This is a genomic window from Duganella paludis, assembly GCF_054461335.1.
The window spans coordinates 3,513,178-3,568,329 of sequence record NZ_CM136922.1 but is presented as its reverse complement, the minus strand read 5'-3'; the positions used below and the strand labels follow the sequence as shown (position 1 = coordinate 3,568,329).

Below are 55,152 nucleotides of genomic sequence, written 5' to 3'. Positions count from 1 at the left end.
CTTGAACTCTTCGCCGTCCGGCAGGATCACGGTGGTTACTTGCTTGCCGGCATCACGCAGGCCGGCCTCGATGCGTTCGAGATACAGCGGTGCCACGGTGGTGTTGCTGATGATGGCGACCTTGGCGCCATGCACATGGCGCGCCAGCAGTGCGCCGTCGTCGAGCAACGACGGGCCGATGGAAATCGGGTAGCTGCGCTCGCCCAAGTCTACGTTCAGGAGGATGTTGGATTGGTCGTTCATCGATGGTTCGGCGTGAGTGACGCAGTTGGGCGAGGCTTCGCAAGCGAGGGCGTCCAGCTGGGTCAAAATGGTCTGAACCATCGATTGTACGTTAGGACGGCCGGTATCGATGATCAAATCGGCAATTTCCATGTACAGCGGATCACGCACGGCCATCAGCTCGTCGAGCTTTTTGCGCGGATCGGCGGTTTGCAGCAGGGGCCGGTTCTTGTCGTGCGCGGTGCGCTGCAGGATGCTGTTGACGGTGGCGCGCAGGTAGATCACGGTGCCGCGCGCCTTGAGATAGGCGCGGTTGTCGGGATTGAGGATGGCGCCGCCGCCGGTGGCCAGCACCAGCCCGGACTGGCCGGTCAGCTCGCGGATGACGTCGGCCTCGCGCCGGCGGAAGCTGGCCTCGCCCTCGATTTCAAAGATCCACGGGATCGAGGCGCCGGTGCGCGCCTCGATCTCATGGTCGGAATCAACAAACTTCAGCCCCAGCTTGCGCGCCAGGATGCGGCCGATGGTGGTTTTTCCTGCCCCCATCAGGCCGACTAAATACACGTTTTGCTGCATTCAACATCCACATTAGAAGGTGTTACTGCACTCCGGCACGACCCCGTATGGACTCAGCACGCCCGGCGGGCTGATGGTCTGGGTAGCGTAATCGGTGCTTAATCCCGTCAAGTGTACCAGAGCGGTGTAGCTGGACTCCGTGCCGCTGGCCTGACCGCGTATCGTCAGGTTCACATCGAGCCAGTAAACCCGGTCTTTCGGGTAGACCAGCGAGACCATGGCGCGGCCGCTGACATCGGTGGTCACATTCGGCGTGACGGTGACCGGGATGCCGGGATCGAGCGCTTTGTTGAGGTTGTAATCCTCGCCCAGATCGAGGATGCCGTTGTTGTTGACGTCCTCGTTATTGCAGCCCACGCGCACGGCCGGCGCCCATGGGCCGGCCGGCAGCTTGTACTCCAGGTTGCCCTTGAAATACTGCACCGGTAGCACCGAGGCGGTCAGCTTGATGCCGGGCACGGCGTTGCCGGCGGCATCGGTGACGATCACCGCGTAGTCCATCTGGTAGGTCGCGCTGCTCGGCACGCCAACGGTGTTGCCGGTGCCGGCGCTGATGAACAGCGACTTCGCCCCCACCGTCAGCCTGGCGATGGCCGACGGACCGGAGCCGCCGATCAGCTTGGCCTGGATCTGCACGCCATCGGTGGCGGTGGCGGCGGTGCCGGCGATGAAGCTGGTGGTCGCCACGCCGTCGGAACCGGTGGCGACCACCGCCGGCTGGGTCAGGGAGCCGCCGCTCGGATCGCTGATGATGGAAAAGGCCACGGTGGCGTTCTTGACCAGGTTGTTCTGCGCCGTGCCGTCGCGCACGATGGCGCGCAACGTGGTTTGCTGGCTGTTGCTGCCCGGCGTGTTGACGCCCACCACGGCCGGATCGGCCTGCACCGAAATGGTGGTCAGGGCCGTCACCGGCACTACGAATTCCAGATCGGTCTGGGTGGTCTGGCCGCCGGCGTTCGCGGTCAGGGTGGCCACGCCGGGGCTGGTGGCGTCGATATAGGCCGAGGCGGCGCCGCCCGACAGCGGCAGCGCCGCGCCCAGCACCGTGGTGCAGTTGGCGTTGCCGTAGATGGTGCCGCGCGAGCTGCTGATGATGACGCTGGTACCCGGCGCGTTCACCACCGACACCTGCTGGCAACCGCCGATGGGCGCCGTGGCCTCCGGGTTGCCGATGCTGTCGAGCACGCGCATGGCGAAGGTCGAGGAATTGATGGAGATCCCGACCGAGGCGATCTCGCCCATCGAACGAACGGTGATCACGTCGGCCGAGCCGCCGCTGGCGGCGTAGGTCAGCGTCAGCTGGCCGCCGGCGTTGGTCACCGCCGCGCCGCCGCCCTTGACAGTCAGCGAGTTGGCGTTGGAACTGAAGGTGACCGGCTTGCCGACCAGCGCGTTGCCGGCCGAGTCCACCAGCTTGAGGGTGACGTCGGCGCTGGCGCCGGCGTTGATGGTCGGCGCCGCGTTGATGGTGAGGCGGTTGCCGCTGACGTTGATGACGGTGGTCACCGACGCCGCGCCCGGCACGGTGGCCGTGATCTTGATGGTGCGCGAAGTCGGGTCGCCGCCGGTGCCCAGTTTCTCCGACACGATGCCCTGCGCGTTGGTGGTGCGGTTGGTCAGCGTGAGGCTGCCGGAATCGGACTTCAGGTCCACCACCACGCCCGGCATGACGGTGTTGTTGGCGTCGCGCACCAGCGCGGTGACGGTGACTTCACTGCCGGCGCTGCCGGCCGAGCCCAAGGTGCCGGAGTCGGTGGTCAGCGACAGCACCGGTACGGCGGTCACCACGTCGATCTTGATCGCCGCCGAGGTGGCCGCGCCGACGTTGGCGGTCACGGTGATGGTGCGCGGCGTGCTGTCGCCCTTGACGCTGAGCTTTTCCACCACCCGGCCGGCGGTGTCGCTGATGCGGTTGGCGCTGCTGATGGCGCCCGAGCTGGTGGTGAAATTGACAGTCTCATTGGGCAGCGCATTGCCGCCGGCGTCCTTGACGATGGCCGTCAGCGTCACCTCGGTGCCGTCCAGGCCGGACGAGGCGATGGTGGTCGCGCTGGAAGTCAGCGTCACGCTGGCCACCTTGGACGGCGTGATGCCGGAACCGTTGCTGCCGGGCGAGCCGCCGCCGCCGCCGCACGCGGAGAACAAGCCGGCACAGGCCAGCACCGTCAGCCATGCAGAGAATTTTTTCATGAAACGTCCATCCCAGTCTAGGTGTATCAAAGTCTGCCGAATCAAAATCTGTCGAATCAAAATCCGTTGCATCAGCGCGCCGTCGACAAACGCTCGGCCACGATCTTCGGCGTGATGAAGACCAGCAGCTCGGTCTTGTCGTTGGTGCGGGTGTTGCTGCGGAACAGGTAGCCGAGGATGGGCACGTCGCCCAGCAGCGGCACCTTGTCGGTGGTGCTGCGCTCGGTCTGCTGGTAGATGCCGCCCAGGACCACCGTGCCGCCGTTGTCGACCATCACCTGCGTCTTGACGTGCTTGGTGTCGATGGCAAAACCGGAGCGGGTCTCCTGCCCCACGCTGTCCTTGTTGACGTCGACGTCGATGACGACGTTGCCGTCCGGCGTAATCTGCGGCGTCACTTCCAGCCGCAGGTTGGCCTTGCGGAACATGATCGAAGTGGCGCCGCTGCTGGTGGCCACCTGGTACGGCAGTTCGATGCCCTGCTCGATCAGCGCCATCGACTTGTCGGCGGTGATCACGCGCGGGCTGGAGATGATCTTGCCGGTGCCGTCTTCCTCCAGCGCCGACAGTTCCAGGTTGAGGAAGCGGTTGGCGGCAGACGAGAACAGGCTGATCGCCAGGTTGCCGGCCTGGGCGCCGTTGATGCTGGAGGCCGGCAGGTTGACGAACTGGGTGTTGTTGTAGGTGGAGTCGGTCAGCTTGACCTGGCCGGTCACCTCGCCGATGCCGGTCATGTTGCCGGCGATGCCGAGCCGGGTGTTGCCGTTGCCGAGCTGGTAGCCGGCGTCGCCGCCGCGGATGGTGCGCAGGTCGGTGAAGCCGAGCTTGGCGCCGAGGTTGCGGGTGAAGGTGTCGCTGGCCTCGACGATGCGGGCCTCGATCAGCACCTGCTTGGTGGCGACGTCGGTCTTGGAGATCAAGCGGCGCACATCCTCCAGCTTGGAGGCGACGTCGGTGACGAACAGCTGGTTGGTGCGCGGCTCGATGATGGCGCTGCCGCGCTTGGACAGGATGCGGTTCTTGGTGTCGCTCCCCTCCAGCCCGAACACGGTCTTGAAGGCTTCCGCCTTCTGGTAGTTGAGCTGGAAGATTTCCGACTTCAGCGGTTCCAGGTCGGCGATCTGCGCGCGCTGCTCCAGTTCCAGCTTTTCCTTGGTCAGCAATTCCTCTTTCGGCGCGATCCAGATCACCGAGCCGTTCTTGCGCATGTCCAGGCCCTTGGCTTGCAGGATCACGTCCAGCGCCTGGTCCCACGGCACTTCCTTCAGGCGCAGGGTCAGGTTGCCGCTGACGCTGTCGCTGGTGATGATGTTCAGGCCCGAGATATCGGCGATGGCTTGCAGCGCCGCGCGCACTTCCACGTTCTGGAAATTGAAGGACAGCTTCTCGCCGCGATAGCCTTGCGAGCCCTGGGTCAGCTTGTTCGGATCTTCCTTGATCGGCTTGACGTCGATCACCAGCTGGGTATCGCTCTGGTACACGGTCTGTTCCCACAGGCCGCGCGCCTCGATCACCAGGCGCGTGTTCTCGCCCTGGGGCACGGTGGTGACCAGCGCCACCGGCGTGCCGAAGTCGCCGACGTCGAGCCGGCGGCGCAGGTTTTCCGGCACCCCGGTCTTGAGGAAATCGACCATCACGCCGGTCGGCGTCTGCCGCACGTCGACCGCCACCTGGTTGTTGGGCAAGTCCACCACCACCCGGCCTTCGCCGTTGGCGCCGCGCCGGAAATCGAGGTCGCGCAACATCTGGCGCGCGGCCGACGCCGCTGGCGCGGGCGTCTTGGCGACCGGCAGGCCGCTGGCGTCGACCGCCGTGGCTAGGCCGCCGGAACCGTCGATGGTCAGAATCACGGACTTGCCGTCGATGGCGGTGGCATAGTTGAGCGTGCGCTTGAGGTTGAACACCAGGCGCGAACGTTCGCCGGCCTGCACCACGTTCACGCCGCGCAGTTCGCCCTGGTTCAGCTCCAGCACGGTCTTGCCGGTGGCGTTGACGGTGGCGCCGAAATCGAGGGCGATGCGTGGCGGGTTGGTGATGGCGAAATTGATCGGCAGCTTGTCGGGCGCGTTCTTCAGGCCGATCTTGACGATCAGGTTGGCGCCCTGCTGGTTGGCGCTGATCGATTCGATGGCGTTGACCGCCGACGCCGAAGCGGCGGCCGGCGTTTCGCCAGCCTGGGCCTGGGCCGGGGTCACGCAGGCGAATTGCAAGGCCAGCGCCCAAGTGGCGGCGGCCAGGGCGTGCCGGGCCGTGTGTTGAGCGTTCATTTGGTGGTCTCCTTGCTTTCCTGCAGTTCCAACTTGGACAGGCGCTCGACCCAGTCGCCGGTGGCGTCCTGGACGATTTCCTTGAGGCTGACGGTGGTGTCGTCGATGCGGGTGATGCGGCCGAAGTTCTGGCCCAGGTGCTGGCCCACCACCACCTGATGCACGGCGCGGTCGACTTGCAGCACGGCGTAGATCACGCCTTTTTTCTCGATGGTGCCGACCATCTGGATGGTATCGAGCGGATAGGTCTCCAGCAATTCCTTGCGGCGCTCGGTGTCGGGACGCAGGCCGCTGACGCCGCCGGCGGCGGCCAGCTTGGCCAGTTCGGCCAGCAGCTTGTTGGGATTGAACGGGTCCTGCTCATCCTTGTGCGCGTAGGCGAAGGGAATGAAGGTCTTGGGCGCAGCCAGCGGCGGCACCTGCACCTTGGTCTGGGCGTCGACCTCCTTCATCCAGGTGCGCACTTCCTGCACGTCGCTGTCGCCGCAACCGGCCAGCAACAGCAGCAACAACAAAGCGGTCAGCGTCTTCATGATTTTTTCGCCGCCTTCTTCTTGTCGGCGGCGGCCTTGCGCTGCGCCGCCACTTCGTCCGGATCGAGGTAGCGGAAGGTCTTGGCCACCGCCTCCAGGGTCAGCCCGCCGTCCTTGCTGGTGCTCAGCTGCAGGTTGTTGAGCGTGACGATGCGCGGCAGGTTGGCGATGTCGCCGGTGAAGGCGCCGATGTCGTGGTAGCTGCCGCTGATCTTGATGTCGATCGGCAGCTCGGCGTAATAATCCTTGACCACCACCTGCTGCGGCTTGAACAGTTCGAACTGCAGGCCGCGCCCGGCGCCGGCCTGGTTGATGTCGGTCAGCAGCGCGGCCATCTCGGCCTTGCTCGGCAGTTGCTTCTGCAAGCGGTCCACATACTGGTCGACCTGCGCCTTTTGCGCGCGCAGCGCATCCAGGTTGATCGCCTGCGCGGTCTTGAACTTGTATTCGTCGCGCAGCTTGAGCTCGACCTGGGCGCCGGCGTCCTGTTCCTCGAACTGCGAGCTCCAGTAAGCGAAATAGCCGGCCGCGCACACCGCCGCCGTCACGCCCAGCGCGCACAGCATGCGCGGCGCCAGCGGCCATTGGCCAGGATGGCGGCCACCGAGGTCGCGGAACTGGTCGGCGAACTGCGCGAACAGCAGCTTGAGATTGAGATTGGAATTAGCCTTGGCCATCGCATGGGCTCCTAGGCGCGGGCCGGCGGCAGGCCGGCGGCGGGGGTTGAGCCGGGCGCGGCGGGCGGCTTGCCCTTGGCGCCCTCTTCCGGCTTGTCCTTGTCGCGCGGACGCTTGATGAAGACGTTGAGGTTGAACTCCACCACCTTGCGCGCGGTCTTGCCCTGTCCCAGCCCGGTCGACTTGACCTCCACCAGGTCGGGCCGCTCCAGCCACGGCGACACGCCGGCCAGGTTGCGCAGGAATTCGGACACGCGCTCCTGCGACTGCGCATAGCCGTTGACGGCCACCTTCTGGCCGTCCTGCTTGAAGGCTTTCAGGTACACGCCCGGCGGCGTTTGCAGCACCAGTTCGTCGAGCAGGTAGACCGGCTGGTTGCGGTCGCCCTGCAAATCCTCCACCGCCTGCTGGCGCGCTTTCAGCGCTTCGATTTCCTGCTTCAGCGTGGCGATCTCGGCGATTTTTTTATCAAGGCCGACGATGGCCGTCTTCAGCACCTGGTTGCGTTCTTCCTGGATCGAGATGGCGCGCGCGTTGTAGCCGCCCACCAGCAGCACGACGCCGATGCCCACCACGCCGCCCAGCGCCAGCATGGCGAAGAAGGCTTGCTTCTTTTGCTTGCGCCTGGCCTCGCGGTGCGGCAGCAGGTTAATCCGTATCATCAGTCGAACCTCCGCAGGGCCAGGCCGCAGGCCACAAGGTAGGCCGGCGCGTCCAGCCGCAGCTGCGATTCGCGCACGGCGGCGCCGATCTGCATGCCTTTGAACGGCGAGATCACGGCGCTGGAAATGCGCGTGCGGCTGGCCACCAGTTCCAGCAGGCCGGGGATCAGCGCGCAGCCGCCGGCCAGGAACAGCTGGTCGACCCGCGTGTAGGGCGTGGAGGTGTAGAAGAACTGGATCGCGCGCGTAACTTCCAGCGCCGCGCTTTCCAGGAACGGCATCAGCAGTTCGGCCTGGTAGTTCTCCGGCAGGTCGCCGGTCTTCTTGCGCGCCTCGGCTTCGTCGAAGGACAGGCCGTAGCTGCGCACGATGTCCTGGGTCAGCGTATTGCCGCCGAATGGCTGCTCGCGCTCGTAGACGGTGACGCCGTCCAGCATAACGGAAATATGGGTCACTTGGGCGCCGATCTGGAACAGCGCGATCACCTGGCCGGCACCGGCTTCCGGCAACTGCGCGGTGACGCGGTCCAGCGCGGCGCGGGCGGCGTAGGATTCAATGTCCATCACGGTCGCTTTCAGGCCGGAGGCTTCGGCGATGGCCACGCGGTCCTCGACCTTTTCGCGGCGCGAGGCGGCCAGCATGACTTCGATATCCTCGGCCGAATTGGCGGCCGGACCGATGACGTCGAAGTCCAGGCTCACTTCATCGAGTGCGAACGGGATGTACTGGCTGGCCTCGGATTCGACCTGCACTTCGAGCTGGTCTTCCGGCAGGCCGGCGGGCAGGATGATTTTCTTGGTGATGACGGAAGCCGGCGGCATGCCCAGCGCGGCGTGCCTGGCGCGGGTGCCGCTTTTCTTCCAGACCCGGCGCACCGCTTCCACCACCTGGTCCATGTTTTCGATATTGCCGTCGGTGACGGCGTTGCGCGGCAGCGGTTCGGCGGCGTAGCGCTCCAGCCGGATCTCGCCCTTGGCGCCCTGCGCCAGCTCCACCAGGCGCACGCTGGAAGTGCTGATGTCGATGCCCACCAACGGTGGGTTGCCTTGGCCCAGCAGGGCCTTCAGATCGATCATACGAGTCCTCCGGCGCCATGGCTGGCGCCTGTCTTGCAGTGGATCCGAACACACTGTCGAACTGTTTGCATAAAAGGAAACTCGTTATAAAACCAGCGTTTAGATTACTTATATCAGCCTGTACATTAAAACGGGTCTATTTAAGTGTAAAGATATTTCTACTGTGCACAATTGACGCGGTGTGAGGGTTTCGCCACACTTATTTTCCCTCGCATGACCAACAAAACAACTGAGTTGTTTTGTTGGTCATGCGGAAATATTCCTGCCATAGGGAACGCCGGGCCACTGGCTTATAATGGTCCGCACATTCAATAGAAAGATCGCACTGCATGGCCTCTTCCAATTCGACACCCCCTCCATCGAATCCGTCGGAAAAAACGGACAAAAAACCACGCAAGGGACGCCGCCTGCTGCTGATGGCCGGCCTGTCGGTGGCCGGACTGGGGCTGACCGGCGTGCTGCTGGTGGTGTTCGGCCTGGCGATGGCCTACCCCAACCTGCCCGAACTCGACACACTGACCGACTACCGTCCCAAGATGCCGCTGCGGATCTTCTCCGCCGATAACGTGCTGATCGGCGAGTTCGGCGAAGAGCGCCGCAACCTGGCGCGCATCAAGGACATCCCCGACGTCATGAAGAAAGCCGTGCTGGCCATCGAGGACGACCGCTTCTACGAGCACGGCGGCGTCGACTACATGGGCATCCTGCGCGCGGCCGTGCACAACGCCGTCGGCGGCGGCGGCCGCCAGGGCGCTTCGACCATCACCCAGCAGGTGGCGCGCAACTTCTTCCTGTCGAGCGAGCAGACCATCAAGCGCAAGGTCTACGAAATGCTGCTGGCCTGGAAGATCGAGAAGAACCTGAGCAAGGACCAGATTCTCGAGGTCTATATGAACCAGATCTACCTGGGCCAGCGCGCCTACGGTTTTTCGTCGGCCGCCCAAATCTATTTCGGCAAAAATCTGCGCGACATTAGCGTGGCCGAGGCGGCCATGCTGGCCGGCCTGCCGAAAGCGCCGTCGGCCTACAACCCGGTGGTCAATCCGAAGCGCGCACGCACGCGCCAGCAGTACATCCTGCAGCGCATGCACCAGCTCGGCTACATCAGCGACAAACAGTTCGAAACCGCCAAGGCCGAGGAGCTCAAGGTCAAGACCGACAGCAGCGAGTTCGGCGTGCACGCCGAGTACGTGGCCGAGCTGGCCCGCCAGCTGGTGTACGAGCAGTTCAAGGAAGACACCTACACGCGCGGCCTGAACGTGTTCACCACCATCACCAAGGCCGACCAGGACGCCGCCTACCTGGCGCTGCGCAAGGGCGTGATGGACTACGAGCGCCGCCACGCCTATCGCGGCCCGGAAGCGTATATCGACATCCCGGCCAGGAAAGAGGACGCCGACGAAGCCATCGAGACCGTGCTGGCCGAGCATCCGGACAACGACGACATCATCGCCGCCGTGGTGCTGGCCGCCACGCCGCAGCTGATCACCGCCGTCACCGCCTCGGGCGAAGAAATCAAGATCAGCGGCGCCGGCCTGGAGATGGGCCGCTCGTGGCTGGGCGACAAGAACCCGCCGAACAAACGCATCCGTCGTGGCGCCGTGATCCGCGTCATGCAGGAAGGCAAGGACTGGCTGGTGGCGCAGATGCCGGAAATCGAATCGGCCTTCGTTGCGGCCAGCACCACCGACGGCGCCATCAAGGCCATGGTCGGCGGCTTCGACTACAACCGCAACAAGTTCAACCACGTGACCCAGGCCTGGCGTCAGCCGGGCTCGTCGTTCAAGCCCTTCATCTATTCGGCTTCGCTGGAGCGCGGCCTGTCGCCGGCCACCGTCATCAACGACGCGCCGATCTCGTTCGACGCCGGCCAGACCGGCGGCCAGGCGTGGGAACCGAAGAACTACGACGGCAAGTATGAAGGCCCGATGACCATGCGCAAGGGCTTGACCAAGTCCAAGAACATGATCTCGATCCGCATCCTGCACCGCATCGGCGCCAAGTACGGCCAGGAATACGCCACCCGCTTCGGCTTCGACGCCGACAAGAACCCGCCCTACCTGACCCTGGCGCTGGGCGCGGGCAACGTGACGCCGCTGCAGATGGCCGGCGCCTACGCGGTGTTCGCCAACGGCGGCTACAAGGTCACGCCCTACCTGATCTCCAAGGTGACCGACGCCGACGGCAAGATCCTGTCGCAGGCGCACCCGGACGTGGCGGGCGACGAGAAGAACCGCGTGATCGACGAGCGCAACGCCTTCCTGATGGACAGCATGATGAAGGACGTGGTGCGCTTCGGCACGGCGGCCAAGGCCAATGTGCTGGGCCGGCGCGACATCGCCGGCAAGACCGGCACCACCAACGATTCGATCGACGCCTGGTTCGCCGGCTACCAGGCCAAGCTGGTGGGCATCGCCTGGATCGGCTACGACCAGCCGAAGAACCTGGGCAACCGAGAAACCGGCGGCGGCCTGGCGCTGCCGATCTGGATCGGTTACATGCAGAAGGCGCTGAAGAACATCCCGATCGAGGAACGGGCGGTGCCGGACGGCGTGATGCTGGTGGGGGATGAGTACTACTATGCGGAAAATCCGCCGGGCGCCGGGGTCAACAACCTCGACGCGCCGGGGCACGGCACCCCGGCCGAGGAAAAGGCCAAGGACGCCGTCAAGAACGAGCTGTTCTAAGCCCGTCGTTCCCGCGCAGGCGGGAACCTATGGAACGCCGGTGGCACACGCTCAGCATGGATTCCCGCTTGCGCGGGAATGACGTCAGCCGAGCTTGACCTTGGCGCCGCCCTGGGCCGAGACCATCTCGGACAGGGAGGCGTACAGCTCGGTGTTGTCACGGCCGTTGATCCAGCGGCCGTCGATCTGCTTGTAGTGGTAGCCGCCCGAACGCGAGGCCACCCACAGCTCCTTCATGGCCGACTGGCTGTTGATGATGATCTTGCTGCCGTTGTCGAGGAACTCGACTTCCAGCACATTGCCGCTGCGGCTGCACTCGACGTCGACCACGTCTTCGTCGTTCAACCGGTCCAGTTCGGCCTCGATGGCGTTGAGGGTGGCTTCCGCCTGCGCCAGGAATTCTGATTCGCCCATGCTACACTCCAGTATCTAATCTCAAATAAACCGTGATTTTATCGTGAAGTCCTCTCTCCGTTTGATTATCCTGAGCGTATTGCTGAGCGGCTGCGGCCAACCCGGCCCGCTGTACCTGCCCAAGCCTCCAGCGGCCAAGCCTGCCAAGAGCGGGAATGCCCCTGCCCCCACCTCCGAAACCGCTGCTCCTCAACAATAATTCATCCTTATGTCGCAATTTTCGTATAAAGACGGCGTGCTGCACGCCGAAGGCGTCGCGCTGAGCGCCATCGCCGAACAATTCGGCACGCCGACCTATGTCTACTCCAAGTCCGCGCTGCTGAGCAACTTCGCCTCCTACGCCGACGCCTGCCAGGGCCGCGACGCGCTGGTGTGCTACGCCATGAAGGCCAACTCCAACCTGGCCATCCTGGACCTGCTGGCACGCCAGGGCGCCGGCTTCGACATCGTCTCCGGCGGCGAACTGCTGCGCGTGCTGGCGGCCGGCGGCGACCCGCGCAAGGTGATCTTCTCGGGCGTGGGCAAGAGCGTGGAAGAAATGCGCCTGGCGCTGTCGCACGACATCCTGTGCTTCAACGTCGAATCGATCCCGGAACTGCACCGCCTGAACGAAGTGGCAGGCGCCATGGGCAAGAAAGCCAGCATCTCGCTGCGCGTGAACCCGAACGTCGATCCGAAGACCCACCCGTACATCGCCACCGGCCTCAAGGCCAGCAAGTTCGGCGTGGCCTTCGACGATGCGCTGGCCACCTACCGCACCGCCGCCAGCCTGCCGCACCTGGACGTGGCCGGCATCGACTGCCACATCGGCTCGCAGCTGCTGGACGACGCGCCGCTGCTGGAAGCGCTGGACCGCCTGATCGAGCTGATCGACGCGCTCGGCGCGGAAGGCATCGAGCTGCACCACCTGGACATGGGCGGCGGCATCGGCATCGACTACCGCGAGGCTGGTGAATCCGAGCCGGTGCCGGTCGGCACCTACCTGGCCCGCGTGTTCGCGCGCATCGACGCCTGGCGTGCGGAACGCCATGACGGCAAGCCGATCAAGGTCATCTTCGAACCGGGCCGCTCGATCGTCGGCGACACCGGCGTGCTGCTGACCAAGGTGGAGTTCCTCAAGCACGGCGAAGAGAAGAACTTCTGCATCGTCGACGCGGCGATGAACGACATGGCGCGTCCGGCCCTGTACCAGGCCTGGATGGACATGCAGCCGGTGGTGCAAGGCAAGGCCGGCGCGGAATACGACGTGGTCGGCCCGATCTGCGAATCGGGCGACTGGCTGGCACGCGACCGCACGCTGGCGGTGGAAGCCGGCGACCTGCTGGTGATGCACACGGCCGGCGCCTACGGCATGACCATGGCCTCCAACTACAACACCCGTGGCCGCGCGGCCGAGGTGATCGTCGACGGCACCGTGCCACACCTGGTGCGACAGCGCGAAAACCCAGCCGATCTCTACGCGCTGGAATCCATCATCAAGTAATCCCCCTGCCCCGCTGCGCTACGGCTTGCGCAGCAGCAGGGGCGGTTCCGCCGCGTAGGCTTTCGGCAGGGTGGGATTGGCCAGCACCAGGCAACGCATGGTGCTGGATTTAAGCTGTTTGATTTCTTTCTGAAAGTGGCGCGCGGTCAGTTCGTCGAGCGAACCGTCGCGCTTGGCCATGGCCATGCCTTTAGCTAGCCGCGCGGCCAGCCGGGGTTCGCTGGCGCTGACGTAGAAGAAGCTCGGCAGCGGATAGTACATCACCAGATCCGGCACCAGCGCCAACTCCGGCGTCAACATGGAACCGGCCTCGGTCGCGCTGAGTGGCAGGTAGTCGAAGCGTTTGTTGACCAGCATGTCCACCAGCGTCGCCACGTTGCCGCTGTCCTCCACCTTGTAACCGTTGTGGCGCAAGATCGTGGCGTCGACCCAGCCCCGTCCCATACCCGCCACCAGCCGCTTGAGCTGGGCCGCCTCCGTGATCGCTTTGAAGGCCGGCAACTCGCCGTTGCGCACCAGCAGAAAACGATAGCCGAGCAAGCCGGACAGGATGGGGGTGTCGATCAGGATGCCGCGCGCTTGCGGCTCATCGGCCTTCACATCGCGCCAGGGACCGGCATGCACATTCAGGCGCTGGCCCTCGTGGATTTCGCGATGCACGCGCGTGGTGCTCATGGTGTCCGTCACGCGGATGAGGGAAAATGGCCCATGGCTGGATATGGTCTTTTCCAGCGCCAGCGTCAGCGCCGCGGCCTGGTAATCGTCGCGTCGGGGCGTGCGCCCCCAGTCCCAGTAACGGTAGGCCATGACCGGGGCCGCCGCGTGCGCAGGCCGTGCGCCCAGCGCCAGCGATGCCAGCGCCAGCAGCATGCTGCGGCGCGGCAGAGGATTCGACTTGTAAGAAGACTGCATGAATGCAGTCTATGCCATGTTGCGCCGCGTTGTCACCCACCAGTAGAGACGTGCCAACAACAACACACCGAGCACCGTGCCGAAGATGATAGGCTGGGTGAAGTTGTGCTTGCCCGCTTTCATCCACCAGAAGTGCAGGATGGCCAATGGGGCGATCACGTAGATCAGGCGGTGCAGCCATTGCCAGCGCTTGCCGCCCAGGCGCTTGATCATGCCGTTGGTGCTGGTCAGCGCCAGCGGGATCAGCAGCACGAAGGCGATGAAGCCGACCGTGATGAAGGGCCGCTTCAAGACATCCTTCCACATCGCCTGCACATCGAAGAAATGGTCGAACCACAGGAAAGTCGTGAAGTGCAGCAGGCCGTAGAAGAAGGTGTACAGGCCCAGCATGCGGCGCAGCTTGATCAGCCAGTTCCAGCCGCTCAGCTTGCGCAGCGGCGTCACCGCCAGCGTGATGCACAGGAAGTACAAGGTCCAGTCGCCCGTGCCGCGCGTGATGAATTCCAGCGGATCGACCAGTTGGTCGGTCACCGTCAGGTACACCATGCGCAGCAAGGGAACCAGCGCCAGCGCGAAGACGGCGCCCTTCAGCCAGCTGACCTGTTTGGCGCTCAGCATCAGTAGAACTTCTTCAGGTCCATGCCGGCGTACAGCGGCGCGACGTCGTTGTAGCCGTTGAACATCAGGGTCTTGCGTTTGCGCGCCAGGAAGCCGTCCTCGCCGATGCGGCGTTCGGAAGCCTGCGACCAGCGCGGGTGGTCCACGTCCGGATTCACGTTCGAATAGAAGCCGTACTCGCTTGGCGCCGACAGGTTCCACGAGGTGCGCGGCTGGTCTTTCACGAAGCGGATCTTGACGATGGACTTGGCCGACTTGAAGCCGTATTTCCACGGCAGCACCATGCGTACCGGTGCGCCGTTCTGGTTCGGCAGCACGTCGCCGTACATGCCGAAGGTCAGCAGCGCCAGCGAATGGTTGGCTTCGTCGATGCGCAGGCCTTCGGTGTACGGCCATTGCAGCACGCGGCTGCCCACGCCCGGCATCTGCTTCTTGTCGGCCAGGGTGATGAATTCCACGTACTTGGCGTTGCCGGTCGGCTCGACCTTCTTGATGATCTCGGAGAACGAGTAGCCGATCCACGGAATCACCATCGACCAGCCCTCCACGCAGCGCAGGCGGTAGACGCGCTCTTCCAGCGGCGCCAGCTTGAGCAGCGCATCGATGTCGAGCGTCATCGGCTTCTTGACCTCGCCCTCGATGGTGACCGTCCACGGCCGCGTCTTCAGCGTGCCCGCGTTCATGGCAGGCTCGCTCTTGTCGGTGCCGAATTCGTAGAAGTTGTTGTAGTTGGTGGCGTCCTTGAACGGCGTCTGCTTGTCCAGCGCCGAATAGGCCGGGTTGAGCTTGGCCGGCAGCTTGGCGCCGGTTTGCGCGAAGGCTTCGCGGTTGGCCATCTCCAGCAGCGCCGCGCTGCCGATCGCGCCCATGGCGATCTGTTTCATGAAGCTGCGGCGCGACTCGTACACTTCGCGCGGCGTGATTTCCGAGGAATATGGCAGGTCGATGCCATTGGCACTGCGCTTGATCAGCATGTCGGCTCCAGAAGATTGGTCTAAGGCTGAACCTTACACCAATCTCCGGGAACGAATATTAAACTTCCGTTTACAACTTACCGTAGGAGTGCAGGCCGGACAGGAACATGTTCACACCCAGGAAGGCAAACGTCGTCACCAGCAGGCCCACCAGCGCCCACCACGCCGCCGGACGGCCGCGCAGGCCATTCATCAGGCGCATGTGCAGCCAGGCTGCGTAATTGAGCCAGACGATCAGGGCCCAGGTTTCCTTCGGATCCCACGACCAGTAGCCACCCCACGCTTCCGCCGCCCACAGCGCACCCAGGATGGTGGCGATGGTGAAGAAGGCGAAGCCGGCCGAGATGGCCTTGTACATCACGTCGTCCAGCACTTCTTCCGACGGCAGGCGGTCCTTCAGGTAGCCCGAGGTTTTCAGCAGGTAGGCCGAAGCCACCATGGCCGCCAACGCGAAGTTGCCGTAACCGATGAAGTTGGCTGGTACGTGGATTTTCATCCACCAGCTTTGCAGCGCCGGCAGCAGCGGCTGGATGTCGGCCGCGTTGCGCGAAGTGGTGTACCACATCAGGAAACCGATGGCCGCCGAGATGATCAACAACACGAACGGACCCATCTGGCGGGTGGCGTAGCGCTGCTCGAAGTACAGGTAGAACATGGCGGTGATCAGCGAGAACAGGATGAACACTTCGTACAGGTTCGAGACCGGGATATGGCCGACGTCGGCGCCGATCAGGTAGGACTCGAACCAGCGCACCATCATCGCGGTCCAGCCCAGCACCACGCCGGCCCAGGCCAACTTGGAGCCGATGCTCGACGCCGCAGCCGAGCGGCCGGCAAAGCCGATCCAGTAGAACACGGTGGAGATCACGAACATCACGCTCATCCATAGCACCGCCGACTGGCTCGACAGCATCATGCGCAGCCAGAATTTCTTGCTGCCGTTGTCGAGCTGGCCGGCGTACATGAAGATGGCCCACAGCGACAGCAAGGCGATCAGCGGCATCAGCCAGCGCACCGGCTTCCAGTGCCAGCCCAGCGTGGCGAAGGTCGGCGCGGCCAGCAGCAGGATGGCCTGCTCGTAGACGTCCATGAAGTGGCCGTAGCGGTTCAGGCCGTAGACCGAGCCGGCCAGGAGGGCCAGCGCGAACAGCCAGTCGGTCACGGTCAGGCGCTTGAAGTAGCCGGGCGCCTGCTGATAGGTTTGCTGGGATTGGGTCAGTTCCATAGTTTCTCCTGCTTAAGCCGATTGTGGCAGCTTTTCTTTCAGTGTGGCGAATTCACGCTCGAAGTCCAACGTTTTGCGCTGGGTGCTCATGGCCATCAGCGCCTCGCTGGCGCCGCCGGCCTCGTCCTTGATCCAGATCCACAGGCGGCGCTCGCGGATGTAGAACATGGCAAACACGCCCAGCACCAGGAACAGGCAGCCGAGGTAAACCACGTTCTTGCCCGGCGAGCGGGTCACCTGGAACACCGAGGCCTGCACGTGGATGAAATCTTCAAGTTGCAAATAGACCGGCGCGCCGTAGAAGAACGCGTCCGACAGGGCGTTGGTGGCCAGTTGCAGGAAGCGGGCATGGCCTTCGTCCTCGGTCACCGGGTCCAGGCCATCCTTGGCGCGGGCCGCCTGCCACAGGTCCCACAGGCTGCCGTTGAGGATCTTCATGACCACGTCGGCAGCCTTTTCCTGCTCGGCCGCCGGGATCTTCTCAAGGAACTGCGAAATGGCCACGAAGCCGGCCGATTTCTCGCTGCCGGCGAAGATCGACAGGCTCTTCTCGGCCGAGGCCTGCAGTTGCGTGCGCAGGGCGTCGCCCTTGGCCGACTGCGGCGTGGCGCGCTCGGCGTAACGTTGGGCGGCGGCGGTGCGCAGGGCCGGGTCTTGCAACGCCGCGCGCAGGCGCATCCATTCGGTCACGCCGTGGGCGTCGTCGGCAGGAATGCGCAGGTAGCTGAAATTGTCCGAAGGGTTGGCGCGCATGCCGGCCAGGAACACGGTGGCGCCGTCCACCGTTACCGGCTGCATGTAGTTCTGGTATTCGCGCGCCTGGCCGGTTTTGTCGCGCAGCTTGTAGCTGACGCTCGGGCCGACGTTCTTCAGGTCTTTGTTGTTGGCGTTCTTGCCGGCCGAACCCATGTGCTGGCCCAGTTCTTCCTGCAGGCTCTTGCCCTTCTTCACCGCGCGCGGATCTTCGGTCGGGCCGACGTTTTCCACGTTGAACGGACGGAAGCCCGACCACTCGACGGTGTAGGCCTCGTTCAGCGGCGTAGTGCTGCCGACTTCGCCGGCCAGTTCGAAGCGCTTGCTGTCGGTGCCGGCCATGGGGAAGCCGGTCATCCTGAGCTTGCTGCCGCCGTCTTCAAAGCTGGACTGGTAGATGGCCACGCCCTTGAAGATCAGCGGCTTATTGACCTCGATGGTGGCCTTGACCGTTTCGCCGGTTTCGCTGTCGCGCACCTCGACATCGCTGGCGAACAGCTTGGGCATGCCGGTGCTGTAGAAGTCGATGGTGAATTTTTTCAGGTTGATGGTGAACGGCAGTTCCTGGATCAGCACGCCGTCGGGACGGCTCAGGATGGCGGTGTTGCTGTTCTGCCCTTCCGGAATCATGGTGTTGCCACGGAAGGTGGGATTGCTGGTGCCGAGGCGGTGCTGCGCCGGGATTTGCGCGATCAGGCCGCTGCCGTTGAACGGCGTCTTGCCGAGGAACCATTCCTGCAGGCGGATCGGGATGTCCGAATCAAGCAGGCCGCCCAGGCAGATGATCACGATCGCCGAGTGGGCGAAGATGTAGCCGAACTTGTTGGCCGCGCCCTGCTTGGCGGCCACCAGCGTGCCGTGGTCCTTCTCCACCAGCTTGACCTGGTAGCCGGCGTCCTTCAGGCGCGCGGCGCTCTGCTGCGCCAGCGCGGCGCGCGCCAGCGGCGACCGCCATTGCATCTTGTGGTGGAAGTTCAGCAGCGACTGCTCGCGCACGTTCTCGCGCCAGCTGCGCATGTCCTTCATCATCTTGGGCGCGTTGCGCACGATGCACAGCGTGGTCGAGGTCACCAGCGCGCCCATCAGCAGCAGGAACCACCAGGCCGAGTACACGCCGTACAGGCCGATCTTGCGGAACACCTCGTACCAGAACGGGCCGAACTGGTTGATGTAGTTGGTGCTGGCCTCGCCCTGCTTCATCACCGTGCCGATCACGGCGGCGATGGCGATCATCGCCAGCAGGGCGATGGCGAAGCGCATGGAGGAAATCAGTTCAACGACTTCACCGACGAGGGGACGACGCGTGTTCAGCTGGATGCCGGTGGTGCTGGGGCTACTCATGCGGACTCGGATTCTCAAAAATATAGTGGCAGCGGCAGCATACCAACAAAAAGGGCAGCCCGCACCTGCAGCCGCCCTCTTCTTTCAATCGCTCACTGGCACTGAGTTTATTTCAGGCCCGCCACGTAATCGGCCACGGCCTTCATTTCCTCGTCGGACATGCGCTTGGCGATGGTGGCCATCTCCGCGCTCTTGCGGCTGCCGGCCTTGAACAGGCCGAGCTGGGCGACCGTGTAGTCCTGGTGCTGGCCCGACAGGCGTGGATATTGCGCCGGAATGCCGCCGCCGGTGGCGCCGTGACAGCTGGCGCAGGCCGGTACGCTCTTCTCGGCGATGCCGCCACGATAGATCTTCTTACCCAGCTCGATCGTATCCTTGTTCTTGGCTGCGCCCGGCTTAGGCGCCTGCGTCACCAGCCACGCCGCCACGTTGTGCTTTTCCTCGTCGGTCAGCATCTTGGCGTAGGTGGTCATTACCGGCTGGTTGCGGTCGGCGGTGGTGAAGTTCACCAGCTGCTTGTACAGATAGCCTTCGTGCTGGCCCGCCAGCCTTGGATTGACGGCGATGGTGGAGTTGCCACCTGCGCCGTGACAGGACACGCAGGCCGGCAGACCACGGGCGTTGTCGCCATCGGTGTACAGCGAGGCGCCTTTGGCGGGATCGATTTTCGCAGCGGCTGGCTGGGCCGGCTTCTTGTCTTCAGCGGAAGCGGTGGCCGACACGGCCAACAATGCGACAAACAGGGATTTTACTAACGGTGAAAACACACTATTCATTAAAGCACCCTAGAAGGAGTCTAAAAAGTTATGCACCAAAGTGTCCCGCGGCAAGCACCAAACCGTGCATAGAAGCACTCGGTAACCACTCATTGTACAATAGCTTAAAAAAATTCCTGCTTTAAACTGTTGCTTTTTCCCCAATCCCCATGTCCAAACTCTGGCAAGCCCGTTTTTTCACGACCGTAAACCAACTACGCGAACTCCCCGACACCCAGGTGCCGGAGATCGCGTTTGCAGGTCGCTCCAATGCCGGTAAATCGACCGCCATCAATATTTTATGTAATCAGAAAGGCTTGGCGTTCGCCTCCAAGACACCTGGCCGTACCCAGCACATCAACTTCTTCTCCATCGGTGGCGCGCACGTGGCGCAGCACCGCAAGGACCCGACCATCGTCGACGAAATCCAGTGCCTGCTGGTGGACTTGCCCGGCTACGGCTACGCCGAAGTGTCGGGCTCGGCAAAGCTGCACTGGCAGCGCCTGCTGGGCGACTACGTCCAACGCCGCGACCAGTTGGCCGCGCTGATCCTGATCATGGACTCGCGCCGCCCGTTCACCGACCTCGACGTGCAGATGCTGGAATGGTTCGCCCCGACCGGCAAACCGATTCATTGCATCCTGACCAAGGTTGACAAGTTGAACCGCAACGAATCGATCAACGTGCTGCGCCAGGCGAAAGCCAAGCTGGAAAGCTACGTCGACGAAGACGGCGAAGGCTTCCCGTTCACGGTGCAATTGTTCTCCGCCATGAAGCGCGTGGGCATCGACGAAGCCAACGACAAAATCCTGGAACTGGCCGGCCTGATCGACGACGAGGCCGACGACACCCCGGCCCCTGACGTAGGAAGCGAAACGAATGAGTAAGCACGCCGCACAATTTCCCGCCATCCGCATGCGCCGCATGCGCCGTGATCCGTTTTCGCGCGCGCTGATGCGCGAAAACATCGTCACCCCGGCCGACCTGATCTACCCGGTCTTCATCCTGGAGGGCACGCACCAGCGCGAAGCGGTGGCGTCGATGCCGGGCGTGGAGCGGGTGTCGGTGGACCTGCTGCTGAAGGTGGCGGAGGAATGCGTGGCGCTCGGCATTCCGGTGCTGGCGCTGTTCCCGGTGATCGACGTGGCGAAGAAAACGCCGGACGGCATCGAGGCGACCAATCCGGAAGGCCTGGTGCCGCGCGCGGTGCGCACTTTGAAACAAGCCTTCCCCGAGCTGGGCGTGCTGACCGACATCGCGCTCGATCCGTACACCAGCCACGGCCAGGACGGCCTGATCGACGACAACGGTTACGTCATCAACGACATCACCACCGACATGCTGATCCGCCAGGCACTGTGCCATGCGGAAGCGGGCGTGGACGTGGTGGCGCCGTCGGACATGATGGACGGCCGCATCGGCGCCATCCGCGCCGCGCTGGAAGCGGCGGGCCACATCCACACGCGCATCATGGCTTACTCGGCCAAGTACGCGTCGGCCTTCTACGGCCCGTTCCGCGACGCGGTCGGCTCGGCCGCCAACTTGGGCAAGGGCGACAAGAACCAGTACCAGATGGACCCGGCCAACGGCGACGAAGCACTGCGCGAAGTGGGCCTGGACCTGGCCGAAGGCGCGGACATGGTGATGGTCAAGCCGGGCATGCCCTACCTCGACATCGTGCGCCGCGTGAAGGACGAATTCAAGGTGCCGACCTTCGCCTACCAGGTCAGCGGCGAATACGCGATGATCAAGGCGGCCGCGCAAAACGGCTGGCTCGATCATGACAAGGTGATGATGGAATCGCTGCTGGCCTTCAAGCGCGCCGGCGCCGACGGCGTGCTGACCTACTTCGCGCTCGACGTCGCCCGCAAGCTCAAGGGGGCGTGAGCGCCGGCACGATTCAACTAGTTTAATGTCGGGCGCCAGCGGGAATCATAGAATAACCTCAGGAAATATTTATGAGACCATGGCAATGCCCGACGATGTGCCCAACAACCTGCCTGAGCATCAGCTTGCGGCACAACTGATGACGCTGGTCGGCGTCTCGCAACAAGGCTTCGGCCTGTTCGATGTCACCGACACGTTGTGCTACGCCAACGCCGCCTTCCGCACCACGCTGGGCCTGGAAGCGGACGCCTATCCAAGCTGGGTCGAGCTGATGCGCCAGGGCTATGCGCGCTCGCACGGGACCATGATCGACACCTGCGACTTCGAGACCTGGCTGACCTCGGCGCGCTCGCGGCGCGGCAAGCTTCCCTACCGCATGATCGAGACCGAGATGTTCGACGGCCGCAAAGTGGTGACCACGGAAACCACGCTGCCGGGCGGCTCGATGCTGTGCGTAATCACCGACGTCAGCGAGCTGTCGACCGACTGGCGGCAGCTGCGCCAGCAGCGCGACACCGCGCTGAAGGACGCCATGTCCGATCCCCTGACCGGCCTGAGCAACCGGCGCTACCTGACGCAAAAAACCGAAGCCTTGCTGGACGGCGGCGCCGCCGCCGCGCTGGCGATACTGGATCTCGATTTCTTCAAGCGCATCAACGACAGCCGCGGCCACGACGTCGGCGACCTGATCCTCAAGCATTTCGCCGGCCAGTTGCAGACCCATGCCCGGCGCGATGACCTGGCCGGCCGCCTGGGCGGGGAGGAATTCCTGTTGGTGATGCCGGGCGCCACGCCGGAGGTGGCGGGCCAGCTGCTGGACCGGCTGCTGGCGGCGGTACGCGCCAGCGCACCGCTGGAGGCCGATCCCGCCATGCGCTACACCTGCTCGGCCGGGGTGGCCTACAGCCGGCCGAATGAAACCATGACCTGCCTGCTGCAGCGCGCCGATGCGGCGCTGTACCGCGCCAAGGCCGAAGGCCGCGACCGCTACCTGGAGGCCGGCTAGGCGCCGGTCAGCGCGAGCCGCCCCGGGTGTATTCGGGGAACATTTCCTTGAGCAGGAAGGCCATCAATTCTTTTTCGTCTTCCGGACGCGCGCTCAGCGTCACGACCTTGCCCAGGCGGCGCGATTCCCACTGGAAGTCGCCCTGCTTTTCCTTGCGGATGATCTTGATCATTTCCTTGGCCACCGCCGTCTCGATATCCTGCTCGGCGCCCTGCTCCACGTGAATCTGCTGCAGCCAGTTGCGCTTGAAGTTGGTGTTCCAGCCACGGAATTTCACCTCGGCGCTACGGAAGCTCTTGTTGACCTGGAATACCCCGCCGGTATCGTCCTTGTCGGCGCCGCTGCTCTGGCCGGCGCCGTTGGAGCGCGCGATGTTGGCCTTGGCGATGCGGTTGGCGCGCTCGGCGTCGCTCTCCACCGGGGCCGGCGGCGCCGGTTGCGGGTTCTGCGATTCACGTGCGGCGCGGCGCTTGGCGATCATTTCCGACATATCCTGCTCGGGCGGCGGCGTCATGGTGGCCTGCACCGGCGGCACATAGGTTTCCAGCTTGGGCCGCACGGCCTGCGGCGTGTCCTTCGACACCACCTGCTTGCGCGGCGGCGGTTTGGCGGCCGTGGCCGGTTGAGGCTTGGTGACCGGCTTGTTGGGGACTTTCTTCTCAGGCAAGGGCGCGATGTAGACCATCTGGCCGCCCTTGGGCGGGGCCGACTTGGTCGGCGCCGGCGACGGCACCAGCAGGTAGTACAGCACGCCCAGCAAGTGCAGGCCGATCGAGATACCGATGCCGATGCGGTTGTTTTTCGACTTGCGTTCCCAAACGGCGTAACCGTCCTGCGCCGACGGCAGGCGCTGGCCGCAGGTTTCGCAGTATTCGGAATTTGCCGTAAGAATGTGGGAGTCGTGATGCAAGATGCAGACCTTGGGAAGCGCTGAATTCGTCAAAATGGGGCAATAGTGCCAGAGTCCCGCTATTTTGGGAACCGATGCCACAGCATGATACCAGCACCAGGGTATTCACTTTACAAGTTCCCCGTCTTGATGGGTGTTACCGTATGTATCCGGCCCCTTGCGGCGACGCCCGGCGCGACGCGGATTTTGCGCCATCTGCGCCACCATCATGGCCACGCAACGGTCCGCATCGAGCACCTGCCGCGACCGCATCAGCGGCCGGGGCAGCGCATAGGTGTAGTAATGCGCGCCCTCGACCGGGTAGCCCAGCGCCCACAGATTCGACAGCACCTCCCCCTGGCGGTCGAGCGGCTGGCCGTCGCGGTTGATGTCGATGCCGCCCGGATGGAACACGCCGTTGTAATAAGGCCGGAACAGCCCGCGTTTTAACATATTACGGATAAGTAATGATGTATCGGTTTCGGGGAAAAATCCGTCCAATCTTGCAATAACGACCACGTCGACCGGCTGGTTTTCCACGCCGCCCGCAAATTTGGTGCTCAACACATAGGTCGAGTCGTTTTCATCGATTTCGATGCGGCTGCCGGGGCCGGAACGGATCGCCACCACGCCGGCGTCCAGCAGCGCCAGCAACTCCTGGTTGCGCCGCAGCGGCGGCCCGAACGCGGCGCGGTTGATGGCCGGGTGGTAGACGTTGAGGAATTTGCGGTGCGAGCCCGGCGTTAGCCCGCCATGCTCGATGGCCGCCTGCAAGGTGGCGCGCACGTCGCGCAGCACGTCGGTGGCGGCCTTGGCCGGACTGGCAAGATTGCCTTGCCGCGCCTGCGCCAGATCGTCGCGAAGCCAGTCGCGGAAGTAGGCGCTGAATTCGGCCAGCGAGGCGAATTGCCGGTCCTGCAAGGGAAACAACAGCGTGGCGAACAGCGTGTCCTCATCGATGGCGACGGCGCCCGGCGTGGCGTGATAGACCTCGGCCATCTCGCGCTTGAGCAGGGGCAGCAGCTCGCGATCGAAATCGAGCTGTGGGCTGCCACGCGTCATCAGCGCCTGGCGCCGCAGCGCCGCCACCGCGTCCGGCGTGAACCAGCGCGGCTGGTGGCGGCCGTCCACGCCCTTCTGGTTCACGCCGCGCGCCGCATACGGCAAGCAGTTGCGCGAACACAACGTCAACTGCGGTTCGCGCCCCGAAGGCTGGTAGCGCAGCCCCTCGCCGTCCGAAATGAATTCGCCGCCCCGCCCCACCGTCAGGTCGGCGATGACGTCGTGCGCGCTCAGGCCCAGGCCCTGGATCGCCACCCGGGCGCCGGCGCCGATGCGCGACAGCTGCTCCACCGGATAGACCTGGCGCACGAAGGCCAGCTTGCTGTTGTAGCGCGCGTGATCCTGCGCGAACTTGGCCAGCCAGGCGTCCAGGTCGCTGGGCAGGTTGGCGCCGTGGCCAGTGGTCAGGAAAACGAAATCGCTGCAGACGATGTAGCCGGTCTCCAGCTCGACCACGAAGCCGCCGTCCGGCTGGCGGCGCAGGTCCACCGCGCGCAGGCGGTGATGGGTGAGCGAGACGCCAGCAGGCAGCGCCGCCGCGACCTGCTGGTAGACCCAGGCCAAGTATTCGCCCAGCAGGCTGCGTGGCAGGTAGTCGCCGTCCGTGATGTCGTAGCCGCCATGGCCGCCCAAGCGGTAGTAGCGCTCGCCTACGCGGCGATAACCCATCTGCCGCGCCCAGGCCGTCAGGGAGGGCGCTGGGCACACCGGCGCGTAGCGCACGGCGCTGGGGGCCGGAAACATGGTGACCTGGCTGGCCAGCGTGTTGATCAGCAAATGCTGCGGCTGGCGTGCGGCGTGCACGCCAGCGCCGCAGTCGCCGGGATCGATGAGGGTGATGTCGAGCAGGAGTTGGCGGGCCGCAGCCACGGCGGCCAGACGCTCAAAAACGCTGAGTCCGCGCGGGCCCATGCCGATGATGGTGATACTGGTGCGTTTCATCTGATCGCCTCTTTATCATGAACAACTTGCTCATGATAAAGAGACGACTTCAAATCAACTTGTCACCGCTCAATGCTTGTTCACGGCCTTCAGCGGAACCGCGTGCACGGCCTCGTGCTGGACCGGCGGAATGGCCTTGTCGGCGTCGATTTCCGCATCCAGCATCGGGCCGGTGCCACTGTACTTATCGAGGAACAAGTAAATCACGGGCGTGATGTACAGCGTGATCACTTGCGAGAAGATCAGGCCGCCCACCACCGCCAGGCCCAGCGGCTGGCGCAGCTCGGCGCCGGCGCCCAGGCCGAGGGCGATCGGCAAGGCGCCCATCAGCGCGGCCATGGTGGTCATCATGATCGGGCGGAAGCGCAGGATGCAGGCCTCGCGGATCGCCTGCTCCGGCGTCATGCCCTGGTTGCGCTGCGCGTGCAGCGCGAAGTCGATCATCATGATGGCGTTCTTCTTGACGATACCGATCAGCATCAAAATACCGATGATGGCGATCATGGTCAGGTCCAGATTGAACAGGCGCAGCGTGATCAGCGCGCCCACCGCCGCCGACGGCAGGCCGGCCAGGATGGTCAGCGGGTGGATGTAGCTCTCGTACAACACACCCAGCAGCACGTAGATCACGCCCAGCGCGGCCAGGATCAGGATCAGCTGGCTGCCTTGCGAACTCTGGAACACCGCCGCGTCGCCGCCGTAGTTGGTGATGATGGACGGCGGCAGGTGCATGTCGGCGGCCCAGGCGTCGATCTTGCCGGTGGCGGTGCCCAGTGGCACGTCCGGCGCCAGGTTGAACGACAGCGTGATCGCCTGCAGCTGGCCCTGGTGATTGACGGCGGTCGGGCCGATGGTGCGCTCCACGGTGGCAAAGCTGGACAGCTGCACCAGCTGGCCGGTCTTGTTGCGCACCGAGATTTTGGTCAGCGCGCTGTCGAACTGGCGATCAGCGTCGGCCGCTTCCAGGATCACGTAATAGCTGGCGGCCGGCGAATAGATGGTCGACACCTGGCGCTCGCCAAAGGCCAGGTAGAGCGCGGTGCGGATGTCGCTGATGGCCACGCCCAGGCTGTTGGCCTTGTCGCGGTCGATCTTCAGCGAAGCCTGCAGGCCTTTGTTCTGCGAATCGCTGGTGACGTCGCGGAAGTCCGGATCGGCGCGCATGCGGTCCATGTACTTCTCGGCCCACTCATTGAGCGCGCCGGGGCTGACCGATTGCAGCGTGTACTGGTAGCGGCTCTTGGACTGGCGGCCGCCGAGCTGCAAGTTCTGCACCGGGCTCAGGTAGACCGAGATGCCGGGCACCTGCTTGGTGGCCTTGCGCAGGCTGTCGAGCACCTGCGGCATTTTCTGGCGCTGGTTGCGCGGCTTGAGCACCATGAACATGCGGCCGGTGTTGCCGCCGCCGACGAAGGAAGTGACGTCCTGCACGTTCGGGTCGGCCTTGATGACGGCGGCCACCTTTTCCTGCAGCTCCAGCAGCGCGGCCGAGGAAATGTCTTCCGAGGCCTCGGTGTTGACGCGGATCTGGCCCAGGTCTTCCTCCGGGAAAAAGCCTTTTGGAATCGTGATGTACAACACCACCGTCAGCACGAAGGTGCCCAGCGCGGCCAGCAGCACGATGAAGCGGAAGCGCAGCGCCGTATCCAGCGTGCGGGCGTAGAAGTTGCGCAGTGCACCGAAACCGGCTTCGAACCAGCGGCCGATGAAGTTGCCCTTGTCGTGCTCAGGGTCGATGGCGTCGGCCGGCAGCAGGCGGCTGGCCAGCATCGGCACCAGCATCAGCGACACCGCCGCCGACACCAGCACCGACAGCGCCACCACCACGGCGAATTCGTGGAACATCAGGCCGATCACGCCCGGCATGAAGAAGATCGGAATGAACACCGCCACCAGCGAGACGGAAATCGAGATGATGGTGAAGCCCATTTCCTTGGCGCCCACCAGCGAGGCCTCCAGCGGCCGCTTGCCCATCTCGATGTGGCGCACGATGTTTTCCAGCACCACGATGGCGTCATCGACCACCAGGCCCACGGCCAGCGTGATGCCGAGCAGCGAGACGTTGTCCAGCGAGTAGCCGAAGGCATACAGCAGCGCAAGCGCACCGAGCAGCGAGATCGGCATGGTGATGGCCGGAATGAAGGTGGCGGCGGCGCGGCGCAGGAACAGGAAAATCACCATCACCACCAGGCCCACCGTCAGCAGCAGGGTCAGGTTGACGTCGTGAATCGCTTCGCGGATCGACACCGAGCGGTCGTTGACCAGGTTGATGTTGATCGACGCTGGCAACTGGGCCTTGAACTGCGGCAGCAGGCGGCGCACGCCATCCACCACCTGCACGGTGTTGGCGTCCGGCTGGCGCTGCACCAGCAGCACGATGGAGCGCTCGCCGTTGTAGCTGCCGGCGGCCTTGGTCGACTGGAAGCTATCCTGTACGTCGGCCACGTCGCGCAGGCGCACCGATTCGCCGTTGCGCTGGGCGATGATCAGGTTGGCGTAGTCGGAGGCCTTCATCAGCTGGGCGTTGCCGGTGATGGTCAGCGTCTGGCTCGGGCCGTCCAGGATGCCGAGCGGGGTGTTGGCGTTGGCCGATTTGATCGCCTGCTGCAACTCGTCCAGCGTGAGGTTGCGCGCGTTCATCAGGTCCGACTTGGCGCGGATGCGCACGGCGAAACGCTTCTGGCCGTTGACCGATACCTGGGCTACGCCCGGCAGGGTCGACAGGCTGGGGGCGATCAGGTTTTCCGCGTAGTCGTTCAGCTCCGACAGGGTCAGCGATGGCGAATTCATGGTCATGAACAGCACCGGCGCATCGGCAGGGTTGACCTTGCGGTAGGACGGCAGGTCGGTCATCTCGACCGGCAACTGGCGCTGGGCGCGCAACAGCGCCGCCTGCACGTCGACCGCCGCTTCGTTGACGTTGACGCTCGGATCGAACTCCAGGGTCAGCGAGGAATTGCCGAGCGTGTTGGTGGAGGTGATCAGCGCCAGGCCGGCGATGGTGGAAAACTGTTTCTCCAGCGGCAGCGCCACCGAAGACGCCATGGTGTCCGGCGAAGCGCCCGGCAAGTCGGCCGAGACGTTGATGACCGGCGTGTTATAGCTGGGCAGCGCCGCTACCGGGATGTAGAAGTACGACAGCACGCCGGCCAGGATCAGCGAGGCCGACAGCAGCACCACCATCACGGGACGGCGGATGCACAATTCGGAAAGGTTCATTGATTAGCCTTTCTGCTTAGTACCATCGGCGGTGGCGATGCGCACCTTGCCGCCCGGCCGCAGGTTCTGCTTGCCGTCAACGATGACCTGTTCATCGCCATTGAGCCCGGTCACGGCGGCGCTTTCGCCAAACGCGTGCAAGCGCTTGATATTCACCACCTTGGCGGATTGGTCCTTGTCGACCGCATAGACGAAGGTGCCCCGGGTGTTGCTAATGATAGCGTTTTGCGGGATCACCGTCGCATCTTTTATGACGTGCGAAATGAGCTGGGTGTTGACGTACTGGCCCGGCCACAGGCTGGTGTCCTTGTTGTCGAACTGGGCTTTCACCCGGATCACGCCGGCCACCGGATCGACCGTGTTGTCGATGAAGCTGAGCTTGCCGTTCACGGCCAAGGTCGAGTTGTCGAGCTTGACCTGCACCGGCACCGCGCCTTCGCGCTGGGCCGCCATCAGGCCGGCCAGCGCGGTTTCCGGCAGCGTGAAGGCGACCGTGATCGGATCGAGCTGGGTGACCGAAGTCAGCAAGGTGGTCATCTGCACCAGACTGCCCGGATAAACGTTGATGGCGCCGACGCGGCCGGTCATCGGCGCGCGGATCGCGGTGTAGCTGGCGTCGACGCTGGCCGAACGGGCGGCGGCGATGTCGGCGTTGAGCAGCGCGCGGGCCGAATCGACCTGGCTCTTGAGCGTGTCGACGGCGTTCTGGGCGATGAATTTCTGCTCCAGCAGTTCCTGCGCGCGCTTGTACTGGCGCTCGTAGTCGGCCAGCGCGGCGCGGTCGCGCTCGACCTGGGCCTGCGCCTTGTCCACGTTGGCGCGCTCGCTGCGATCGTCCAGTGTGAACATCAGCTCACCGGATTTAACAAACTGGCCTTCCTTGATGTGCACCTTGGCGATGGTGGCGGTGGTCTGCGGGTGCAGGTCGACGGTGCTGATCGGGGTCACGGTGCCATTCGCCTGCAAGACTACCGGTACATCCTGGCGTTTCGGGGCGACGATGCTGACCGTGGTCGGGCCTTGTGGGCCGTTCATTTTACCGCCGGCGGCCGGCGTCGCACCGTGGGGCATCAGATACCAAACGCCGCCGCCGATTACGAGTACCGCGCCTACCAGGAGTGCTAAGGAAGATTTTTTCATTTTTCTAATAATAATTTTTACATCAGAAACATTGCCGCCCTGAATAAGGCGAAATATTGTCGCATAGTATGTACGAGAAAAACTGCAACAGTATTACCGCCGGGCAGTTTTTTCTGCGCGAGTATTGGTTAGTGGCCGGTGTAGTACTCGGGCACTACCAGCGTCACTTCCAGGCCGCCGTCTTTATGGTTGGACAGGGTGACGTTGGCGCCGTGCTGCTCGGCGATATTGCGGGCGATGGTCAGCCCCAGTCCGGTGCCGCCCGAGGCGCGCGAGCGCGAGGTTTCGATGCGGTAAAACGGCTCGAACACGCGCGCCATCTGGTCCGGCGCGATGCCGGGGCCGCCGTCGCGGATGCTGATGCGCGCCGCGCCGGCCATGCGCTCCACTGTGACATGGGCGTAGTGGCCGTACTTGACGGCGTTGTCGATCAGGTTGACCAGGCAGCGGCGGATCGCCATCGGCCGGCCCATCAACGCCATGGCCGCGCGGCCGCGCAGATCGACCTGCTGGCCGACGTCGGTGGCGTCGCTGCAGACGCTGTCGAGCAGCGCGTCGAGGTCGAGCGCCTGCATCGATTCGGTCGAGTCCATGCTGCGCGCCAGGTCCAGCCCTTCCTTGACCATTTCCTGCATGGCCGAGAGGTCGTCGACCAGGCGCTGCTTGAGGTCGGCGTCGCCGACTTTTTCCAGGCGCAGGCGCAGGCGCGTGAGCGGCGTTTGCAGGTCGTGGGTGATGGCGGCCAGCATCTGGGTGCGTTGCGTGATGTGCTGGCGGATGCGCGCCTGCATGGCGTTGAAGGCGGCGCTGGCCTGGCGGATCTCGGATGCGCCGCTGAGCACCACCGGCGGGTGATTGATGTCGTTGCCCAGGTCCTTGGCGGCCTGCGCCAGGCGCTTGAGCGGACGGATGGTCATGCGTGCCACCAGGTAGGCCAGGAAGGCAATGCTGAGCAGGAACGGCAGCAGCGACAGCAGCTCGCTCTGGCCGGCCGGCGGCGGCTGGCGCGGCGGCAGCACGGACAGCTTGAGCATCTGGCCGTCGTGCAGTTGCACGTTCATGGTCTCGCAGGTGCCGCGCCACTGGGTCGAGGCGAACATGCTGGTGGTCTGGCGCGGCAGGTCGCAGGCGGCCGGGTGCTCGGCCAGTGGACCCAGCTTGTAGCGCTCGCCCAGGCGTTGTTGCAATTGGGTAGAGAATTCGGTCGGCGCCAGGCGCTGCGCTTGCGGCGTGTCGCTCATTTCCAGTCGCACCGTGCCACGGTTGGCGACCGCCAGGAAGGTCGGGCGCGCGCTTTCCGGCATGACGTCGGCGGTGGTGATCAGTTGTTCGGCCCGTTCCAGCGCGTGGAAGTCGCGGTAGCGCTCCAGTGCGCGCGTGCGTTCGTTGACGGCCAGCCACTGGGTCAGCGCCGCCGAAGCGACGATGCCCAGCAACAGCACCAGGAACACACGCCCGGTCATGGAGCCGAAGAAGACTTTCACGCCTGCGGCTCCACGGTCACCTGGCCGGCCAGCACGTAGCCGCCGTTGCGCACGGTCTTGATGATTTGCGGCATGCGCGCGTCTTCGCCGAGCTTCTGGCGCAGGCGGCTGATCTGGATGTCGATCGAGCGGTCGAACGGATCGGCGTCGCGGCCTTGGGTGAGGTTCAGCAGCTGGTCGCGGTTCAGCACGCGGTTCGGATGTTCAAGGAAGACCTTGAGCAGGCGAAACTCAGCGCCCGACAGCATGATGACGATGCCGTCCGGATTGAGCAGGTGGCGCGCGGTCAGGTCCAGCGTCCAACCGGAGAATTTCATCTGCTGCGCCTTGTCGGCGCCGCTGCCGACCGGCATGGCGTTGCTACGACGTAGAACGCTGCGGATGCGCGCCAGCAGCTCGCGCGGCTCGAAGGGCTTGGGCAAGTAGTCGTCCGCGCCCATTTCCAGGCCGAGGATGCGGTCCAGCGGTTCGTTGCGGGCGGTGAGCATGATGACCGGCAGGGTCGAGTGGGCGCGCAGCTTGCGGCACAGGGTCAGGCCGTCGTCGCCGGGCAGGTTGAGATCGAGCACCACCAGCTCAGGGCGACCCTCGTCGAGCTGCTTCCACATGCCGGCGCCGTCGGCCGCGCACAGGGCGCGATAGCCGTTCGATTCGAGGTAGTCTGCGAGCAGGGTGCGGATGTCGCGATCGTCGTCGACGATTAATATAGTAGATGTCGGTTCCATGCGCCCATTATCCATGCAAGACCATCCGGCTATTGTATCGTCTTGTATAAGGCTGTAGGGGCTTCTCGCCGGGGAAACATCTGGATACAAAAACTTCGGCCGGCGCAACGTCACAGCAACCTTGGAACGCCAACATGGTATCAAGCGCGGAAACGCGGCGATGAATAAACTCTCAACCATGAAGGAACGACCATGAACATCTTACGCAAAAGCATATTGATCGGTTTCACCGTACTGGGCATGGCCGCAGCGCATGCCCAGGATACCCAGACCGGCCGCGACACCCATCCGACCAAGGAACAGATGCAGGCCCGCATGGCCGACATGTACGCCAAGCGCCAGGCGCGCTTGCACGACTTGCTGAAACTGAGCGCGCAGCAGGAAGCGGCGTGGGCCAACTACCAGGCGGCCATCAAGCCGGCCTTCGACGGCAAGCGCATGGAGCACAAACGCGGCGAGAAGCTGACCGCTCCGCAACGCCTGACGTTAGCGCTGGATATGACCAAGAAGCGCGAAGCGATGCTGGAAACCCGCCTGCAGGCCGTGACCGCGTTTTACGGCCAACTGAGCCCGGCGCAGCAAACGCTGTTCGATGAGCACGGCATGCGCGGCCAGTGGGGACAGCGTGGTCGTCACGGCCGCTTCGGCCATGGTGACCGTGGCGGCCAGCGCAGCTGATTAGTTCAGCGCGCCCAGGGATGCGGTGAACTTCGCCGCATCCTGATAGCCGATCACGCGCGCGTTGGGGATTTCCTTGCCCTGCTTGTCGAACAGGATGATGCCCGGCGGGCCGAACAGGCCGAAGCGTTTCAGCATGGCCTTGTCGTCGGCGTCGTTGGCGGTCACGTCGACTTGCAGCAGCACGCTGTTCGCCAGCTTGGCGCGCACTTGCGGATCGACGAAAGTCAGCTTCTCCATCTCCTTGCAGGACACGCACCAGTCGGCGTAGAAGTCCAGCATGGCGGTCTTGCCGCCGGTCTGGGCCAGCACGGCGTCCAGCTGCTGCACGGTCTTGATGCGCTGGAAAGCCAGCGGCGCTTCGTGCGCGGCCTTGGCGCCGGCCAGATGCGACAGCGGCGCCAACGGATCGCGTCCGCCGCTGACCACGCCCACCAGTTGCGCGACGCCCAGCACGGCAACGATCACGCCGACCGACTTGGCCACCCACTGGCCGGAATTCAGCAGCAGGTACATGCCATAGCCGACCAGCAGCGCGGCCCAGCCCATCATCTGCACGGCGCCGGGCAGCACCGGCGACACCAGCCACCAGCCCACCGCCAGCATCAGCACGCCGAAGAAGCGCTTCACGGAATCCATCCACATGCCGGCCTTCGGCAGCAGCGTGCCGGCCGACACGCCCACCAGGATCAGCGGCACGCTCATGCCCACCGCCATGGCGAACAGCGCGCTGCCGCCGATGACGATGTCGCGCGACTGGCTGATGTAGACCAGCGCGGCGGCCAGCGGCGCGGCCACGCAAGGGCCCACGATCAAGGCCGAAATCGCGCCCATCACGAACACGCCGGCCAGCTTGCCGGAGGACTGGCGGTTGGAGACGGTGCTCAGTTTGTTTTGCAGCGCGGCCGGCACCTGCAGCTCGTAGAAGCCGAACATCGACAGCGACAACAAGGCCATCAACAGGGCGAAGGCGCCCAGCACCCACGGATTTTGCAGCGCGCTGGCCAGTCCTTCGCCGGCCAGGCCGGCAGCCACGCCCAGCGCGGTGTAGACCAGGGCCATGCCGAGCGCGTAGGTGACCGACAGGATCAGGCCGCGACTGCGGCTGCTGCCCGCGCCTTCGCCGACGATGATCGACGACAGGATAGGCACCATCGGCAGCACGCAAGGCGTGAACGACAGGCCCAGGCCCAGCAAGGCGAACAGCGGCAGGATCACCAGTAGCTTGCCGCTTTTCAAAGCCGCTTCCAGACGGCCGGATTCGCTGGCCGGCGCGGCGACTACCGGCGCGGCGACCGGCGCCGGCGGCGTGGTGTCGGTGGCGGTCGGCGTCGGCACGGTGTAGATGTTGACGCCCGGCGTGACGGCGGCCGGCTTGCCTTCGCCGACGGCGGCTGGCGCGGCGGGCGCGGCTGCGGCGGCGGAGGTTGATGCGGTGGCGGCGGTTGCAGCGGTTGCAGCCGTGGCAGTCGCGGGTACGGCGGGCAAAGGCACCGAGCCGCTACCGGTCAGCGACGCCTTGTAGTCCTGCGGCGAATAGCACAGCCCTTTTTCCGAACAGCCCTGCCCGCTCACCTGCAAGGTGAACGGACCGTTGACGTCCACCGGTATCGTGATGGTCAGGCCCTTGCGATACGTCTCCACATCCTTGGCGAAAGTCTCGTCGTAGTGCACCTTGCCCGGCGGGATCTGCGGCACGCCCAGCTTGGCGCCGACGGCGCTGAACTTGAAGCGCTCGCGGTACATGTAATAGCCATCGGCGATCTGGAAATTCACGGCCACGGTATGCCCGTCGACCATGCGCGCCGAGAACTTGAAGGCCTCGGACGGATCGAGGAAATCCTCGGCACGGGCGGGCTGCAACAAGAGCGCGATCAACGCCAGCAGGGGCGCGATCAAGCGGGCAAAGCGGGTGTAGGGAGCGAATCGGGACATGAAAAATCTTCTCTCGGAGGGAGTGGTCGTTGAAGCAACAGCATAGTACACCGAGCGCGCTTTTCCCGCCTGAGCACGGCCTTAAAAGCTTGTTTCATGCGAAACTCGGCTTTTTCAAGCCACTGGAGTCCCGCATGTCTTCATTCCGTCCCCTGCTGTTGTCCGCTCTCGCCCTGAGCGCCCTCCCCGCGCTGGCGCAAGCGCCGGCCAAAGCCCTGAACGCCATCTCGGCCAAGGATCTGCTGGAGCACATCCAAACGCTCGCGTCCGACGACTTCGAAGGCCGCGCCCCAGGGACGGCCGGCGAAACCAAAACAGTGGCCTACATCCAGCAGGAATTCAGGAAACTGGGCCTCAAGCCAGGCAATCCGGACGGCAGCTGGGTGCAAGCGGTGCCGATGCGCGGGCAAAAGCCGACGCCGAGCTTCAGCTACACCATCGGCGGCCAGAAAGTGGCGCTGAGTTTCCCGAATGACTATGTTGCGCATTCGACCAGCCAACCGACCAGCGTCAACGTCAACAACTCGGAAATCGTGTTTGTCGGCTACGGCGTGCAGGCGCCGGAATACGGCTGGGACGATTACAAGGGCGTCGATGTGCGCGGCAAGACCATCCTGATGCTGATCAACGACCCGGCCGTGGTCGATCCGTCCAATCCGGACCAGCTGGACCCGGCCATGTTCAAGGGCAAGGCCATGACCTACTATGGCCGCTGGACCTACAAATACGAAATCGCCGCCAAGCTGGGCGCGGCCGCAGCCATTATCATTCATGAAACAAAACCGGCCGCCTATCCGTGGGACGTGGTGCGCAGCGGCGGCGTCGCCGAACACTTCAGCCTGTTGCGTAGCGGCGATGATCCGGACGCGCCGACGGTGCCGGGCTGGATCCAGCTGGATAAAGCCAAGGCCATGATGGCCGCCGCCGGCTACGATTTCGACACGCTGAAAAAACAGGCGCTGACCAAGGAATTCAAACCGGTCAGCCTGAAAGGCACGGCCGATTTTAAAATCGAAAATAACGCCCGCACCGTGAATTCGAAAAACGTGGTGGCGAAAATCGAAGGCAGCGATCCCAAGCTGAAAAATGAATATGTGATTTACAGCGCCCACTGGGACCATCTGGGCATCGATGAACAATTGCCCGGCGAGCGCAACAAACAGATTTATCATGGCGCGCTGGATAATGCCTCCGGCGTCGCAGCGTTAATGGAGCTGGCAAAAGCCTATAAAGCGCTGCCGAAGGCGCCAAAGCGTACGATTCTGTTCATCGCAACGACTGCGGAAGAAAAAGGTCTGCTCGGCGCGAAATATTATGCTGCGCATCCGCTCTATCCGCTCAAGCAAACCATCGCCAATATAAATATCGATGGGATCAACGCTTGGGGTAAAACAGCGCAAATCGAAAACGTCACGTCGGGACATTCAAGCATCGATGGCCTGCTGGAAAAATACGCGAAAACCCAAGGCCGCCTGATGGAAAAAGACAGCCGCTCCGAGCTGGGCAGTTTCTACCGCGCCGACCAACTGGAATTTGCGCGTGCCGGCGTCCCGGTTTTATATACCAAAGCCCGCAGCCGTTATTTGGAAAAACCTGAAAACTATGCAAAAGAAGTAGTCGACAACTATTTCACGCACGACTACCACCAACCAACGGATGGCGTGCGCACCGACTGGGACTTCAGCGGCGGCGTACAAGATATTCAACTGTTATTCCAGGTCGGCCTCGACATCGCCCAAGGCGTCACGCCCACCTGGAACGCCGGCTCCGAATTCAAAGCCGCCGGCGACAAGCGCCTGAAATAAAAATCCGGGGTCAGGTCCTCCATTGCTACACGGGCTCAGCCTTTGCGAACGCAACGACTGAGCCCGTGTAGCAATGGAGGACCTGACCCCGGATTGCGACCCCGGATTGGACTCAAAAATGGTTTGTACATGCCAAATTCTGGCATGTACTTCCTTATGCTTGCGCCAGTTCCCCTGCGCGCCGCACCGCTGTTACACGGCGGGAGGCGCGTTTGCGCCACCAGATGATGACGCCGGTGACGCTCAGCATCGCCACCACCACACCCATGAACGAAATCAGGATGCGTCCCGGCAGTCCTAATATACGACCGGAATGCAGGGGGAATTGCGCCTGCACGAAGATATCCGCCGCCGTGCCTTTCCATGGCAAACGCTCGCCCAGCAATTTACCTGCGCCGTCATAATATAAATACGCCGGGCCTACGCCGCCCGCGCCATGGTCGTCGCCCGGTTTATAAAAGCTGATGCCATAGACATCAAATGCGCTGGTATAAAACACGCTGCCGACCGGTTCTTTCCATTCCCGTTTCGTCGCCTCCTCGGCCGCTGTTTGAATCACCGTGGCATATTCCACGTTAGCAGTATATGGTTTGTGGATGGCGGCCATCGGACGTGTATCGAATGGCGTTGGCGTTACCTTCGATATTTTGCTCATCACAGGATAAAATACTTCGTTGTACAGATTTAACGAGAACGCAGTGAAGGCTAGAATAAACAATAATATCCAGGTCCATAAACTGAAAGCGCGATGCAGGTCGAAATTCAGTTTGCTGCCGCCGCCATTCCAGCGGATTTTCCAGGCCGGTTTCCAGCGCTGCATCCACGGCTTGCTTGCGCCTTCCCGGCGCAATGGCAGGGTGAGGTAAAAACCGACGAAGCTGTCGATTACCCAGATAATGGCGATACCACCCATCAGCCATAATCCCCAGCGGTCGATTCCCCACATTTCGGGAATATGCAGGGTGTAATGCAAGCGATACAGGAACGATACAAACGTTTCCTTGGTAATCGGCCAGACCGCGCCCCATTCCCGTTTGCCCAATTCCGCACCGCTGACCGGATCTACAAATACCTGATTAAAACCTGGCTCATATAGCTTTTGCGTAGCGGGATTAACGCGTGGCGTCACGCCGAAGGCAATCGATTCTCCCGGCATGACCTGCAGCGGCATGAACGATACGCTCACCTGCGGATAGCGCGCCTCCAGTTGCCTGGCCAGCTCCAGGGTCGGCTGCGGCTTGCCCGGCGTGTGGGCTTCCATCAGGTGCGGGTTGAGCACGTCGTCCAGCTCGTGGTCCCACGAAATGATGGCGCCCGTCACGCCGCTGATAAACAGGAAGCCGGCCGTCAGCAGGCCGAGGTAGCGGTGGATCAGTGTCCAGAAGGCGCGCATGTCTGTCTCCGTTTAGAACTTGTACTTCAGCGTCAGCGAGGTGCTGCGTGGCGCGGCGTACGTGATGGCGCCATAGGCGGCAAACATGCCGAAGTGCGTCTTATCGAAGGCGTTCTTGACGTTCAGCTGGGCCGACAGCTTGTCGCTGATGTCGTAGCGCGCCATCAGGTCGACCAGGGCGAATCCTTTCTGCTCGATCAGGCCGCCATTGGCCGCCAGCGCAGTCGCCGGCGCGTTCGGATCGGCCGTGTAGGTGCGGCTTTCGAAGTTGACGCCGCCGCCCACGGTCAACTTGCTGAGGTCGCCCGGCAGGTTGTAGGTGGTGAACACGCGGAACAGCTTGCGCGGGTAGATGCTGTTGATGTCCGCACCGGCCGCGTCCTTGGCGCGGAACAGGCTGTAGCCGGCGCTGGCATTCCAGCCGCGCGCCAGTTCACCCGACACTTCCGCTTCGAAGCCACGGCTGGTGGCGCCTTCGGAAGCGATGTAAAAGTCCTGTGGAATGCCGCTGCCGTTGGGGACCTTGCCGCCGAACTGGCCCAGGTTGTCCTGCTTGATGTGGAACAGGCCCAGCGAGGCGTTCACCTTGCCGTCCAGGAATTCGCCCTTGATGCCGACTTCGCTGCTCTTGCCTTCCACCGGGTCCAGCGTCTTGCCGCCCTTGTCCTTCAGGTTTTGCGGCTGGAAGATGCTGGTGTAGCTGGCGTAGGCGGAGTAAGTGTGGTTGATGTCGTAGATCAGGCCGGCATATGGCGTGATTTCGTTGTCGTTCTTCAGTTCATACGCGGCCGTCCACACGCCGTGGCCGGTTTTCTTGTAGTTGGTTACGCGGGCGCCGACGATCAGCTTGAGCGGATCGGCGAGCGAGAAGCGGGCCACGCCGTACAGGGCTTCCTGCTTGGTTTCGCTCTCTTCGTAGAAGCTTGGCGCGCCCCATACCGGTTCCGGATAGGCGGACGGGTTGTAGGTGTTGAAGTTGCCCACCTCGGTGGCCGTGCCGGCGCGGCTGTTGGAGGTGAAGTCCGCCTTCGAGTACATATAGCCGAACGCCGCCTCATGCTTGCGGCCGCCCAGCTCGAACGGGCCGCTCAGCTGCAGGTTGGCGTTGTCCTGCTTGGTCTGGGTGATGTAGGAGCCGGCGAACGCGGACATGCCGAGGCCCGTCGCCTGGTCAGGCACGCCCGACAGGTACAGCAGGTGCGAGTCGCCGCGACGGTCGCCATGGACGGCGCTGGCGCGCAGCGTCCAGCCGTTGTCGAAGCTGTGGTCGAGGTTGACGAAGGCGTTGTTGTACGAAGTCTCCCAGCGCGTCCAGCCGGCGGCCGAGGTTTTGGAGACGTCCCAGTTGGTCAGCGCGCCGTTGGTGTACCAGAACGGCAGGCCGCCCCACATCGAGCCGGTCGGATCGGTTTCCTGGCGGCTGAAGCCCACGGCCAGCACGGTCTTCGGCGTCAGGTCCGCTTCCACGGTGGCGTACACGGTTTTGCTTTTGCTGGTCAGCAGATTGACCCAGCTGTCGCCCTCGCTGTATTCGCCGACCACGCGGCCGCGCACCGAGCCGTCCTGGCTCAACGGCGTCGACAGGTCGATCTGGCCACGGCGCTCGTTCCAGCGGCCGATGCCCACTTCGGCGCTGCCGGTGAATTCCTTGGCGGTGGCGCGCTTGCGCACCAGGTTGATGGCTGCCGACGGGTTGCCGGCGCCGGTCATCAGACCAGTGGCGCCGCGCACCACTTCCACGCGCTCGTACAGCGCCAGGCTGCTGGCGACTTCGCCCGAGCTCCACGATTGCTCCCAGGTGGTCGGCACGCCGTCGATCTGGATGTTGTCGATGTCGAAGCCGCGCGCGGTGAAGCCGGCGCGGTTGGTTTCATACTGGTTGACGGAGATGCCGATGACGTTGTTGACGACGTCGGTGACGGTCTGCAGGCCCTGGTCTTCGATGCGCTGCTGCGTCACCACGGTGACCGACTGCGGCGTGTCACGCAGCGACAGGTCCAGCGGCGTGCCGCCCTTGGCCTTGGCGGCCGTGTAGCTGGTGTCGAGCTTCTGCGCCGAGACCTGCACCGACGGCAGCACCGCCGTGTTCTGGTCGGCGTCGCCGCTTTGCGCCTGCGCCAGCAGCGGCATGGCCAGGCTGACCAGTGTGGCCAGACGCGTCATCTTGAATTGCTTGTCCATCTATTCCCCAGTATCGACTTTTTGTAGAAACACGAATGATAACTATTCTCATTCTAAAGTCAATCGGGAGCAATGTAAAAGGGCGAAAAAAAAGCCAGGCTAGGCCTGGCTTTTCAGTACTGCTGACAACGGCTGATTACTCAGCGGTTGGTGCGTCTTCGATGGCGGTGACTTCTGGACGGTCCAGCAGCTCAACGTAAGCCATTGGAGCGTTGTCGCCAACGCGGAAACCCATTTTCAGGATGCGCAGGTAGCCGCCGTTACGTGCAGCGTAACGTGGGCCCAGTTCCGAGAACAGTTTGCCTACGATTTCGCGGTCGCGCAGACGGGCGAATGCCAGACGCTTGTTTGCCAGGGTGTCGGTCTTGCCCAGGGTCAGGATCGGCTCAACAACGCGACGCAGCTCTTTAGCTTTTGGCAGCGTGGTCTTGATGGCTTCATGACGCAGCAGCGAAACGGTCATGTTGCGCAGCATTGCCAGACGGTGGGACGAGGTACGGTTCAGTTTACGGAGGCCGTGACGGTGACGCATGGTACTTCCTTTCGATGTTTATATCCGAGTTCTTCGATCGCTCAACATGAGCGCGGACCGGTTTTTAGTGATTAACGCCTCAGCAACATGCCAGGGCGGTACTGCATCCGTCGTCCCCGCGCAGGCGGGGATCCATGCCGAGCATGCTCAGTATGGACTCCCGCTTGCACGGGAGCGACGGCTCAAAAATTACTTCTCCAGACCAGCAGGCGGCCAGTTTTCCAGCTTCATGCCCAGGGTCAGACCACGGGAAGCCAGGACTTCCTTGATCTCGTTCAGGGACTTGCGGCCCAGATTCGGCGTCTTCAACAGTTCGTTTTCCGAACGCTGGATCAGGTCGCCGATGTAGTAGATGTTTTCTGCTTTCAGGCAGTTGGCCGAACGCACGGTCAGTTCCAGGTCGTCGACTGGACGCAGCAGGATCGGATCGACCAGCGGTGCGCGCGAAGGCGCTTCAGCAGCGGCTTCGGTGCCTTCCAGGGCGGCGAACACGTTCAGTTGATCAACCAGCACGCGGGCCGATTGACGGATCGCTTCTTCCGGCGAAATCACGCCGTTGGTTTCGATGTTGATGATCAGCTTGTCCAGGTCGGTACGCTGTTCAACACGGGCCGATTCCACGAAGTACGACACGCGGCGCACTGGCGAGAACGACGCGTCCAGAATGATGCGGCCGATGGTCTTGTTGGTGTCTTCCGACAGGCGACGCACGTTGCCTGGTACATAGCCACGGCCTTTTTCGACCTTGATCTGCATGTCCAGTTTGCCGCCGGCGGTCAGGTGGGCGATCACGTGGTCCGGGTTGATCAGTTCCACATCGTGTGGCAGATCGATATCCGAAGCCAGGACGGCGCCTTCGCCTTCCTTTTTCAGGGTCAGGGTGACGGAGTCACGGTTGTGCACTTTGAACACAACGCCCTTCAGGTTCAGCAACAGGTCGACCACGTCTTCTTGCACGCCGTCCAGGGACGAGTACTCGTGCACCACGCCGGCGATCGTCACTTCGGTAGGCGCGTAGCCGACCATCGACGACAGCAGCACGCGACGCAGCGCGTTGCCCAGGGTGTGGCCGTAGCCGCGCTCGAATGGCTCCATCACGACTTTAGCGTGACCGGCGCCCAGGGCTTCTACATCGATAATACGTGGTTTCAACAAACTGTTTTGCATGAAATGTCCTTTTCAATACCCTCGGCGCGTTAAGCCGATAAGGCTGATGGCATTAGTGAAAACGCCCGCTCAGAGGAGCGGGCGGGTTTTGGTGCTACTTAGGCTACAGATTAACGCGAGTACAGTTCGACGATCAGCGATTCGTTGACGTCGTTGGCGATCTCGTTGCGCTCTGGCAGGGACTTGAAGGTGCCTTCCATTTTCTTGGCATCGACCGACACCCAGGCTGGCATGCCGCCTTGTTCGGCCAGCGACAGCGCTTCAACGATACGCACTTGTTTCTTGGCTTTTTCGCGCACGGCGATGACGTCGCCGATTTTGACCGAATACGAAGCGATGTTCACAACCTGGCCGTTCACGGTGAAGGCTTTGTGCGAGACCAGCTGACGTGCTTCAGCGCGGGTCGAACCGAAGCCCATACGGTAGGCGACGTTGTCCAGACGGGCTTCCAGCAGTTTCAGCAGGGTTTCGCCGGTGTTGCCTTTGCGACGGTCGGCTTCTGCGAAGTAGCGACGGAACTGACGTTCCAGCACGCCGTACATGCGTTTAACTTTTTGCTTTTCGCGCAGCTGGTTGCCGTAGTCCGAGGTACGAGCGCCCGACTTAACGCCGTGCTGACCTGGTTTGACGTCCAGTTTGCATTTGCTGTCCAGCGAGCGACGTGCGCTCTTCAGGAACAGATCAGTGCCTTCACGGCGGGAGAGTTTTGCTTTAGGTCCGATATAACGTGCCACGGTACTTCCTTTTTAAAATGATGACGTTCCAACCACACGCGTGGTTGAACGCTAGTCTGGTCTGCGGGTGAGCCAGACGTGGCTTAAGTCCGCCGCAAGCGGCAGACGACAATAGCCGGGCAGTATAACCGTTACCGGTTGCCTGCACCAGCTGAATTGTGTAACAGCGAAACCGGCGAGGCCGGTCTAGCCATTAGATACGACGACGCTTTGGAGGGCGGCAGCCGTTGTGTGGAACTGGCGTCACGTCCTGGATCTCGGTGATCTTGATGCCCAGATTGTTCAGCGCGCGCACAGCCGATTCACGGCCTGGGCCTGGGCCCTTGATACGCACTTCCAGGTTCTTCACGCCGCATTCGATCGCGACTTTACCAGCGGCTTCAGCAGCAACCTGCGCTGCGAACGGGGTCGATTTACGCGAACCCTTGAAGCCAGCACCACCGGAGGTCGCCCACGACAGAGCGTTGCCCTGACGGTCGGTGATGGTGATGATGGTGTTGTTGAAGGAAGCGTGAACGTGTGCGATACCTTCGGCAACGTTCTTCTTGACCTTCTTGCGTACGCGAGCTGCTGCTGCGCTGCTTTGTTGCTTAGCCATGTGATTTCCCTAGATTATTTCTTGAGCGATTGAGCGGCTTTGCGCGGGCCCTTGCGGGTACGTGCATTGGTGCGGGTACGCTGACCGCGGACCGGCAGGCCCTTACGGTGACGCATACCGCGGTAGCAACCCAGATCCATCAAACGCTTGATGTTCATGGACAGTTCGCGACGCAGATCGCCTTCGACGATGAATTTTGCTACTTCATCGCGCAGCTTTTCCAGTTCGCTGTCGTCCAGGTCTTTGACCTTTTTATTGGTCGCAATACCCGTCTGCGCGCAGATGAACTTTGCGCGTGGGCGGCCTACACCGTAGATGGCCGTCAGGCCGATAACGGTGTGCTGATGATTTGGGATATTAACCCCTGCAATACGTGCCATTCGTTATTCCTCGATAAATAACGGTTATTAACCTTGACGCTGCTTGTGACGTGGTTCGACGCAGATTACGCGAACAACGCCCTTGCGCTTGATGATCTTGCAGTTGCGGCAGATCCGCTTGACTGAGGCGTTAACTTTCATTATGAACTCTCTTCTAAAAGGTTCGATTATCTAAATTTACTTGGTCCGGAACACGATGCGGGCACGGGACAGGTCGTAAGGTGTCAGTTCGACCGTCACCTTATCGCCAGGCAGGATGCGGATATAGTTCATCCGCATTTTACCTGAAATATGCCCGAGCACCACGTGTCCGTTTTCCAGCTTTACTCGAAATGTTGCATTAGGGAGATTTTCTAAGATCTCACCCTGCATCTGTATGACGTCGTCTTTTGCCATTCGGTATGTTGAAACCGCGCTTATCGCGTCGGAATTCCGCCTTTGAAGTTTGCCTTGCGCAGCAGCGATTCATATTGCTGCGACATGACGTAGTTTTGTACTTGCGCCATGAAATCCATGGTAACAACCACAATAATCAACAGAGAAGTACCGCCAAAATAGAATGGTACTTTCCACTCGGCTACCATGAATTCCGGCAACAAACACACCAAAGTGATGTAGATGGCGCCAGCCAGTGTCAATCGCGTCAGGATCTTGTCGATGTAACGGGCAGTCTGCTCACCGGGACGAATCCCTGGCACAAAGGCCCCGCTCTTCTTCAAGTTATCCGCTGTTTCCTTGCTGTTGAAGACCAGCGCTGTATAGAAGAAACAGAAAAACACGATCGCAATGGCATACAACAGTGCGTGGATGGGCTCGCCTGGCCCCATCGATGCTGCCAAATCTTTCAGGAACCGGACCGCCGGGTTGGCCGTGTCGGCGCCCGTCGTAAACCAGCTCACGATCGTTGCTGGGAACAAGATAATCGACGAAGCGAAGATCGGTGGGATCACGCCGGCCATATTCAACTTCAATGGCAGGTGCGACGTTTGTCCACCGTAAATCTTGTTACCCACCTGGCGTTTCGCGTAGTTGACCAGAATTTTGCGTTGGCCACGTTCCACGAATACCACCAGGAACGTCACCGCAACCACCAGGATCATGATGATGATCGCCGACAGCGCACCAATCGAACCGTTGCTCACCGACTGGCCGAGGCCACCCAGCGCGCCCGGCAGACCGGCAGCGATACCTGCGAAAATGATGATCGAGATGCCATTACCGAGACCACGCTCGGTAATCTGCTCGCCCAACCACATCACGAACATGGTGCCGGTCAACAGCGTAACGACCGTCACGAAACGGAAAGCATAGCCTGGATCCAGCACCAGACCTGCCTGCGACTCTAAAGCAACTGCAATACCGAGCGCCTGGAACGTCGCCAGCACCACCGTGAAGTAACGGGTGTACTGGGTGATCTTGCGTCGGCCTGCTTCGCCTTCCTTCTTCAACGCTTCCATCTGCGGCGAGACGATCGACACCAACTGCATGATGATCGAGGCCGAGATGTACGGCGTGATGCCCAGCGCAAAGACTGTGAAGCGCGCGAGCGCGCCACCACTGAACATGTTCAACATGCCCAGGATGCCGCCCTCTTGCGACTTGAACAGCGCGGCCAATTGTACCGGATCGATCCCGGGAACCGGGATGTGAGCGCCGATACGATAAACCACCAGTGCGCCAAGCAGGAACCAGAGCCGGCCCCAAGGGAAACCAGCTGCTGCACTTTTTGCCAATTGTGGATTAGTCGCCAATTTTCGCTCCGATCAAGCTGTGTGCGGGGCTCAGGCTACCGAGCCGCCGGCTGCTTCGATGGCCGCTTTCGCGCCAGCGGTCACTTTCAGGCCTTTGAGGTTCACCGCTTTGGTGATCTCGCCGGACAGAATGACGCGCACGTCGCGTGCCAGCACGCTCAGTACGCCAGCTTGTTTCAGCACCAGGATGTCGACATCGCCGACCGCCAGGTTGTTCAGGTCGGACAGACGCACTTCAGCTTTGAAGGTGGCGTTGAGCGACTTGAAACCGCGCTTAGGCAGACGACGTTGCAGAGGCATTTGACCGCCTTCGAAGCCGACTTTGTGGAAGCCGCCCGAACGCGATTTCTGACCCTTGTGGCCACGACCTGCGGTTTTACCCAGGCCAGAGCCGATACCGCGGCCGACGCGACGCTTGTAGTGCTTAGCGCCATCGGCTGGTTGAATGGTATTCAGTTCCATGATTTCTCCGTGAGTAAGCCGGGGCTTACGCAACTACTTTAACGAGATACGACACTTTGTTGATCATGCCGCGTACGGATGGGGTGTCTTGCAACTCGGCGACCGAGTTGACGCGACGCAGGCCCAGACCGCGAACGGTGGCACGGTGATCTTGACGAGTGCCAATCAGGCCCTTGACCAGTTGTACTTTGACGGTTTTCGTAGTCATGTCGTTCACCTTAACCCAGGATCTCTTCTACCGACTTGCCGCGTTTGGCGGCGATGTCGGAAGGAGTGCTCAGTTTAGCCAGGCCGTCCAGCGTGGCGCGAACCAGGTTGTACGGGTTGCTCGAACCGGTGGATTTAGCGACCACATCGGTCACGCCCATCACTTCGAAGATTGCGCGCATCGCGCCGCCTGCAATGACGCCGGTACCTGGTTTAGCAGGCGACATCATTACTTTCGAGGCGCCGTGGCGACCCAGGACGGTGTGGTGCAGCGTGCCGTTTTTCAGTGGTACTTTGATCAGGTTGCGACGGGCTTCTTCCATTGCCTTCTGCACACCAACCGGTACCTCTTTCGACTTGCCCTTGCCCATGCCGATGCGGCCATCGCCGTCACCAACCACGGTCAGCGCGGCGAAACCCATGATACGACCACCCTTGACCACTTTGGTCACGCGGTTGATCGCGATCATTTTTTCGCGCATGCCGTCGTCCGGCTTGTCGCTTGCCATTTTTGCTTGCATTTTTGCCATGATCGTTCCTTAGAACTTCAGACCGGCTTCACGCGCGGCTTCTGCCAGCGCCTTCACACGGCCGTGATAACGGAAACCGGAACGGTCGAAGGCGACTTCGGTGATACCGGCTTTCAGTGCTTTTTCTGCTACGCGCTTGCCCACCAGTGCGGCGGCAGCGGCGTTGCCACCCTTGCCCGATTGGCCGGCCAGTTCAGCGCGTACTTCCGCTTCAACGGTCGATGCCGAAACCAGTACTTTGGCTTCCGGGCTGATCAGGTTCGCATAAATGTGCAGGTTAGTGCGGTGCACCGACAGGCGGTTCACTTTCAGTTGTGCGATCTTGATCCGGGTTTGACGTCCGCGACGCAGACGAGATTCTTTTTTATCCATCGTCAGCCCCTAATTACTTCTTCTTGGTTTCTTTGATCTTAACCACTTCGTCCGAATAACGGACGCCCTTGCCTTTGTAAGGCTCCGGAGCGCGGTAAGCACGAACTTCTGCAGCAACCTGACCCACCTTTTGACGATCGATGCCTTTGATGACGATCTCGGTCGGGGTGGCGGTGGTCACGGTCACGCCTTCTGGCATGGCGTGCACGACCGGGTGCGAGAAACCCAGGGACAGGTTCAGCTTGTCGCCGGCGGCCTGGGCTTTGTAGCCCACGCCAACCAGGTTCAGCTTTTTCTCGAAGCCCTTGGTCACACCGTTGACCATGTTGTTGACCAGTGCGCGCAGCGTACCGGACATGGCGTTCGCTTCGCGGCTGTCGTTCGACGGCTCAAAGCTCAGGGTACCAGCGTTGTTTTCAACTTTTACCTGGCCGTTCAGGGCCTGGGTCAAGACGCCCAGCGGGCCCTTGACGGTGATCGCTGCTGCGGAGATGGCGACTTCAGCGCCAGCTGGCACAGCGATAGGCATTTTAGCTACTCGGGACATGTGTAACTCCTTATGCGACGTAGCAAATAACTTCGCCGCCGACACCGGTAGCGCGTGCTTTGCGGTCAGTCATGACGCCTTGCGGAGTCGACACGATCGCCACACCCAAGCCATTCATCACAGTAGGGATCTCGTCTTTGCCCTTGTAGACGCGCAGGCCTGGACGGGACACGCGCTCGAGGCGCTCAATGACGGGACGGCCAACATAATACTTCAAACCGATTTTCAGTTCCGCTTTGCCACCAGCTTCGGCTACGGCGAAATCTTCAATGTAACCCTCGTCCTTGAGGACGTTGGCAATCGCAATTTTGACTTTCGACGATGGCATGGCCACGGTCGTTTTTTGCACGCCCTGGGCGTTACGAATGCGGGTCAGCATATCGGCGATAGGATCGCTCATACTCATTGCATATTCTCCTATTACCAGCTTGCTTTAGTCATACCCGGGATCTCACCACGCATGGCGAATTCACGGAGCTTGATACGGCCCAGACCGAATTTACGGAAGGTGCCGCGTGGACGACCGGTGACGGCGCAGCGGTTACGCTGGCGGGTCGGAGCCGAGTTACGTGGCAGCGTCTGCAGCTTCAGGCGCGCTTCGTAACGTTCTTCTTCCGACTTCGACTGGTCATCAATGATGGCCTTGAGCGCGGCGCGTTTGCCGGCGAATTTGTTCGCCAGGGCTACGCGTTTTGCTTCACGGTTAATCAGTGCGAGTTTTGCCATGATCTCTTAGTTCCTGAACGGGAATTTGAAGGCGGCGAGCAGAGCTTTCGCTTCGTCGTCGGTCTTAGCGGTGGTGGTGATCGAAATGTTCATACCACGCAGCGCATCGATCTTGTCGTACTCGATCTCAGGGAAGATGATCTGCTCTTTAACACCGATGTTGTAGTTGCCGCGACCATCGAACGAGCGACCATTCACACCGCGGAAGTCACGCACGCGCGGCAGGGCCACGGTGATGAAGCGGTCGAGGAACTCGTACATACGGGCGCCGCGCAGGGTGACCATGGTACCGATCGGGTAGCCTTCACGGATTTTGAAACCCGCAATAGCCTTACGCGATTTGGTGGTCACCGGCTTCTGGCCAGCGATCTTGGTCAGGTCGCCGACAGCGTGCTCGAGCACTTTTTTGTCAGCAATCGCTTCACCAACACCCATGTTCAGGGTGATCTTGGTCAGACGCGGAACTTCCATCACCGACTTGTAACCGAATTTCTCGGTCAGGTCAGCGACGACTTTTTCTTTATAGAATTCTTGGAGACGTGCCATGATTTCTTAAGCCTTCACTACTTCGCCGGACGATTTAAAGACGCGGACTTTTTTGCCGTCGACATCTTTGAAACCTACGCGGTCTGCCTTGCCAGTCGCTGCATTGAACAATGCAACGTTGGACACGTGAATCGGCATAGTCTTGTCGACGATACCACCTTGAACGCCAGTCATTGGGTTAGGCTTGGTCGCTTTTTTAGCGACGTTGACGCCTTCAACCACTACGTGTTCTGCGTCTACGCGACGCGAAACGACGCCGCGTTTGCCCTTGTCTTTACCGGCCAGAACGATGACTTCGTCGTTTTTACGAATCTTATCCATTGCTGACTCCTTACAGAACTTCAGGTGCCAGGGACACGATCTTCATGAACTTTTCAGTGCGCAGTTCGCGCGTCACTGGTCCGAAGATACGGGTACCGATCGGTTCCAGCTTGGCGTTCAACAGTACGGCGGCATTGCCGTCGAACTTCACCAGGGAACCGTCTTGGCGGCGTACACCTTTAGCGGTGCGCACTACCACGGCGTTATAAATTTCACCTTTTTTGACACGACCACGTGGCGCAGCAACCTTAACGGTTACCTTGATCACGTCGCCAATGCCAGCATAACGGCGCTTGGAGCCGCCCAACACCTTGATGCACATTACTTCCTTGGCACCGGTGTTGTCGGCCACTTCGAGCCGGCTTTCAGTTTGAATCATAGTATTCTCTTTCCCAACTTAAGCCGAAGAATCCACACAATGCGGACCTGCGGTCAGTCTTGGTCCCGCCAGAGCGCTCATGAAGAGCCCACTGTTTGGGTGCTTGACCTTCGTACTGCACTGACCGCACGGTTCAGCGTCTGTGGCCAGACACTTTGCGGCGTTACATGAACGAAGCCCGCAAGTATTACATACCTTTTGCGGGCTTGCAAGAACTAATTGAAAATCGCCCCCGATCCGTGGATCGGAGGCGACAAATTCAATTAAACGATTTGTGCGGCTTGCACCACACGAGTCACGGTCCATGCCTTCGTTTTGGAGATCGGGCGACCTTCCACGATTTCCACCGTGTCACCGGCTTTCACCTGGTTGGTCTCGTCGTGCGCGTGGTACTTGGCGCTGCGGACGATGATCTTGCCATACAGAGGGTGTTTCACGTGACGTTCGATCAGAACGGTAACGGTCTTGTCCATCTTGTCGGACACAACTTTACCGATCAGCGTGCGCTTCAGCTTTACTTGCTCGGTCATTTTGCTTCCTTCGTGTTCAATACCGTTTTTACGCGTGCGATATCGCGACGTACCTTCTTGAGCTGCGAGGTGTTGCTCAGCTGTTGCGTAGCGGTTTGCATACGCAGGCCGAATTGCGCCTTCAACAGGTCATTCAGCTCTTTTTGCAGAGCTGCCTGGTCTTTGCCGCGGAGTTCAGATGCTTTCATATTTCACTCCTGTTATTGGCCAACTTGGCGGACCACGAAAGTGGTCGCCAGTGGCAGTTTGGCAGCGGCCAGGCGGAATGCTTCGCGCGCCAGTTCTTCGGCGACGCCGTCCATTTCGTACAGGACTTTGCCCGGACGGATTTCAGCGACGTAGTACTCCGGATTACCTTTACCGTTACCCATACGAACTTCAGCTGGCTTGTTCGAAATCGGCTTGTCCGGGAAAACGCGGATCCAGATACGACCGCCACGTTTGATGTGACGGGTCATGGCGCGACGTGCGGCTTCGATCTGACGTGCCGTGATACGACCACGGACAACCGCTTTCAGACCGAATTCACCGAACGACACCGAAGTGCCGGCGCTGTGCGAAATGCCGGTGTTACGGCCTTTCTGCTCTTTACGATACTTTCTGCGTGCTGGTTGCAGCATGATTATTCTCCTGCTTTCTCGGCCGGTTTAGCGGCAGCACGGCGGGCGCCGCCTGGACCGGCTGGGCGTGGACGGCCAGCTGGTTTGCCGTCGTCACGACGTGGGCCACGTGGCTTCTTCTCGTCCGGTGGGGTATCGATGACTGGTGCATCGCCGTTTGGCGCGCGGTCACCTTTGTATACCCACACCTTGACACCGATGATGCCGTAGGTGGTCGAAGCTTCGCTGGTGCCGTAGTCGATATCGGCGCGCAGGGTGTGCAGTGGCACACGGCCTTCGCGGTACCACTCTTTACGAGCGATTTCGATACCGTTCAGACGACCCGACGACATGATCTTGATGCCCAGGGCGCCCAGACGCATGGCGTTCTGCATCGCGCGTTTCATGGCGCGGCGGAACATGATGCGTTTTTCGAGCTGTTGAGCGATCGAGTCGGCGATCAGCTGCGAATCGATCTCTGGCTTGCGGATCTCTTCGATGTTCACGTGCACCGGCACACCCATGATCTTGGTCAGCGCCGACTTCAGTACTTCGATGTCTTCGCCTTTTTTACCAATGACCACGCCTGGACGCGAGCTGTAGATCGTGAAGCGCGCGTTCTTGGCTGGACGCTCGATGACGATGCGGCCGACCGAAGCGTTCTTCAGCTTGGCTTTCAGGTAGGTACGTGCTTTCAAGTCTTCGTTCAGCATGGCGGCAAAGTTACCATTGCCTGCATACCAACGCGAAGCCCAGTTACGGGTAACCGCCAGGCGGAAACCAGTTGGATGAATTTTCTGACCCATCTTGGCTCCTTAGTTGCCTACGGTCACATAAATGTGACACGATTGTTTCGAAATACGATCGCCACGACCTTTTGCACGCGCGGTGAAGCGCTTCAGGATCGGGCCCTTTTCAACGTAGATCGTTTTCACGAACAGTTCGTCGATGTCGGCGCCATCATTGTGCTCGGCGTTGGCGATAGCCGACTCCAGCACTTTCTTGATGATGGTTGCGCCTTTTTTCGGGCTGAACTGCAGAATGTTGAGTGCTGCGTCAACTTTCTTGCCACGGATCAGGTCAGCAACCAGACGGCCCTTTTGGTCCGACAGGCGCACGCCTTTGAGGATAGCTTTGGTTTCCATTATTTCTTCGCCTTCTTGTCAGCGGCATGGCCTTTGAACGTGCGGGTCAGCGCGAATTCGCCGAGCTTGTGACCTACCATGTTCTCGGAGACGTACACTGGCACGTGCAGCTTGCCGTTGTGAACAGCGATCGTCAGGCCGATGAAGTCAGGCATGATGGTCGAGCGACGGGACCAGGTTTTAATTGGCTTTTTGTCTTTGGTCGCTTGCGCGGCTTCGACTTTTTTCACCAGGTGGGCGTCACAGAACGGCCCTTTTTTCAATGAACGAGTCATGATTTATCCTTATTTCTTGCCGCGGCGCGAGACGATCATCGAAGAAGTACGCTTGTTGCTGCGAGTCTTCTTGCCCTTGGTCTGTTGGCCCCATGGCGACACAGGATGACGACCAGCTGCCGTTTTACCTTCACCACCACCGTGCGGGTGATCGACCGGGTTCATGACCACACCGCGAACGGTAGGACGAACACCGCGCCAGCGCATCGCGCCAGCTTTACCGATCTTGCGCAGGCTGTGTTCGGCATTGCCGACTTCACCCACGGTTGCACGGCACTCGATGTGCACGCGACGCACTTCACCCGAGCGCAGACGCACTTGAGCGTAGGTGCCGTCACGCGCCATCAGGACCACGCCGGCGCCGGCGGTACGGGCCATCTGGGCACCCTTACCTGGCAGCATTTCAACGCAGTTCATGACGGTACCGACTGGAATGTTGCGGATCGGCAGGCAGTTGCCCGACTTGATCGGCGCTTCCGAACCGGTCATCACGGCGTCGCCCACAGCCATGCCCTTGGTGGCGATGATGTAGGTGCGCGCGCCGTCGGCGTAGCACAGCAGCGCGATGTGCGCCGTGCGGTTTGGATCGTATTCGATACGTTCCACTTTCGCCGGGATGCCATCCTTGCTGTTGCGCTTGAAGTCGATCAGGCGATAGTGCTGCTTGTGACCGCCGCCGATGTGGCGGGTGGTGATGTGACCGTTGTTGTTACGGCCAGCAGTCTTCGATTTTTTCTCAACCAGGGCTGCGAACGGACGACCTTTGAACAGGTCCTTGTTCACAACTTTCACCATGCCGCGACGGCCTGGGGAGGTTGGCTTCATCTTAACGAGTGCCATTATTTAGCCTCCTCGGTGAAATTGATTTCCTGGCCTGGCTTCAGGCACACGAAAGCACGCTTGGTGTGGTTGCGACGGCCGATGTGGGCGCCGGAACGCTTCTGCTTACCTTCGCGGTTCACGGTTTGCACCGATTCCACTTGCACTTTGAACAGCAGTTCAACGGCAGCCTTGATTTCTGGCTTGGTCGCGTCGGTGGTGACACGGAACACGATCTGCTCGTTCTTTTCCGCGACCATGGTGGCCTTCTCGGAAATCACTGGAGCTACCAGCACCTTCAGCAGGCGCTCTTCGCTAAATTTCAATGCGCTCATGCCAGCATCTCCTCAATCTTCGCCAGCGCGGCCTTGGTCACCAGGATCTTTTTGTAGAAGACCAGCGACATCGGATCGGCGTGACGTGGCTCGACAACCAGCACGTTCGGCAGGTTGCGGGAAGCCAGTTCCAGGTTTTCGTTGGCGGTGTCGGTGATGATCAGAACCGAGTCAAAACCCAGGCCGGTCAGCTTTTGCGACAGCAGCTTGGTTTTTGGAGCTTCGATCGACAGATCTTCGATCACGACCAGACGGTCTTCACGGGCCAGCTGCGACAGAATCGAGCACAGACCAGCGCGGTACATCTTCTTGTTCACTTTGTGGGTGAAGTTCTCGTCAGGCGAGTTCGGGAAGATGCGACCACCGCCGCGCCACAGTGGCGACGACGACATACCAGCACGAGCGCGGCCGGTGCCTTTTTGGCGCCATGGCTTCTTGGTCGTGTGGTGGACTTCTTCGCGGTCTTTTTGTTTACGGTTGCCGCTGCGAGCATTGGCTTGGTAAGCAACGACGATCTGGTGGATCAGGGCTTCGTTGTAGTCGCGACCGAAGACGGTATCGGCGGCTGCTACGTTAGAGGCGGCTTGACCTTGAGCGTTCAAGAGCTTGAGTTCCATCGTTTAAGCTCCCTTCTTTGCTTTAACTTTGACAGCAGGCGAAACCACTACCTGGCCGTTTTTGGCGCCAGGGATCGCACCTTTGACCAGCAGCAGCTGACGGTCGGCGTCGATACGGGCGATTTCGAGGTTCTGCACGGTCGTGGTGACATCACCCATGTGACCGGTCATGCGTTTACCAGGGAACACGCGGCCTGGATCTTGCGCCATACCGATCGAACCTGGGACGTTGTGCGAACGCGAGTTACCGTGGGTTGCACGACCCGAAGCGAAGTTGTGACGCTTGATGGTACCGGCGTAGCCTTTACCGATCGAAACACCTTGAACGTCGATCTTCTGACCGACTTCGAACAGGGAAACGGCAACAACGTCGCCAGCTTTCAGTTCGGCAGCTTTAGCGGCGTCGACGATAAACTCTTTCAACAGAGTACCGGCTTCAACACCTGCTTTAGCGTGGTGACCAGCAACGGCTTTGGTCACGCGGGAGGCGCGACGTTGACCGAATGCGACCTGAACTGCAGTGTAACCATCAGTTTCAGGGGTTTTGATTTGCGCAACACGGTTGTTCGATACGTCGACAACGGTGACTGGGATCGAATCCCCGTCATCGGTGAAGATGCGCATCATACCAACCTTGCGACCGAGGAGGCCAAGGCTCATTTTTTCTCCAATTCCCACCTACGATTGGGCGGGGATATGTTGAACTACTAAAATTAGTACGGACCAATAAAAAGTCGAATCCATACCGAAGCCGGCTAGTGTATCGTGATTTGGGGGTTGACGCAACAACTTAGTACGAGGTATGTCAGCTTTTTCGCGCGCCAAACGACAGCTTCCGCCGATCCCCGCCAAAACCAGCCCCCATGCGGGCTGGCGCGGAGCTCGGGCCTATGCAAACGGTAGCGATTCGTCCATCTTGCCGACGCCGTACCAGTCGACCTTGCGGGTGGCGATCATGACGGCGCCAAGGGCGGTGAACAGCAGTAGCGTGCCGAGCACCAGGGCGTTGTTCTCCGAGCTGAGCAGGCCATACAGGGCCGAGTACAGCAGCACCAGCCCGGCGCCGAAGCCGGCGGCGCGGGCGCGGCTGCGCAGCACCGCGCTCAGGTAGAAGGTGATCAGGGCGATACAAGCCGCGCTGGCGATCAGGTACGACACCAGAAAGTCGAGATGCTCGGACAGGCTGACCAGCAGTAGAAAGAACATGATCAGCGCCAGCCCTACTAATAAGTACTGGATCGGGTGGATCGGCAGCGCCTTGAGGATTTCGAACACGAAGAAGGCGGCAAAGGTCAACGCCACGAACAGCAAGCCATATTTGGTGGCACGGTCGGCCTGGGCATAGACGTTGACCGGTTCGATGAAGCCCATGCCAAAACTGTCGAGCTTGACCCGCGCTTCGGCCGCCTGCGCCGGTGACGCGCCGTCCATGGCCTGCAACTGCTGCTGGGCGCCGCTGGCCATGGCCGAGATGCGCCAAGTGGCCTTGAAGCCGCTGTCGTCGATGCTGCGCGACTCCGGCAGGAAGGAACCGGCAAACTGCGGATGCGGCCAGTTCGATTCAATCGTGACCACGTTATTGGCACCGACCGGCACAAAATTCTGCCGCTCCGTGCCCGACAGGTACAGGGTGAAGCCGAACGGGATCGAGCCGCCGGCCGCCTTCAGCTCGGGCAGTTCCAGCGGCACGTGCATGCCATTGGCGTAGCCCGGCAGACGGGCGCCATGCTCGAAGCGATGGCTCTGCCCCGCCACCAGCATGTTCGGAATGTCGCGGATACCGCGCACGTCCGTCACCGCCAGCGAGATATAAGGCTTGCCCATCACCAGCTGCGAAGCGCCGCTCTCGCGCGCCAGCTCGGCCGCCGA

At 61.8% G+C, this 55,152-nt stretch carries 60 protein-coding genes (2 of these 60 cut by a window edge); 8 read left to right on the top strand and 52 right to left on the bottom strand.

Annotated elements, in window-relative coordinates; all coding sequences use genetic code 11:
• The 7 genes from aroKB to ACXZ1M_RS15845 form a co-directional block, all read right to left on the bottom strand.
• Window positions 1-798, bottom strand: partial view of a bifunctional shikimate kinase/3-dehydroquinate synthase AroKB gene (gene aroKB, locus ACXZ1M_RS15875; RefSeq protein ID WP_459048637.1) — the start only. The gene continues 849 nt to the left of window position 1, outside the view; only the first 798 of its 1,647 coding nucleotides appear in the window; it begins with the start codon at window positions 796-798; its stop codon lies off the left edge, out of view.
• 12 nt (window positions 799-810) lie between these two features.
• Window positions 811-2,988: a beta strand repeat-containing protein gene (locus ACXZ1M_RS15870; protein ID WP_459048636.1), complete on the bottom strand. Its 2,178-nt coding sequence runs from the start codon at window positions 2,986-2,988 to the stop codon at window positions 811-813.
• Window positions 2,989-3,059: 71 nt separating this feature from the next.
• Complete coding sequence (gene pilQ, locus ACXZ1M_RS15865; protein ID WP_459048635.1) at window positions 3,060-5,255, bottom strand: type IV pilus secretin PilQ; 2,196 nt, start codon at window positions 5,253-5,255, stop codon at window positions 3,060-3,062.
• Complete coding sequence (locus tag ACXZ1M_RS15860) at window positions 5,252-5,788, bottom strand: pilus assembly protein PilP (RefSeq protein WP_459048634.1); 537 nt, start codon at window positions 5,786-5,788, stop codon at window positions 5,252-5,254. Before ACXZ1M_RS15860 ends, pilQ begins: the two co-directional genes overlap by 4 nt.
• Window positions 5,785-6,465 (bottom strand): type IV pilus inner membrane component PilO, encoded by a 681-nt coding sequence (locus tag ACXZ1M_RS15855; RefSeq protein WP_459048633.1) that lies wholly within the window; start codon window positions 6,463-6,465, stop codon window positions 5,785-5,787. The genes ACXZ1M_RS15860 and ACXZ1M_RS15855 overlap by 4 nt, the downstream gene beginning before the upstream one ends.
• Before the next feature lie 11 nt (window positions 6,466-6,476).
• Window positions 6,477-7,127, bottom strand: a complete 651-nt coding sequence (locus ACXZ1M_RS15850) for a PilN domain-containing protein (RefSeq protein ID WP_459048632.1) — start codon at window positions 7,125-7,127, stop codon at window positions 6,477-6,479.
• Window positions 7,127-8,203, bottom strand: a complete 1,077-nt coding sequence (locus ACXZ1M_RS15845) for a pilus assembly protein PilM (RefSeq protein ID WP_459048631.1) — start codon at window positions 8,201-8,203, stop codon at window positions 7,127-7,129. The genes ACXZ1M_RS15850 and ACXZ1M_RS15845 overlap by 1 nt, the downstream gene beginning before the upstream one ends.
• Window positions 8,204-8,532: 329 nt before the next feature.
• Between ACXZ1M_RS15845 and ACXZ1M_RS15840 the strand changes: the two genes are divergently transcribed.
• The gene (locus ACXZ1M_RS15840) at window positions 8,533-10,890 is read left to right on the top strand and encodes a penicillin-binding protein 1A (RefSeq protein WP_459048630.1); all 2,358 of its coding nucleotides are present in this window, start codon (window positions 8,533-8,535) and stop codon (window positions 10,888-10,890) included.
• 84 nt (window positions 10,891-10,974) lie between these two features.
• Here ACXZ1M_RS15840 and cyaY read toward each other — a convergent pair whose 3' ends face one another.
• Window positions 10,975-11,304 carry an iron donor protein CyaY gene (gene cyaY / locus ACXZ1M_RS15835; RefSeq protein WP_459048629.1) on the bottom strand — a complete coding sequence of 110 codons (330 nt, stop codon included), beginning with the start codon at window positions 11,302-11,304 and terminating at the stop codon, window positions 10,975-10,977.
• Between the two features lie 43 nt (window positions 11,305-11,347).
• On the opposite strand from cyaY, the gene lptM reads away from it, so the two are divergent.
• Both lptM and lysA read left to right on the top strand, forming a co-directional pair.
• Window positions 11,348-11,503, top strand: a complete 156-nt coding sequence (gene lptM / locus ACXZ1M_RS15830) for an LPS translocon maturation chaperone LptM (protein WP_459048628.1) — start codon at window positions 11,348-11,350, stop codon at window positions 11,501-11,503.
• A 9-nt stretch (window positions 11,504-11,512) separates the two neighbouring features.
• Window positions 11,513-12,787: a diaminopimelate decarboxylase gene (gene lysA / locus ACXZ1M_RS15825; RefSeq protein ID WP_459048627.1), complete on the top strand. Its 1,275-nt coding sequence runs from the start codon at window positions 11,513-11,515 to the stop codon at window positions 12,785-12,787.
• A gap of 18 nt (window positions 12,788-12,805) precedes the next feature.
• On the opposite strand, the gene ACXZ1M_RS15820 is transcribed toward lysA, so the two are convergent.
• From ACXZ1M_RS15820 to ACXZ1M_RS15795, 6 genes are all read right to left on the bottom strand, one after another.
• Window positions 12,806-13,699: a hypothetical protein gene (locus tag ACXZ1M_RS15820; protein ID WP_459048626.1), complete on the bottom strand. Its 894-nt coding sequence runs from the start codon at window positions 13,697-13,699 to the stop codon at window positions 12,806-12,808.
• Window positions 13,700-13,708: 9 nt separating this feature from the next.
• Window positions 13,709-14,317 carry a protein-methionine-sulfoxide reductase heme-binding subunit MsrQ gene (locus ACXZ1M_RS15815; protein WP_459048625.1) on the bottom strand — a complete coding sequence of 203 codons (609 nt, stop codon included), beginning with the start codon at window positions 14,315-14,317 and terminating at the stop codon, window positions 13,709-13,711.
• Entirely contained in the window at window positions 14,317-15,291 is a 975-nt protein-coding gene (gene msrP, locus ACXZ1M_RS15810; RefSeq protein ID WP_459048624.1) for a protein-methionine-sulfoxide reductase catalytic subunit MsrP, read from the bottom strand. Before msrP ends, ACXZ1M_RS15815 begins: the two co-directional genes overlap by 1 nt.
• Before the next feature lie 70 nt (window positions 15,292-15,361).
• A complete protein-coding gene (ccsB, locus tag ACXZ1M_RS15805; protein ID WP_459048623.1) occupies window positions 15,362-16,516 on the bottom strand; it encodes a c-type cytochrome biogenesis protein CcsB in 1,155 nt (384 codons plus the stop codon).
• A gap of 12 nt (window positions 16,517-16,528) precedes the next feature.
• Window positions 16,529-18,610: a cytochrome c biogenesis protein ResB gene (locus ACXZ1M_RS15800; protein WP_459048622.1), complete on the bottom strand. Its 2,082-nt coding sequence runs from the start codon at window positions 18,608-18,610 to the stop codon at window positions 16,529-16,531.
• A gap of 107 nt (window positions 18,611-18,717) precedes the next feature.
• The gene (locus ACXZ1M_RS15795) at window positions 18,718-19,386 is read right to left on the bottom strand and encodes a c-type cytochrome (RefSeq protein ID WP_459048621.1); all 669 of its coding nucleotides are present in this window, start codon (window positions 19,384-19,386) and stop codon (window positions 18,718-18,720) included.
• 149 nt (window positions 19,387-19,535) lie between these two features.
• On the opposite strand from ACXZ1M_RS15795, the gene yihA reads away from it, so the two are divergent.
• From yihA to ACXZ1M_RS15780, 3 genes are all read left to right on the top strand, one after another.
• On the top strand, window positions 19,536-20,252 hold the full coding sequence (yihA, locus tag ACXZ1M_RS15790; RefSeq protein ID WP_459048620.1) for a ribosome biogenesis GTP-binding protein YihA/YsxC: 717 nt from the start codon (window positions 19,536-19,538) through the stop codon (window positions 20,250-20,252).
• Window positions 20,245-21,252, top strand: a complete 1,008-nt coding sequence (hemB, locus tag ACXZ1M_RS15785; RefSeq protein ID WP_459048619.1) for a porphobilinogen synthase — start codon at window positions 20,245-20,247, stop codon at window positions 21,250-21,252. The genes yihA and hemB overlap by 8 nt, the downstream gene beginning before the upstream one ends.
• 79 nt (window positions 21,253-21,331) lie before the next feature.
• Window positions 21,332-22,258, top strand: a complete 927-nt coding sequence (locus ACXZ1M_RS15780) for a GGDEF domain-containing protein (RefSeq protein ID WP_459048618.1) — start codon at window positions 21,332-21,334, stop codon at window positions 22,256-22,258.
• Window positions 22,259-22,265: 7 nt separating this feature from the next.
• Here the strand turns inward: ACXZ1M_RS15780 and ACXZ1M_RS15775 are convergent, their stop codons facing one another.
• The 6 genes from ACXZ1M_RS15775 to ACXZ1M_RS15750 all read right to left on the bottom strand — a co-directional run bounded on the left by ACXZ1M_RS15775 (window position 22,266) and on the right by ACXZ1M_RS15750 (window position 31,719).
• Entirely contained in the window at window positions 22,266-23,168 is a 903-nt protein-coding gene (locus ACXZ1M_RS15775) for a hypothetical protein (RefSeq protein WP_459048617.1), read from the bottom strand.
• 105 nt (window positions 23,169-23,273) lie between these two features.
• Window positions 23,274-25,151, bottom strand: coding sequence for an FAD/NAD(P)-binding protein (locus ACXZ1M_RS15770; protein ID WP_459048616.1), 1,878 nt, complete (start codon window positions 25,149-25,151; stop codon window positions 23,274-23,276).
• Window positions 25,152-25,220: 69 nt separating this feature from the next.
• Window positions 25,221-28,370: an efflux RND transporter permease subunit gene (locus ACXZ1M_RS15765; protein ID WP_459048615.1), complete on the bottom strand. Its 3,150-nt coding sequence runs from the start codon at window positions 28,368-28,370 to the stop codon at window positions 25,221-25,223.
• Window positions 28,371-28,373: 3 nt separating this feature from the next.
• Window positions 28,374-29,405 (bottom strand): efflux RND transporter periplasmic adaptor subunit, encoded by a 1,032-nt coding sequence (locus ACXZ1M_RS15760; protein WP_459048614.1) that lies wholly within the window; start codon window positions 29,403-29,405, stop codon window positions 28,374-28,376.
• Window positions 29,406-29,638: 233 nt separating this feature from the next.
• Window positions 29,639-30,994: an ATP-binding protein gene (locus tag ACXZ1M_RS15755; RefSeq protein ID WP_459048613.1), complete on the bottom strand. Its 1,356-nt coding sequence runs from the start codon at window positions 30,992-30,994 to the stop codon at window positions 29,639-29,641.
• Window positions 30,991-31,719 (bottom strand): response regulator, encoded by a 729-nt coding sequence (locus ACXZ1M_RS15750; protein ID WP_459048612.1) that lies wholly within the window; start codon window positions 31,717-31,719, stop codon window positions 30,991-30,993. The genes ACXZ1M_RS15755 and ACXZ1M_RS15750 overlap by 4 nt, the downstream gene beginning before the upstream one ends.
• A gap of 192 nt (window positions 31,720-31,911) precedes the next feature.
• Here ACXZ1M_RS15750 and ACXZ1M_RS15745 point away from each other — a divergent pair, with 192 nt between their 5' ends.
• On the top strand, window positions 31,912-32,397 hold the full coding sequence (locus tag ACXZ1M_RS15745) for a Spy/CpxP family protein refolding chaperone (protein ID WP_459048611.1): 486 nt from the start codon (window positions 31,912-31,914) through the stop codon (window positions 32,395-32,397).
• On the opposite strand, the gene dsbD is transcribed toward ACXZ1M_RS15745, so the two are convergent.
• Window positions 32,398-34,332, bottom strand: a complete 1,935-nt coding sequence (dsbD, locus tag ACXZ1M_RS15740) for a protein-disulfide reductase DsbD (protein WP_459048610.1) — start codon at window positions 34,330-34,332, stop codon at window positions 32,398-32,400.
• A gap of 134 nt (window positions 34,333-34,466) precedes the next feature.
• Between dsbD and ACXZ1M_RS15735 the strand changes: the two genes are divergently transcribed.
• The gene (locus tag ACXZ1M_RS15735; RefSeq protein ID WP_459048609.1) at window positions 34,467-36,137 is read left to right on the top strand and encodes a M20/M25/M40 family metallo-hydrolase; all 1,671 of its coding nucleotides are present in this window, start codon (window positions 34,467-34,469) and stop codon (window positions 36,135-36,137) included.
• 154 nt (window positions 36,138-36,291) lie between these two features.
• Here the strand turns inward: ACXZ1M_RS15735 and ACXZ1M_RS15730 are convergent, their stop codons facing one another.
• The 31 genes from ACXZ1M_RS15730 to creD all read right to left on the bottom strand — a co-directional run.
• Window positions 36,292-37,530 (bottom strand): PepSY-associated TM helix domain-containing protein, encoded by a 1,239-nt coding sequence (locus ACXZ1M_RS15730; protein WP_459048608.1) that lies wholly within the window; start codon window positions 37,528-37,530, stop codon window positions 36,292-36,294.
• A gap of 12 nt (window positions 37,531-37,542) precedes the next feature.
• Window positions 37,543-39,711, bottom strand: coding sequence for a TonB-dependent siderophore receptor (locus tag ACXZ1M_RS15725; protein ID WP_459048607.1), 2,169 nt, complete (start codon window positions 39,709-39,711; stop codon window positions 37,543-37,545).
• 136 nt (window positions 39,712-39,847) lie between these two features.
• Entirely contained in the window at window positions 39,848-40,243 is a 396-nt protein-coding gene (rplQ, locus tag ACXZ1M_RS15720) for a 50S ribosomal protein L17 (RefSeq protein ID WP_110846398.1), read from the bottom strand.
• A 189-nt stretch (window positions 40,244-40,432) separates the two neighbouring features.
• Window positions 40,433-41,410, bottom strand: a complete 978-nt coding sequence (locus ACXZ1M_RS15715) for a DNA-directed RNA polymerase subunit alpha (RefSeq protein ID WP_026637581.1) — start codon at window positions 41,408-41,410, stop codon at window positions 40,433-40,435.
• Window positions 41,411-41,520: 110 nt separating this feature from the next.
• Window positions 41,521-42,144 (bottom strand): 30S ribosomal protein S4, encoded by a 624-nt coding sequence (rpsD, locus tag ACXZ1M_RS15710; protein ID WP_459048606.1) that lies wholly within the window; start codon window positions 42,142-42,144, stop codon window positions 41,521-41,523.
• A 193-nt stretch (window positions 42,145-42,337) separates the two neighbouring features.
• Window positions 42,338-42,742 carry a 30S ribosomal protein S11 gene (rpsK, locus tag ACXZ1M_RS15705; protein ID WP_072786827.1) on the bottom strand — a complete coding sequence of 135 codons (405 nt, stop codon included), beginning with the start codon at window positions 42,740-42,742 and terminating at the stop codon, window positions 42,338-42,340.
• 14 nt (window positions 42,743-42,756) lie between these two features.
• Entirely contained in the window at window positions 42,757-43,122 is a 366-nt protein-coding gene (rpsM, locus tag ACXZ1M_RS15700) for a 30S ribosomal protein S13 (protein WP_072786826.1), read from the bottom strand.
• A gap of 27 nt (window positions 43,123-43,149) precedes the next feature.
• Window positions 43,150-43,263, bottom strand: a complete 114-nt coding sequence (gene rpmJ, locus ACXZ1M_RS15695) for a 50S ribosomal protein L36 (RefSeq protein WP_005663407.1) — start codon at window positions 43,261-43,263, stop codon at window positions 43,150-43,152.
• A 36-nt stretch (window positions 43,264-43,299) separates the two neighbouring features.
• Entirely contained in the window at window positions 43,300-43,518 is a 219-nt protein-coding gene (gene infA / locus ACXZ1M_RS15690; protein WP_005663428.1) for a translation initiation factor IF-1, read from the bottom strand.
• 20 nt (window positions 43,519-43,538) lie between these two features.
• On the bottom strand, window positions 43,539-44,873 hold the full coding sequence (gene secY / locus ACXZ1M_RS15685; RefSeq protein ID WP_459048605.1) for a preprotein translocase subunit SecY: 1,335 nt from the start codon (window positions 44,871-44,873) through the stop codon (window positions 43,539-43,541).
• A 30-nt stretch (window positions 44,874-44,903) separates the two neighbouring features.
• The gene (gene rplO, locus ACXZ1M_RS15680; RefSeq protein ID WP_092280158.1) at window positions 44,904-45,335 is read right to left on the bottom strand and encodes a 50S ribosomal protein L15; all 432 of its coding nucleotides are present in this window, start codon (window positions 45,333-45,335) and stop codon (window positions 44,904-44,906) included.
• Between the two features lie 25 nt (window positions 45,336-45,360).
• Window positions 45,361-45,543, bottom strand: coding sequence for a 50S ribosomal protein L30 (rpmD, locus tag ACXZ1M_RS15675; protein ID WP_090192459.1), 183 nt, complete (start codon window positions 45,541-45,543; stop codon window positions 45,361-45,363).
• 10 nt (window positions 45,544-45,553) lie between these two features.
• Window positions 45,554-46,072, bottom strand: coding sequence for a 30S ribosomal protein S5 (gene rpsE / locus ACXZ1M_RS15670; RefSeq protein WP_161004842.1), 519 nt, complete (start codon window positions 46,070-46,072; stop codon window positions 45,554-45,556).
• 9 nt (window positions 46,073-46,081) lie between these two features.
• A complete protein-coding gene (gene rplR, locus ACXZ1M_RS15665; RefSeq protein ID WP_072786821.1) occupies window positions 46,082-46,444 on the bottom strand; it encodes a 50S ribosomal protein L18 in 363 nt (120 codons plus the stop codon).
• Window positions 46,445-46,457: 13 nt separating this feature from the next.
• Window positions 46,458-46,991, bottom strand: coding sequence for a 50S ribosomal protein L6 (gene rplF, locus ACXZ1M_RS15660; RefSeq protein ID WP_459048604.1), 534 nt, complete (start codon window positions 46,989-46,991; stop codon window positions 46,458-46,460).
• A 10-nt stretch (window positions 46,992-47,001) separates the two neighbouring features.
• Complete coding sequence (gene rpsH / locus ACXZ1M_RS15655) at window positions 47,002-47,397, bottom strand: 30S ribosomal protein S8 (RefSeq protein WP_008444325.1); 396 nt, start codon at window positions 47,395-47,397, stop codon at window positions 47,002-47,004.
• Between the two features lie 14 nt (window positions 47,398-47,411).
• Entirely contained in the window at window positions 47,412-47,717 is a 306-nt protein-coding gene (gene rpsN / locus ACXZ1M_RS15650) for a 30S ribosomal protein S14 (protein ID WP_459048603.1), read from the bottom strand.
• A 6-nt stretch (window positions 47,718-47,723) separates the two neighbouring features.
• Entirely contained in the window at window positions 47,724-48,263 is a 540-nt protein-coding gene (rplE, locus tag ACXZ1M_RS15645) for a 50S ribosomal protein L5 (RefSeq protein WP_019923483.1), read from the bottom strand.
• Between the two features lie 6 nt (window positions 48,264-48,269).
• The gene (rplX, locus tag ACXZ1M_RS15640) at window positions 48,270-48,584 is read right to left on the bottom strand and encodes a 50S ribosomal protein L24 (RefSeq protein ID WP_056151015.1); all 315 of its coding nucleotides are present in this window, start codon (window positions 48,582-48,584) and stop codon (window positions 48,270-48,272) included.
• A 10-nt stretch (window positions 48,585-48,594) separates the two neighbouring features.
• Window positions 48,595-48,963, bottom strand: coding sequence for a 50S ribosomal protein L14 (gene rplN / locus ACXZ1M_RS15635; protein ID WP_008444317.1), 369 nt, complete (start codon window positions 48,961-48,963; stop codon window positions 48,595-48,597).
• 263 nt (window positions 48,964-49,226) lie between these two features.
• Complete coding sequence (gene rpsQ, locus ACXZ1M_RS15630; RefSeq protein WP_055937633.1) at window positions 49,227-49,493, bottom strand: 30S ribosomal protein S17; 267 nt, start codon at window positions 49,491-49,493, stop codon at window positions 49,227-49,229.
• Window positions 49,490-49,681: a 50S ribosomal protein L29 gene (rpmC, locus tag ACXZ1M_RS15625; RefSeq protein ID WP_373990137.1), complete on the bottom strand. Its 192-nt coding sequence runs from the start codon at window positions 49,679-49,681 to the stop codon at window positions 49,490-49,492. Before rpmC ends, rpsQ begins: the two co-directional genes overlap by 4 nt.
• 12 nt (window positions 49,682-49,693) lie before the next feature.
• On the bottom strand, window positions 49,694-50,113 hold the full coding sequence (rplP, locus tag ACXZ1M_RS15620) for a 50S ribosomal protein L16 (protein WP_373990136.1): 420 nt from the start codon (window positions 50,111-50,113) through the stop codon (window positions 49,694-49,696).
• Window positions 50,114-50,115: 2 nt separating this feature from the next.
• Window positions 50,116-50,898: a 30S ribosomal protein S3 gene (gene rpsC / locus ACXZ1M_RS15615; RefSeq protein ID WP_459048602.1), complete on the bottom strand. Its 783-nt coding sequence runs from the start codon at window positions 50,896-50,898 to the stop codon at window positions 50,116-50,118.
• Window positions 50,899-50,907: 9 nt separating this feature from the next.
• Window positions 50,908-51,240, bottom strand: coding sequence for a 50S ribosomal protein L22 (rplV, locus tag ACXZ1M_RS15610; protein WP_174864456.1), 333 nt, complete (start codon window positions 51,238-51,240; stop codon window positions 50,908-50,910).
• The gene (rpsS, locus tag ACXZ1M_RS15605; RefSeq protein WP_050409767.1) at window positions 51,237-51,512 is read right to left on the bottom strand and encodes a 30S ribosomal protein S19; all 276 of its coding nucleotides are present in this window, start codon (window positions 51,510-51,512) and stop codon (window positions 51,237-51,239) included. Before rpsS ends, rplV begins: the two co-directional genes overlap by 4 nt.
• 9 nt (window positions 51,513-51,521) lie before the next feature.
• Window positions 51,522-52,352 carry a 50S ribosomal protein L2 gene (gene rplB, locus ACXZ1M_RS15600; RefSeq protein ID WP_373990134.1) on the bottom strand — a complete coding sequence of 277 codons (831 nt, stop codon included), beginning with the start codon at window positions 52,350-52,352 and terminating at the stop codon, window positions 51,522-51,524.
• Window positions 52,352-52,666, bottom strand: a complete 315-nt coding sequence (gene rplW, locus ACXZ1M_RS15595; protein WP_161077548.1) for a 50S ribosomal protein L23 — start codon at window positions 52,664-52,666, stop codon at window positions 52,352-52,354. The genes rplB and rplW overlap by 1 nt, the downstream gene beginning before the upstream one ends.
• The gene (gene rplD, locus ACXZ1M_RS15590) at window positions 52,663-53,283 is read right to left on the bottom strand and encodes a 50S ribosomal protein L4 (protein WP_072786810.1); all 621 of its coding nucleotides are present in this window, start codon (window positions 53,281-53,283) and stop codon (window positions 52,663-52,665) included. Before rplD ends, rplW begins: the two co-directional genes overlap by 4 nt.
• 3 nt (window positions 53,284-53,286) lie before the next feature.
• Entirely contained in the window at window positions 53,287-53,943 is a 657-nt protein-coding gene (gene rplC, locus ACXZ1M_RS15585) for a 50S ribosomal protein L3 (RefSeq protein ID WP_373990133.1), read from the bottom strand.
• A 228-nt stretch (window positions 53,944-54,171) separates the two neighbouring features.
• A protein-coding gene (creD, locus tag ACXZ1M_RS15580; RefSeq protein ID WP_459048601.1) for a cell envelope integrity protein CreD crosses the window boundary here: on the bottom strand, window positions 54,172-55,152 show its 3' portion. Its footprint extends 363 nt past the window's final position; 981 of the gene's 1,344 nt are visible here — the last part of the coding sequence; the start codon falls outside the window, past its right edge; the stop codon is at window positions 54,172-54,174.

Bases quoted from the DNA above. Each gene is read 5' to 3' on its own strand.
- ACXZ1M_RS15820 (WP_459048626.1), bottom strand. From the start codon at position 13,699: ATGCAGTCTTCTTACAAGTCGAATCCTCTGCCGCGCCGCAGCATGCTG.
- ACXZ1M_RS15730 (WP_459048608.1), bottom strand. From the start codon at position 37,530: ATGCGCGCCTTCTGGACACTGATCCACCGCTACCTCGGCCTGCTGACG.
- ACXZ1M_RS15850 (WP_459048632.1), bottom strand. From the start codon at position 7,127: ATGATACGGATTAACCTGCTGCCGCACCGCGAGGCCAGGCGCAAGCAA.
- rplC (WP_373990133.1), bottom strand. From the start codon at position 53,943: ATGAGCCTTGGCCTCCTCGGTCGCAAGGTTGGTATGATGCGCATCTTC.
- rplD (WP_072786810.1), bottom strand. From the start codon at position 53,283: ATGGAACTCAAGCTCTTGAACGCTCAAGGTCAAGCCGCCTCTAACGTA.
- rpsC (WP_459048602.1), bottom strand. From the start codon at position 50,898: ATGGGTCAGAAAATTCATCCAACTGGTTTCCGCCTGGCGGTTACCCGT.
- rpsM (WP_072786826.1), bottom strand. From the start codon at position 43,122: ATGGCACGTATTGCAGGGGTTAATATCCCAAATCATCAGCACACCGTT.
- rplE (WP_019923483.1), bottom strand. From the start codon at position 48,263: ATGGCACGTCTCCAAGAATTCTATAAAGAAAAAGTCGTCGCTGACCTG.
- ACXZ1M_RS15845 (WP_459048631.1), bottom strand. From the start codon at position 8,203: ATGATCGATCTGAAGGCCCTGCTGGGCCAAGGCAACCCACCGTTGGTG.
- ACXZ1M_RS15800 (WP_459048622.1), bottom strand. From the start codon at position 18,610: ATGAGTAGCCCCAGCACCACCGGCATCCAGCTGAACACGCGTCGTCCC.
- ACXZ1M_RS15750 (WP_459048612.1), bottom strand. From the start codon at position 31,719: ATGGAACCGACATCTACTATATTAATCGTCGACGACGATCGCGACATC.
- dsbD (WP_459048610.1), bottom strand. From the start codon at position 34,332: ATGTCCCGATTCGCTCCCTACACCCGCTTTGCCCGCTTGATCGCGCCC.
- pilQ (WP_459048635.1), bottom strand. From the start codon at position 5,255: ATGAACGCTCAACACACGGCCCGGCACGCCCTGGCCGCCGCCACTTGG.
- ACXZ1M_RS15795 (WP_459048621.1), bottom strand. From the start codon at position 19,386: ATGAATAGTGTGTTTTCACCGTTAGTAAAATCCCTGTTTGTCGCATTG.
- ACXZ1M_RS15840 (WP_459048630.1), top strand. From the start codon at position 8,533: ATGGCCTCTTCCAATTCGACACCCCCTCCATCGAATCCGTCGGAAAAA.
- rplQ (WP_110846398.1), bottom strand. From the start codon at position 40,243: ATGCGTCACCGTCACGGCCTCCGTAAACTGAACCGTACCTCGTCCCAC.
- ACXZ1M_RS15735 (WP_459048609.1), top strand. From the start codon at position 34,467: ATGTCTTCATTCCGTCCCCTGCTGTTGTCCGCTCTCGCCCTGAGCGCC.
- rpsS (WP_050409767.1), bottom strand. From the start codon at position 51,512: ATGACTCGTTCATTGAAAAAAGGGCCGTTCTGTGACGCCCACCTGGTG.
- rplB (WP_373990134.1), bottom strand. From the start codon at position 52,352: ATGGCACTCGTTAAGATGAAGCCAACCTCCCCAGGCCGTCGCGGCATG.
- lysA (WP_459048627.1), top strand. From the start codon at position 11,513: ATGTCGCAATTTTCGTATAAAGACGGCGTGCTGCACGCCGAAGGCGTC.
- rpsE (WP_161004842.1), bottom strand. From the start codon at position 46,072: ATGGCAAAAATGCAAGCAAAAATGGCAAGCGACAAGCCGGACGACGGC.
- rplO (WP_092280158.1), bottom strand. From the start codon at position 45,335: ATGGAACTGAATACCATTCAACCAGCCGATGGCGCTAAGCACTACAAG.
- rpsQ (WP_055937633.1), bottom strand. From the start codon at position 49,493: ATGACCGAGCAAGTAAAGCTGAAGCGCACGCTGATCGGTAAAGTTGTG.
- ACXZ1M_RS15760 (WP_459048614.1), bottom strand. From the start codon at position 29,405: ATGAACGGCCCACAAGGCCCGACCACGGTCAGCATCGTCGCCCCGAAA.
- ACXZ1M_RS15870 (WP_459048636.1), bottom strand. From the start codon at position 2,988: ATGAAAAAATTCTCTGCATGGCTGACGGTGCTGGCCTGTGCCGGCTTG.
- yihA (WP_459048620.1), top strand. From the start codon at position 19,536: ATGTCCAAACTCTGGCAAGCCCGTTTTTTCACGACCGTAAACCAACTA.
- rplP (WP_373990136.1), bottom strand. From the start codon at position 50,113: ATGCTGCAACCAGCACGCAGAAAGTATCGTAAAGAGCAGAAAGGCCGT.
- rpmD (WP_090192459.1), bottom strand. From the start codon at position 45,543: ATGACTACGAAAACCGTCAAAGTACAACTGGTCAAGGGCCTGATTGGC.
- ACXZ1M_RS15780 (WP_459048618.1), top strand. From the start codon at position 21,332: ATGGCAATGCCCGACGATGTGCCCAACAACCTGCCTGAGCATCAGCTT.
- ACXZ1M_RS15715 (WP_026637581.1), bottom strand. From the start codon at position 41,410: ATGCAAAACAGTTTGTTGAAACCACGTATTATCGATGTAGAAGCCCTG.
- rplN (WP_008444317.1), bottom strand. From the start codon at position 48,963: ATGATTCAAACTGAAAGCCGGCTCGAAGTGGCCGACAACACCGGTGCC.
- rpmC (WP_373990137.1), bottom strand. From the start codon at position 49,681: ATGAAAGCATCTGAACTCCGCGGCAAAGACCAGGCAGCTCTGCAAAAA.
- rpmJ (WP_005663407.1), bottom strand. From the start codon at position 43,263: ATGAAAGTTAACGCCTCAGTCAAGCGGATCTGCCGCAACTGCAAGATC.
- rpsK (WP_072786827.1), bottom strand. From the start codon at position 42,742: ATGGCTAAGCAACAAAGCAGCGCAGCAGCAGCTCGCGTACGCAAGAAG.
- ACXZ1M_RS15745 (WP_459048611.1), top strand. From the start codon at position 31,912: ATGAACATCTTACGCAAAAGCATATTGATCGGTTTCACCGTACTGGGC.
- rpsN (WP_459048603.1), bottom strand. From the start codon at position 47,717: ATGGCAAAACTCGCACTGATTAACCGTGAAGCAAAACGCGTAGCCCTG.
- rplF (WP_459048604.1), bottom strand. From the start codon at position 46,991: ATGTCCCGAGTAGCTAAAATGCCTATCGCTGTGCCAGCTGGCGCTGAA.
- ACXZ1M_RS15725 (WP_459048607.1), bottom strand. From the start codon at position 39,711: ATGGACAAGCAATTCAAGATGACGCGTCTGGCCACACTGGTCAGCCTG.
- ACXZ1M_RS15860 (WP_459048634.1), bottom strand. From the start codon at position 5,788: ATGAAGACGCTGACCGCTTTGTTGTTGCTGCTGTTGCTGGCCGGTTGC.
- msrP (WP_459048624.1), bottom strand. From the start codon at position 15,291: ATGCTGATCAAGCGCAGTGCCAATGGCATCGACCTGCCATATTCCTCG.
- ACXZ1M_RS15855 (WP_459048633.1), bottom strand. From the start codon at position 6,465: ATGGCCAAGGCTAATTCCAATCTCAATCTCAAGCTGCTGTTCGCGCAG.
- ACXZ1M_RS15815 (WP_459048625.1), bottom strand. From the start codon at position 14,317: ATGCTGAGCGCCAAACAGGTCAGCTGGCTGAAGGGCGCCGTCTTCGCG.
- rplR (WP_072786821.1), bottom strand. From the start codon at position 46,444: ATGGATAAAAAAGAATCTCGTCTGCGTCGCGGACGTCAAACCCGGATC.
- ccsB (WP_459048623.1), bottom strand. From the start codon at position 16,516: ATGGAACTGACCCAATCCCAGCAAACCTATCAGCAGGCGCCCGGCTAC.
- rplX (WP_056151015.1), bottom strand. From the start codon at position 48,584: ATGGATAAGATTCGTAAAAACGACGAAGTCATCGTTCTGGCCGGTAAA.
- ACXZ1M_RS15765 (WP_459048615.1), bottom strand. From the start codon at position 28,370: ATGAACCTTTCCGAATTGTGCATCCGCCGTCCCGTGATGGTGGTGCTG.
- cyaY (WP_459048629.1), bottom strand. From the start codon at position 11,304: ATGGGCGAATCAGAATTCCTGGCGCAGGCGGAAGCCACCCTCAACGCC.
- hemB (WP_459048619.1), top strand. From the start codon at position 20,245: ATGAGTAAGCACGCCGCACAATTTCCCGCCATCCGCATGCGCCGCATG.
- rplW (WP_161077548.1), bottom strand. From the start codon at position 52,666: ATGAGCGCATTGAAATTTAGCGAAGAGCGCCTGCTGAAGGTGCTGGTA.
- infA (WP_005663428.1), bottom strand. From the start codon at position 43,518: ATGGCAAAAGACGACGTCATACAGATGCAGGGTGAGATCTTAGAAAAT.
- ACXZ1M_RS15770 (WP_459048616.1), bottom strand. From the start codon at position 25,151: ATGAAACGCACCAGTATCACCATCATCGGCATGGGCCCGCGCGGACTC.
- rpsH (WP_008444325.1), bottom strand. From the start codon at position 47,397: ATGAGTATGAGCGATCCTATCGCCGATATGCTGACCCGCATTCGTAAC.